Source organism: Zoogloea sp. LCSB751 (genome assembly GCF_002028455.1).
GTDB lineage: Bacteria > Pseudomonadota > Gammaproteobacteria > Burkholderiales > Rhodocyclaceae > Zoogloea.
Genome location: NZ_MWUM01000026.1, coordinates 1 through 57,671 on the forward strand (window position 1 = coordinate 1; position 57,671 = coordinate 57,671).

The 57,671-nt window shown below is 63.7% G+C and carries 48 protein-coding genes and 1 pseudogene; 32 read left to right on the forward strand and 17 right to left on the reverse strand.

Annotated elements, in window-relative coordinates; translation table 11 throughout:
* Window positions 1-101: 101 nt before the first annotated feature.
* The 5 genes from B4920_RS21225 to ppsA all read right to left on the reverse strand — a co-directional run bounded on the left by B4920_RS21225 (window position 102) and on the right by ppsA (window position 6,400).
* Entirely contained in the window at window positions 102-1,511 is a 1,410-nt protein-coding gene (locus B4920_RS21225) for an ABC transporter permease (RefSeq protein WP_079436739.1), read from the reverse strand.
* On the reverse strand, window positions 1,511-2,488 hold the full coding sequence (locus B4920_RS21230; RefSeq protein WP_079436684.1) for an ABC transporter permease: 978 nt from the start codon (window positions 2,486-2,488) through the stop codon (window positions 1,511-1,513). The genes B4920_RS21225 and B4920_RS21230 overlap by 1 nt, the downstream gene beginning before the upstream one ends.
* A 74-nt stretch (window positions 2,489-2,562) precedes the next feature.
* Window positions 2,563-3,423, reverse strand: a complete 861-nt coding sequence (locus B4920_RS21235; protein ID WP_079436685.1) for an SPFH domain-containing protein — start codon at window positions 3,421-3,423, stop codon at window positions 2,563-2,565.
* Window positions 3,424-3,444: 21 nt separating this feature from the next.
* On the reverse strand, window positions 3,445-3,888 hold the full coding sequence (locus B4920_RS21240) for an NfeD family protein (RefSeq protein ID WP_079436686.1): 444 nt from the start codon (window positions 3,886-3,888) through the stop codon (window positions 3,445-3,447).
* Window positions 3,889-4,033: 145 nt separating this feature from the next.
* Window positions 4,034-6,400, reverse strand: coding sequence for a phosphoenolpyruvate synthase (gene ppsA / locus B4920_RS21245; RefSeq protein WP_079436687.1), 2,367 nt, complete (start codon window positions 6,398-6,400; stop codon window positions 4,034-4,036).
* Between the two features lie 267 nt (window positions 6,401-6,667).
* Here ppsA and B4920_RS21250 point away from each other — a divergent pair, with 267 nt between their 5' ends.
* From B4920_RS21250 to msrB, 3 genes are all read left to right on the forward strand, one after another.
* Window positions 6,668-7,492, forward strand: coding sequence for a pyruvate, water dikinase regulatory protein (locus B4920_RS21250; protein ID WP_079436688.1), 825 nt, complete (start codon window positions 6,668-6,670; stop codon window positions 7,490-7,492).
* Between the two features lie 57 nt (window positions 7,493-7,549).
* Entirely contained in the window at window positions 7,550-8,719 is a 1,170-nt protein-coding gene (locus B4920_RS21255; protein ID WP_079436689.1) for a DUF2863 family protein, read from the forward strand.
* A 73-nt stretch (window positions 8,720-8,792) separates the two neighbouring features.
* On the forward strand, window positions 8,793-9,191 hold the full coding sequence (msrB, locus tag B4920_RS21260; protein WP_079436690.1) for a peptide-methionine (R)-S-oxide reductase MsrB: 399 nt from the start codon (window positions 8,793-8,795) through the stop codon (window positions 9,189-9,191).
* Here msrB and B4920_RS21265 read toward each other — a convergent pair whose 3' ends face one another.
* The 3 genes from B4920_RS21265 to B4920_RS21275 form a co-directional block, all read right to left on the reverse strand.
* The gene (locus B4920_RS21265) at window positions 9,192-9,878 is read right to left on the reverse strand and encodes a DUF599 domain-containing protein (RefSeq protein ID WP_079436691.1); all 687 of its coding nucleotides are present in this window, start codon (window positions 9,876-9,878) and stop codon (window positions 9,192-9,194) included.
* Complete coding sequence (locus tag B4920_RS21270) at window positions 9,878-10,675, reverse strand: alpha/beta fold hydrolase (protein WP_079436740.1); 798 nt, start codon at window positions 10,673-10,675, stop codon at window positions 9,878-9,880. The genes B4920_RS21265 and B4920_RS21270 overlap by 1 nt, the downstream gene beginning before the upstream one ends.
* 198 nt (window positions 10,676-10,873) lie before the next feature.
* Window positions 10,874-13,210, reverse strand: a complete 2,337-nt coding sequence (locus tag B4920_RS21275; RefSeq protein ID WP_254051012.1) for a DNA internalization-related competence protein ComEC/Rec2 — start codon at window positions 13,208-13,210, stop codon at window positions 10,874-10,876.
* A gap of 116 nt (window positions 13,211-13,326) precedes the next feature.
* On the opposite strand from B4920_RS21275, the gene B4920_RS21280 reads away from it, so the two are divergent.
* A complete protein-coding gene (locus tag B4920_RS21280; protein WP_079436693.1) occupies window positions 13,327-13,866 on the forward strand; it encodes a DUF2062 domain-containing protein in 540 nt (179 codons plus the stop codon).
* The gene (locus B4920_RS21285; RefSeq protein ID WP_079436694.1) at window positions 13,863-14,969 is read left to right on the forward strand and encodes a TrkA family potassium uptake protein; all 1,107 of its coding nucleotides are present in this window, start codon (window positions 13,863-13,865) and stop codon (window positions 14,967-14,969) included. The genes B4920_RS21280 and B4920_RS21285 overlap by 4 nt, the downstream gene beginning before the upstream one ends.
* Window positions 14,970-15,022: 53 nt before the next feature.
* Here B4920_RS21285 and B4920_RS21290 read toward each other — a convergent pair whose 3' ends face one another.
* The 3 genes from B4920_RS21290 to B4920_RS21300 all read right to left on the reverse strand — a co-directional run bounded on the left by B4920_RS21290 (window position 15,023) and on the right by B4920_RS21300 (window position 19,213).
* Complete coding sequence (locus B4920_RS21290) at window positions 15,023-17,044, reverse strand: methyl-accepting chemotaxis protein (protein ID WP_079436695.1); 2,022 nt, start codon at window positions 17,042-17,044, stop codon at window positions 15,023-15,025.
* A 224-nt stretch (window positions 17,045-17,268) separates the two neighbouring features.
* A complete protein-coding gene (gene lolD, locus B4920_RS21295; protein WP_079436696.1) occupies window positions 17,269-17,967 on the reverse strand; it encodes a lipoprotein-releasing ABC transporter ATP-binding protein LolD in 699 nt (232 codons plus the stop codon).
* A complete protein-coding gene (locus tag B4920_RS21300; protein ID WP_079436697.1) occupies window positions 17,960-19,213 on the reverse strand; it encodes a lipoprotein-releasing ABC transporter permease subunit in 1,254 nt (417 codons plus the stop codon). Before B4920_RS21300 ends, lolD begins: the two co-directional genes overlap by 8 nt.
* Window positions 19,214-19,351: 138 nt before the next feature.
* On the opposite strand from B4920_RS21300, the gene B4920_RS21305 reads away from it, so the two are divergent.
* From B4920_RS21305 to recJ, 4 genes are all read left to right on the forward strand, one after another.
* Window positions 19,352-20,971: an SH3 domain-containing protein gene (locus tag B4920_RS21305; protein WP_139379587.1), complete on the forward strand. Its 1,620-nt coding sequence runs from the start codon at window positions 19,352-19,354 to the stop codon at window positions 20,969-20,971.
* A 97-nt stretch (window positions 20,972-21,068) separates the two neighbouring features.
* On the forward strand, window positions 21,069-21,959 hold the full coding sequence (locus B4920_RS21310) for a CsgG/HfaB family protein (protein ID WP_079436699.1): 891 nt from the start codon (window positions 21,069-21,071) through the stop codon (window positions 21,957-21,959).
* 149 nt (window positions 21,960-22,108) lie between these two features.
* Complete coding sequence (locus B4920_RS21315; protein WP_079436700.1) at window positions 22,109-23,131, forward strand: hypothetical protein; 1,023 nt, start codon at window positions 22,109-22,111, stop codon at window positions 23,129-23,131.
* A gap of 5 nt (window positions 23,132-23,136) precedes the next feature.
* Window positions 23,137-24,828: a single-stranded-DNA-specific exonuclease RecJ gene (recJ, locus tag B4920_RS21320; RefSeq protein WP_079436701.1), complete on the forward strand. Its 1,692-nt coding sequence runs from the start codon at window positions 23,137-23,139 to the stop codon at window positions 24,826-24,828.
* 174 nt (window positions 24,829-25,002) lie between these two features.
* On the opposite strand, the gene B4920_RS21325 is transcribed toward recJ, so the two are convergent.
* The gene (locus B4920_RS21325; protein WP_079436702.1) at window positions 25,003-25,383 is read right to left on the reverse strand and encodes an RNA-binding protein; all 381 of its coding nucleotides are present in this window, start codon (window positions 25,381-25,383) and stop codon (window positions 25,003-25,005) included.
* 304 nt (window positions 25,384-25,687) lie between these two features.
* On the opposite strand from B4920_RS21325, the gene nifE reads away from it, so the two are divergent.
* From nifE to B4920_RS21375, 10 genes are all read left to right on the forward strand, one after another.
* Window positions 25,688-27,184 carry a nitrogenase iron-molybdenum cofactor biosynthesis protein NifE gene (gene nifE / locus B4920_RS21330; protein WP_079436703.1) on the forward strand — a complete coding sequence of 499 codons (1,497 nt, stop codon included), beginning with the start codon at window positions 25,688-25,690 and terminating at the stop codon, window positions 27,182-27,184.
* An 11-nt stretch (window positions 27,185-27,195) separates the two neighbouring features.
* Window positions 27,196-28,614 (forward strand): nitrogenase iron-molybdenum cofactor biosynthesis protein NifN, encoded by a 1,419-nt coding sequence (gene nifN / locus B4920_RS21335; protein ID WP_079436704.1) that lies wholly within the window; start codon window positions 27,196-27,198, stop codon window positions 28,612-28,614.
* 10 nt (window positions 28,615-28,624) lie between these two features.
* On the forward strand, window positions 28,625-29,050 hold the full coding sequence (locus B4920_RS21340) for a NifB/NifX family molybdenum-iron cluster-binding protein (RefSeq protein WP_079436705.1): 426 nt from the start codon (window positions 28,625-28,627) through the stop codon (window positions 29,048-29,050).
* Complete coding sequence (locus tag B4920_RS21345) at window positions 29,047-29,520, forward strand: SoxR reducing system RseC family protein (protein ID WP_079436706.1); 474 nt, start codon at window positions 29,047-29,049, stop codon at window positions 29,518-29,520. The genes B4920_RS21340 and B4920_RS21345 overlap by 4 nt, the downstream gene beginning before the upstream one ends.
* 5 nt (window positions 29,521-29,525) lie before the next feature.
* Window positions 29,526-29,987 carry a NifX-associated nitrogen fixation protein gene (locus tag B4920_RS21350; protein ID WP_079436707.1) on the forward strand — a complete coding sequence of 154 codons (462 nt, stop codon included), beginning with the start codon at window positions 29,526-29,528 and terminating at the stop codon, window positions 29,985-29,987.
* Window positions 29,988-29,996: 9 nt separating this feature from the next.
* Window positions 29,997-30,206 carry a CCE_0567 family metalloprotein gene (locus B4920_RS21355; protein WP_079436708.1) on the forward strand — a complete coding sequence of 70 codons (210 nt, stop codon included), beginning with the start codon at window positions 29,997-29,999 and terminating at the stop codon, window positions 30,204-30,206.
* A 31-nt stretch (window positions 30,207-30,237) separates the two neighbouring features.
* Entirely contained in the window at window positions 30,238-30,522 is a 285-nt protein-coding gene (fdxB, locus tag B4920_RS21360; RefSeq protein WP_079436709.1) for a ferredoxin III, nif-specific, read from the forward strand.
* On the forward strand, window positions 30,519-30,902 hold the full coding sequence (locus B4920_RS21365; RefSeq protein WP_079436710.1) for a hypothetical protein: 384 nt from the start codon (window positions 30,519-30,521) through the stop codon (window positions 30,900-30,902). Before fdxB ends, B4920_RS21365 begins: the two co-directional genes overlap by 4 nt.
* A gap of 205 nt (window positions 30,903-31,107) precedes the next feature.
* A complete protein-coding gene (locus B4920_RS21370; protein ID WP_079436711.1) occupies window positions 31,108-35,094 on the forward strand; it encodes a PAS domain S-box protein in 3,987 nt (1,328 codons plus the stop codon).
* Window positions 35,091-36,392 (forward strand): diguanylate cyclase, encoded by a 1,302-nt coding sequence (locus B4920_RS21375; protein ID WP_079436712.1) that lies wholly within the window; start codon window positions 35,091-35,093, stop codon window positions 36,390-36,392. Before B4920_RS21370 ends, B4920_RS21375 begins: the two co-directional genes overlap by 4 nt.
* A 3-nt stretch (window positions 36,393-36,395) precedes the next feature.
* Here the strand turns inward: B4920_RS21375 and B4920_RS21380 are convergent, their stop codons facing one another.
* Window positions 36,396-36,941, reverse strand: coding sequence for a DUF6306 domain-containing protein (locus B4920_RS21380; protein WP_079436713.1), 546 nt, complete (start codon window positions 36,939-36,941; stop codon window positions 36,396-36,398).
* Between the two features lie 15 nt (window positions 36,942-36,956).
* On the reverse strand, window positions 36,957-37,568 hold the full coding sequence (locus B4920_RS21385; RefSeq protein WP_079436714.1) for a hypothetical protein: 612 nt from the start codon (window positions 37,566-37,568) through the stop codon (window positions 36,957-36,959).
* A 186-nt stretch (window positions 37,569-37,754) separates the two neighbouring features.
* On the opposite strand from B4920_RS21385, the gene B4920_RS21390 reads away from it, so the two are divergent.
* The 7 genes from B4920_RS21390 to B4920_RS21420 all read left to right on the forward strand — a co-directional run bounded on the left by B4920_RS21390 (window position 37,755) and on the right by B4920_RS21420 (window position 44,829).
* Window positions 37,755-38,231, forward strand: a complete 477-nt coding sequence (locus tag B4920_RS21390; RefSeq protein ID WP_079436715.1) for a hypothetical protein — start codon at window positions 37,755-37,757, stop codon at window positions 38,229-38,231.
* A 93-nt stretch (window positions 38,232-38,324) separates the two neighbouring features.
* Complete coding sequence (parE, locus tag B4920_RS21395; RefSeq protein ID WP_079436716.1) at window positions 38,325-40,286, forward strand: DNA topoisomerase IV subunit B; 1,962 nt, start codon at window positions 38,325-38,327, stop codon at window positions 40,284-40,286.
* Between the two features lie 245 nt (window positions 40,287-40,531).
* Window positions 40,532-42,589 carry a carbon starvation CstA family protein gene (locus B4920_RS21400; protein ID WP_079436717.1) on the forward strand — a complete coding sequence of 686 codons (2,058 nt, stop codon included), beginning with the start codon at window positions 40,532-40,534 and terminating at the stop codon, window positions 42,587-42,589.
* 10 nt (window positions 42,590-42,599) lie between these two features.
* On the forward strand, window positions 42,600-42,803 hold the full coding sequence (locus B4920_RS21405; RefSeq protein WP_079436718.1) for a YbdD/YjiX family protein: 204 nt from the start codon (window positions 42,600-42,602) through the stop codon (window positions 42,801-42,803).
* Window positions 42,804-42,878: 75 nt separating this feature from the next.
* Window positions 42,879-43,916, forward strand: a complete 1,038-nt coding sequence (locus tag B4920_RS21410) for a GTP-binding protein (protein ID WP_079436719.1) — start codon at window positions 42,879-42,881, stop codon at window positions 43,914-43,916.
* 74 nt (window positions 43,917-43,990) lie between these two features.
* On the forward strand, window positions 43,991-44,482 hold the full coding sequence (locus B4920_RS21415) for a hypothetical protein (protein ID WP_079436720.1): 492 nt from the start codon (window positions 43,991-43,993) through the stop codon (window positions 44,480-44,482).
* On the forward strand, window positions 44,479-44,829 hold the full coding sequence (locus B4920_RS21420) for a hypothetical protein (RefSeq protein ID WP_079436721.1): 351 nt from the start codon (window positions 44,479-44,481) through the stop codon (window positions 44,827-44,829). The genes B4920_RS21415 and B4920_RS21420 overlap by 4 nt, the downstream gene beginning before the upstream one ends.
* A gap of 64 nt (window positions 44,830-44,893) precedes the next feature.
* Here the strand turns inward: B4920_RS21420 and pbpC are convergent, their stop codons facing one another.
* From pbpC to B4920_RS21435, 3 genes are all read right to left on the reverse strand, one after another.
* A complete protein-coding gene (pbpC, locus tag B4920_RS21425) occupies window positions 44,894-47,239 on the reverse strand; it encodes a penicillin-binding protein 1C (RefSeq protein WP_079436722.1) in 2,346 nt (781 codons plus the stop codon).
* Between the two features lie 3 nt (window positions 47,240-47,242).
* Window positions 47,243-52,387: an MG2 domain-containing protein gene (locus tag B4920_RS21430; protein ID WP_079436723.1), complete on the reverse strand. Its 5,145-nt coding sequence runs from the start codon at window positions 52,385-52,387 to the stop codon at window positions 47,243-47,245.
* 485 nt (window positions 52,388-52,872) lie between these two features.
* On the reverse strand, window positions 52,873-53,160 hold the full coding sequence (locus B4920_RS21435) for a hypothetical protein (protein ID WP_079436724.1): 288 nt from the start codon (window positions 53,158-53,160) through the stop codon (window positions 52,873-52,875).
* 765 nt (window positions 53,161-53,925) lie between these two features.
* Between B4920_RS21435 and B4920_RS21440 the strand changes: the two genes are divergently transcribed.
* The 6 genes and pseudogenes from B4920_RS21440 (at window position 53,926) to B4920_RS21460 (ending at window position 57,653) form a co-directional block, all read left to right on the forward strand.
* Window positions 53,926-54,135, forward strand: coding sequence for a KTSC domain-containing protein (locus B4920_RS21440; RefSeq protein ID WP_254051013.1), 210 nt, complete (start codon window positions 53,926-53,928; stop codon window positions 54,133-54,135).
* Between the two features lie 192 nt (window positions 54,136-54,327).
* Window positions 54,328-54,687: an Abi family protein gene (locus B4920_RS21445; RefSeq protein WP_139379588.1), complete on the forward strand. Its 360-nt coding sequence runs from the start codon at window positions 54,328-54,330 to the stop codon at window positions 54,685-54,687.
* Between the two features lie 101 nt (window positions 54,688-54,788).
* Window positions 54,789-54,908 (forward strand): annotated as a pseudogene (locus B4920_RS30575) (IS5/IS1182 family transposase); the annotation flags it as partial.
* A gap of 6 nt (window positions 54,909-54,914) precedes the next feature.
* Complete coding sequence (locus B4920_RS30580) at window positions 54,915-55,199, forward strand: phytanoyl-CoA dioxygenase family protein (protein ID WP_256376098.1); 285 nt, start codon at window positions 54,915-54,917, stop codon at window positions 55,197-55,199.
* Window positions 55,200-55,318: 119 nt separating this feature from the next.
* Window positions 55,319-57,181, forward strand: coding sequence for a M48 family metalloprotease (locus B4920_RS21455; protein ID WP_079436727.1), 1,863 nt, complete (start codon window positions 55,319-55,321; stop codon window positions 57,179-57,181).
* A 40-nt stretch (window positions 57,182-57,221) separates the two neighbouring features.
* Window positions 57,222-57,653: a hypothetical protein gene (locus B4920_RS21460; RefSeq protein ID WP_139379589.1), complete on the forward strand. Its 432-nt coding sequence runs from the start codon at window positions 57,222-57,224 to the stop codon at window positions 57,651-57,653.
* Window positions 57,654-57,671: the final 18 nt, after the last annotated feature.

Consider the following 57,671-nt stretch of genomic DNA (forward strand, 5'->3'; position numbering starts at 1 on the left):
CCCCGTAGCGCTTACTTCGTAACGCGCTGCAGCGAAAGAGCTGCGCATTATAAAGAATTATCAGAACCCGTCAACACCATACGGGAAAATAATTCAGAAACTTATCTGGCGCGCGGATCGAAGGCATCTCTCACGCTGTCAGCGAACACGTTCGCGGACAGCACCATCACAAACATAAAGAGAAATGCCGCTGCCAGACTCCACCAGACCATAGGCTCCCGAGCCAGCTCCATTCGAGCAGCGTTGATCATCGTGCCAAAACTAATCATCCCAGGATCCACACCAATTCCCACATAGGAGAGCACTGCTTCGGCAAGCACTAGCGCCGAAAAGTCCATCACCAGCGCAATAAGCACCAGATGCATGAGATTTGGCAGCACATGTCGAGAAAGAATGCTTGCTCTGGAGACTCCAAACGCACGGGCGGCCTGAACATATTCGAGTTCACGTAATTTCAATGTTTCCCCCCGCAGGAGTCGACACAAGCCCGTCCAACTCGTCATGCCCAGAATGACGCACAGGGCCAATAATCGTCCATCAGCCCTCTCCGCTGCGGTCTCAAACCAATGGGGGTGCATGTCGATCAGTACCTGCATCATGAGCACAGCCGCCGCAATCAGCAACACCCCTGGAATGGAGTTAAGCACGGTATAGACGTACTGGATCGCGTCATCGACCCAGCCTCCAACATACCCGGCGACAATCCCAAGCAGCACTGCAAGTGGCAGGGTCACCATGGTCGTGAGAGTACCGATGACCAGTGCGGTGCGTATGCTCTTGAGGCTCAAGTAAAGCACATCTTGCCCGACCTTATCTGTACCGAACACGTGATATTCAGCAGCAAGCGCAACAAGAGGCCCCAGCAGAAGACAAACGACACCGAAGGTTGCCAGCACGGCTCGCCACGCCAACCCACCCCGCCCTCTCCAGATTGCCCGCCAGGCTGCGCCGAGAGGTACTTTTCGCGACACTGCGACCCATTTGGCGAGCACGAGGGCCAGCACGCCCCAGCAACTCCCCGCCACCGCCAAGCCGATTCCAACTCGCCCCAGCACATCCCCGATGTGATCCTCTTCCGGATACTGCAGGTCACGTCCACCGAACTTCAGCCTCGGAAACTCCCGCCTTTGCCCCCCCCCCTGCCCCTCGACGGTTTCTCGGGCGAAAAGTCGATAAGCCAGCGGTGCGGAATATGTCTTTTCCACCTTGGCTCGAAGAGGCTCCGCAAGCACATCAAAAGCACTGCGCACCTCAGTCGACAATTGAATCTTTGTTTCAGTTCCTGCGCCCGAAGCCAAGCGCGATCGATAATGCACACTATCGATCACGCCCACGAACAAAAACAGCAGCAGAATAGTCAACGAAGCCATTGCAACGTTGCTCTCGCCAACCCGACGCCACGCTGCTCGCACAGGCTCACTCCGCCTGGCCCGGCAGATGGCCAGTAAGGCACAGGCGAGTAGGCCGAACAGCAACATGTCAGTCCACAACACCACAGGTTGAAAAGTCATCATTCCAGTCTCACCCGCGGATCAACCAGGGTGTACGACAGATCCGTCAGCAGCAGCCCCACGATGTACAGCAACGCCCCTATGAATACCATTGCGCGCACGATCAAGAAGTCTTGCGCGTTGATCGCATCGATCGTATAGCTCCCCAGCCCGGGTATCCCAAAAAAAGATTCGGTGAGAAGGCTACCCATGAACAAGGACGGGATCACGACCACCACACCGGTCAGAACTGGGATCATTCCATTCTTCAAAACATGCCGGAACAGCGCCTGCAGTTCGGACAAGCCCTTCGCCCGCGCAGTCCTCACATAGTCTTTCCCGGCCTCCTCAAGAAAGATCGTTCGATACCAACGTGAGCTTGCTCCAAGTCCACCCACAACGCCGATCAGAACGGGTAATACGAGAAAACGAGAGACATCAGCCCCGCCGCCATAACCAGAGATGGGCACCAGATGCCATATTTTCGAAATCAGCCACTGTCCACCGATGATGTAGAAGAGGCCGGAAATGGACATCATTCCGACGCACAGCACTCCACCCCAAAAATCGAGGTAAGAAGACCGAAAAAAAACCAACAGCAATGCAAAGGCCACGGTCACGAACAAGCCCAATACGAAGGTCGGTAAGGCAATCGTCAAAGACGGCCCCATGCGGCTACTGATTTCGGTCGCAATATCCCGCCCATCATCCGCCCGACCAAAATCGAAGACGAACATCCGCAAGGACTTTTCGAAGAAAACAGTGTGCGTGAACGCTCCCACTCCATTCGCGCTCGCATTGAATAGCAAGGGTTTGTCGTAACCCCGCTCGGCCTTCCATCGCTCGATGGCCTCAGGCGTCACGCGCTTGACGCCAAGCTGCATGCGCGCCATGTCATCCGGGGTGTTCACCACGAAGAACAGGGCAAAAGTAAGCAGATTTACACCAACAAGAATGAGCGGCGCGTAAAGCAACCGACGAACAATATAGGCAAGCATAGTAGGGCTATCCTACATGCGCGCATGCCTGCGAAGGAATCCCCATGTTGCGCGGCACCCAGACCTGTCGCACATCAACGCTTGCCTCCCCCACCGAACAGGCCCCGCACCGCTTCCTGAAGATCGGCGGGCAGCACCACAACCCGGGCGCTTTCAGCCGCGCCCAAGCGCTCTAGCGACGCAATATATTTCTCCCCAAGGAGAAACAGCATCGGAGTGGAGTCAGTTCCAACAGCCACACTCACACGCCGAATCGCCTCCGCCGAAGCCTCGGCGAGCATTACCTGCGCACTGGCATCTCGTTTGGAGGACTCCAGGCGCGCCTCAGCCTCGAGGATAGCCGCCTGCTTGGCCCCTTCGGCACGCGTCACCAGCGCCTTGCGCTCCCGTTCAGCCGAGGCCTGCTGCTCCATGGCTTTCTGCATGGACGGAGACGGCTTGATGTCCTGAATCTCCACAGACTTGACCGTCAACCCCCAGTCAACCGCCTCATCCGCAATACTCTCCCGCAGGCGAGCCTTGATCTTGTCACGGCTGGACAGCGCCTCGTCCAACTCCATCTCGCCGATGATCGACCTCAAGGTGGTCATGATCATATTGCGGATGGCCTCGGAGAAATCCGTAACGCCGTAGACCGCCTTAACCGGGTCGGTCACTTTCAGGAAGGCAATCGCATTCGTAAGGATTACTGCATTGTCCCGGGTGATGACCTCCTGCTCCTGGACATCGAGAATGATGTCTTTGGTCACAAGCTTGTAGGCCACCTGATCGAGATACGGAATGATGATGTTGAGACCGGGCTTCAAGGTCCCGAAGTACCTCCCCAAGCGCTCGACGATCCACTCCTCGCCCTGGGGCACGATGCGTACCCCTTTCGCAATGGTCACAACCACAAAGACCAGTATTGCCAGCACCACGATAAACCCTGCACTCATCACCCGCTCCTCAGGTTCCGATCAGCTCTTTTCCACCTTCAGGAAACTACCCTCCACCGCTACCACCCGCACGCGCTCCCCGACCGCCACAGGCTCATCGATTACACATTCCCACTCCTCCGAACCAAGCAACGGCTTCTGAAAACGAACCCTACCTCGTTCAAAAGGTGCAGCGGCCTTGGAAACGAGGCCAACCTCACCAATCGTATCGCCATCCGACTGCCCGATCCGGGTCTTGTAATCGCTCCGTTTGAATATCCGGAACCACAGTACCACCATAGCCAGCGAAGCCAGGATCCACAGCAACACCTGCACAGTCACACCAAGACCAGGCAGCAGGGCCAGCAACACCCCGACCAGCAACGCCCCTAGACCGAACCAGACGACAAAGAAGGCTGGCACGACCAGCTCTGCAATGACCAACGCAATACCAAGCACGATCCAGTGCCACCACTCGAACTCCATGCCACCTCCTCGCGTTACCGACCATTGATGACGTGCGTATCAGGACACTATCAGAGCGACGGCATTTCCTTCCACACGAAGCGGGCTGCAAATGCAAAAAAGCCGGGTTTCCCCGGCTCTCTTGTCCATCCATGGCAATAACGCGTCAGGCCTTCTGATGGGCCGCCAGCTTCAACCAGGTGTCCACAACCGTGTCCGGATTGAGGGAGATGGTCTGAATGCCTTCATCCATCAGCCACTCGGCAAAATCGGAGTGGTCGGACGGACCCTGGCCACAAATACCCACATACTTGCCGAGCTTGTTGGCGCTCTGGATTGCCAACGACAACAAGAGTTTAACGGCCGGATCGCGCTCATCGAAAGAGTGAGCCACCAGACCAGAGTCACGGTCCAGACCGAGGGTCAGCTGGGTCAGATCGTTGGAACCGATGGAGAAGCCATCGAAGATCTCCAGGAACTGATCAGCCAGCAGCGCATTGGAGGGAATCTCGCACATCATGATCAGCTTGAGATCGTTCTCGCCCTGCTTCAGGCCATGTTCGGCCAGCAGATCGACGACGCCCTTGGCTTCGTCCAGATTGCGCACGAAGGGCACCATCAGCTGAACGTTGGTCAAGCCCAGCTCGTTGCGCACCTTCTTCATCGCCGCGCATTCGAGCTCGAAGCAGTCACGGAAGCTGTGGGCGATGTAGCGGGACGCCCCACGGAAGCCCAGCATGGGGTTTTCTTCTTCCGGCTCGTAGATCTCGCCACCCAGCAGCTTACGATACTCGTTCGACTTGAAGTCGGACAGGCGGACGATCACGGGCTTCGGATAGAAGGCCGCAGCGATGGTGGCAACACCTTCCACCAGCTTCTCGATGAAGAACTGCTTCGGCGTAGCGTAACCACGGGAACGGCGGGTGATTTCCGCACGCAGGCTGGCCGGCACCTGGTTGATCTCAAGGATCGCCTTCGGGTGGATGCCGATCATGTTGTTGATCACGAACTCCAGGCGAGCCAGACCGACGCCGCCATTCGGGATCTGCGCGAACTCGAAGGCCAGTTCCGGATTGCCGACGTTCATCATGATCTTCACCGGGATGTCGGGCAGGTTGCCCATGTCGGTGGTGACCACTTCGAAGTCCAGCTTGCCACGATACACGTAGCCGGTATCGCCTTCGGCGCAGGAGACCGTGACTTCGTCGTTTTCTTCCAGCACCTCGGTAGCGTTACCGCAACCGACGATGGCCGGGATGCCCAGCTCACGGGCAATGATCGCCGCGTGACAGGTACGGCCACCGCGATTGGTCACGATGGCGGAAGCACGCTTCATCACCGGCTCCCAGTTCGGGTCGGTCATGTCGGTGACGAGAATGTCGCCAGCCTTCACACGATCCATCTCGGAGGCGTCCTTGACGATGCGGACGTGGCCGGCACCGATCTTCTGGCCGATGGCGCGACCATGGGTGATGGACTTGCTGTACTGCTTGAGCCGGTACTTCTCCATCACGTGGCCGGACTGCTGGCTCTTCACGGTTTCCGGACGGGCCTGCAGAATGTACAGTTTGCCGTCGTCGCCGCTCTTGCCCCACTCGATATCCATCGGACGGCCGTAGTGCTTCTCGATGATGGTCGCGTAGCGGCCGAGCTCCAGCACGTCTTCGTCGGTCAGAGAGTAAACATTGCGCTCGGCTTCGGAGACGTCGATGGTGCGGGTGGACTTGCCGGCTTCCTTCTTGTCGGCGAAGACCATCTTGATCAGCTTCGAACCCAGGTTGCGGCGGATGATCGCCGGCTTGCCTTCAGCCAGGGTGGCCTTGTGAACGTAGAACTCATCCGGGTTCACCGCGCCCTGCACGACGGTTTCACCTAGGCCATAGGAAGCGGTAATGAACACGACGCCGTCGAAGCCGGATTCGGTATCCATCGTGAACATCACGCCGGAAGCGCCGATATCGGAACGCACCATGCGCTGCACGCCGGCGGACAGGGCAACTTCAGCGTGGGTAAAGCCCTTGTGCACACGATAGGCGATGGCGCGGTCGTTGTAGAGCGACGCGAACACTTCCTTGATGGCGTGCAGGATGTTCTCGTAGCCGTGGATGTTCAGGAAGGATTCCTGCTGGCCGGCGAAGGACGCGTCGGGCAAGTCTTCCGCGGTGGCGGAGGAACGCACTGCGAAGCTGCCGTCGCCTTCTGCGGTGAGCTGCTCGTAAGCAGTCTTGATTTCGGCTTCGAGAGCCGGCGGGAACGGGGTGTCGACAATCCACTGACGGATCTGGGTGCCGGTCTTTGCCAGGGCGACCACGTCATCCACGTCCAGGCTGTCGAGTGCGGCGCTGATGCGCTCCGCCAAGCCCTGATGGGACAGGAACTCACGGTAGGCGGCAGCCGTGGTGGCAAAACCACCGGGAACGCGCACGCTGGACGGCAGCTGGCTGATCATTTCGCCGAGGGAGGCGTTCTTGCCGCCGACCTGCTCGACATCGGACATTCGCAGCTCTTGGAAAGGAATGACGTTACGGGCCATAAAAGGAATCTTCCTGGGGAGAAAATGAAGAAAGTACATCTGGGCGACTCACGTCGTCGGGTCGTATTGTAAGTCGTTTTGTTGCCCTGCCGCATGCAGGGTTTATCCTAACCATGCCCAATTCAGGCTAAATGCATACCCTGGGCCGGAGATGACCGGCAGTTCACCTGGGGCCCGAACGAAGTCCGATGGCCAGAATGGGATAAGATGCACCCCTGCTTCGGCCCTCAGGCCGGCAATCATGTCCCTTTCCCTGTTGGCACGTTCATGACTCAGACCCGCCCCGTATTCTTCGTATCCGACGGAACAGGTATCACGGCCGAGACCCTCGGCCACAGTCTTCTCGCGCAGTTTCCGGAATCCCGTTTCCGCAACCATCGCCTGCCTTTCATCGACTCACCCGAGAAAGCCCGCGACTGTGCGCTCAAGATTCGCGATGCAGCAATAGAAAGCGGCATCCGGCCGATCGTGTTCAATACGCTGGTGGATCCCGAGGCCGTCGCCGCGCTGCGCGAAGCCGACGCGCTGTTCCTGGACCTGTTCGAGAAATTCATCGAACCCCTGGAGAGCGAACTGGGGCAGCGCTCCACCCACACGGCCGGGCGCTTTCACGGCATCGCCGACAGCCAGGACTACAAGAAACGCATCGAGGCGATCAATTTCACGCTGGCCCACGACGACGGCGTATCCAACACTGACCTCGAAGAGGCAGACGTGATCCTGGTTGGCGTCTCTCGCTCCGGCAAGACACCGACCAGCCTTTACCTTGCGATGCAGTTCGGCATCAAGGCTGCCAACTATCCCCTGATCCCCGAGGACTTCGAGCGCAACAAGCTCCCCGGCGAACTGACCCGCTTCCGTCACAAGCTGTTCGGACTGACCATCGGCCCCGACCGCCTGTCCCAGATCCGTCAGGAACGACGCCCGAACAGCCGCTACGCATCGCTCGACAACTGTCTGGCGGAGATCGAGGCCGCCCAGCGCATGATGAAGCGCGAGGGCATCAAGTGGCTAGACTCCACCACAAAATCCATCGAAGAAATCTCCACCATCATCTTGCAGGAAGTGCGCATCGATCCCCTCGCCTACTAGGCGCGGAATTCAGCCCGATACTCACTGTCCAATCCATAACCATACGGAGAGCCCCCGATGAAACGTAATCGACTCGGGCGCCGCGGTGGCCTTCCCCGCGACGCCGAACAACTGCTGTGGCTCGCCAACGGTCTTGCCGATTCGAGCAGCCGCGCCGAAGACCACTTCTGGGACCTGCGCCTTGCAGCGGCGGTCGATCATCTGCTGAGAACAGAGGATGAAGACACGCTTACGACGACCCTCGACCACCTCAGCACCGCCAGCGTCCATGCTTACGACGAACTCGCCGACATGATCGAATCGCGAGCCGAAGGCGCACTCAAGTCCAACGAGCAACAGGACATACTGCTGATCGCCGCCCCGGTAATGGCGTGGTCCCGCTACCGCATTCCCGCTTCGCCGATTGCTGCTGCGGTGATGGCCAACCTGCGCGTTCAACTCAAGGCCCATGTGCTGGCCAGCGGCGTCAAGCTGGCACTGGCAGACTTCCTGTTCAGCCCTGACCAGTTGCCCCAGGGCTACTGTGCAACAGCCGATCTGGCCACCCACATCGGGCACGCCGCGGAGAACGACAGCGACCTGCACATCAAGACCGACAACCTGCCGGAAACGGCCCAGTTCCTGTCCGACAACCGCTACCTGCTCGGCGCCGTGATCGTACCCAAGGGCGCCCCGATTTTCCGCTGGCAGGAAGAAGACTGCACCCGCGATCAGGCACTCGAGCAATGGCGTGCCCAGGGCGGCGCCTGCATCGCTCCGCTGCTCACTGGCTGTGCCTTCGAGGTCGTGCTGCCGGATGCCTACTTTGCCGCCAGCCGCGAGGCGGACAAGATGTCCCGCCCCTACTCCATCCAGGCCTCGGTGGCCTTCCTCAGCACCACCCTCGACGCCCCAGCCGCCAACCTGCGGGCCGTCGTGGCCCCATTTTTCGAGCGTCAGGTGGAAGAGTTCCGCATCGGCTTCACGCTGCGCGGACAGAACGACGTGGTACACGGCGTTGTCTGGCCGCTGCTCGGCGCCGAGGACGAGAGCGTCGAAACCCTCGGCCAGATCGAGGCAACCCTTCGCGCTTGCGGCATCACCGACATCCTGGTGCTCGACAACGAGTTCCCGATGGAATACTGCGACGACTGCGGCGCCCCCATGTACCCCTCACCCGACGGCGAGGCCGTCCATGCCGAACTGCCGGAAGAGCAGGCCGAACAGATGCCCAAGCACCTGCACTGAGCCTTGACCGCGACGGGCGGGAACCTTCCTGCCCGTCGCCATCTCCATCAGGAATCCCCCACCGGAGACGTCCATGAGCCGCAAGATCGAAAAAACCGACGCCGAATGGCGTGCCCAGCTGTCCCCCGAAGAGTACGTGGTCACGCGCCAGAAAGGCACCGAGCGCGCCTTCACCGGCCGTTACTGGGATTGTCACGAACAGGGAAAATACGTCTGCACCTGCTGCGGGGCCGACCTGTTCTCGTCCGAACACAAATTCGACTCTGGTTGTGGCTGGCCGAGTTTTCATTCCGCAGCCGCCCCCGACAACGTCGAAGAGGCCGAGGACCGCAGCCACTCCATGCTGCGTACCGAAGTACTGTGCCGTGAATGCGGCGCACACCTGGGCCACGTCTTCGAAGACGGCCCGGCGCCGACCGGGCTGCGCTACTGCATCAATTCCGTCTCAGTAAAACTTGAGCAGGACAACTGATCACACGCGCATTGCCGCGTAGGTGTGGGACAGGAAATCCCGCCGGTACAACACCAGCACGATAAACGTCGTAACGGCGAAGAACAGCCACGGGTGCGCAAACCAGAACACCGCAGCGAGGCCGAAGTAATAGGCCCGGATGCCGCGATTGAACTCGTCTCCCGCCAACGAATTCACCTTCGCGAAACGCTGCACGTCCTCTTCCGTGCCCTCCCCCGGCGGCGGCGCGGCTCCGATCAGGATGGACAGCATGTTGAACTGCCGCAGCGACCAGGTGAACTTGAAGTAAGCCACCACGAAGACCATCAGCAGCAGCAACAGCTTGACCTCCCACACCTCCCGCGACACGTGACGTGCGAAAGGCAGGTCGGAGGCTGCATCGATCAACTTGTCCATCGTGCCGAGCAATGCCAGCAAACCGGCAATCACATAGATCGTCGTATTGGCATAGAAGGACACGTTCTGCATCAGGTTGCCGACCAGCCCGGAATCCGCCACCCGAACTTCGCGGCGCAGCATCTGCCGCCCCCACTCGAGGCGGAACGTATGGCTGGCCCCCATCAGACCACGCATCGTGCCCCCGGGGCCATGCTCGACGAGCCAACCATAGCCAGTCCAGCAGAAGATGAACCAGCTCAGTGCGATCCAGTCCACTGCGCTGAACGCCGTCAGCCAGGCCCCCTGCATCAGTCCGCCTCCAGCAGGAAGTCTCGGATTGGCGTGATCTGCATCGGATCCATCAAGGTCGGCGCATGTCCCACCTCGGGAATCTCGACTACCCGCGCCCGCGGGCCGCGAGCGCTCATCTGGCGTGCCGTATCAGGCAACAACAGGTCTGAATCCGCCCCCCGCAGGACCAGCGTCGGGCAGCCGATCGCTTCATAGATCGGCCACAGATCCACGTCCGCCATCTGGGGATCACGGAAGGCATCGCCAATCGCCGGGTCATAGCGCATCGCCCAGCCTCCGTCCACTTCCTTGATGGACGGCTCGGTCAGGTGCCGCCACTGGGCATCGGTCAGATGCCCGAAAGGTGCACTGACCGCGCGGACATAGGCCTCCGCAGCGTCATAGCTCGGGAACACCGGCGCCTGTCCGACGTATTGTCCGATCCGGAGCAAGGAATCAGCCGGCAGAACCGGCCCTACATCATTCAGCACGAGTCGCCGGACCGGATTGTCGGGCAGGCTGGCCAGCACCATGCCGATCAGCCCTCCCATCGAGGTACCCACCCAATGCACGGTGTCCACGTTCAGGCGGGCAATCAGCGTCACCATGTCCGCCACGTAGGTCGGCAACTGATAGTCGGCCTTCACCGGCAACCAGCCACTGCGCCCGCGACCGACCACGTCCGGGCACACCACCCGGTAATGAGGCGCCAGCGCCCGGGCCAGGTCATCGAAATCCCGCCCGTTGCGAGTCAGGCCATGGACACACATCAACACCCGGGGATTGTCCGGAGCCCCCCATTCCGTATAGGCCATTCTGTGCAGCCCATGGGGCGTGGCGCACTGCACGCTGCGGAGCCGAGGCTCGAGGGAGGATGCAGCGCTGGAATCGGAAGGCACGACCTGCAACGGGGCAAGCAGGTGGCGATAGGACTTGAGAATGCGCATGGGGAACCCACTTCGCTCACTGACTGGAATGGGCCAAGGATAGCATCCACTACCCGTCGTCCGCCGTCACCGCCCGTGCCAATAGTGGGGGAAGGTCTCTCGGGCGGTGTCGACCTGAACCTCCCTCGCCCCCAGTCTGACCCTGATCGCACCGCTGGCGTCGGTCCGCAACAGACTCGCGCCGCTGGCGGCCCAGCGGGCCCAGACATCGGGATTCGGGTGGCGAAAGCGGTTCCGGTAACCAACCGGAAAAATCACCCAGCGTGGGGATGTGGCTGCGATGAAGGCCGGTGTAGATGACGTTCGGCTTCCATGATGAGGCGCAACCACCACGTCACTCGCCAGCGCAGCTGCATCACGCCCAAGCAAGTCCGTCTCGGAAACCGCTTCGATGTCCGAGCTCAGCAGTACACGTCGCCCGCTGGCCTCCACCTGCAGAACGCAAGACGCGTCGTTGCTCCTGCGCGGCGAACCGCCACGCCCAACGGGATGCAGCACCGCAAAGCGCACCCCGTCCTGCTCCCACTCCTGTCCAGCCGCGCAGGAGCGCCCCCTGCTGTCCGCGATCAGGCGTACGGGGTGGTTTTCAGGCAACGAAAACAGGACTGACCGCACCGGGATGCCGGCCAGCACGGCTTCCGCACCGCCTGCGTGATCGTTGTCCTGGTGGGTCACCACAAGGGTATCGAGCCGGCGCACGCCCAGTGCACGCAGGTAAGGCAGCAGGATGCGCTCACCACTATTGGCATCAACTGAAAAGGCCGGACCGGTATCGTAGATCAGATCGCTACCGGCTGTTTGCACATGTACAGCCAGGCCCTGCCCCACATCCAGCACCGTCACCCAGGCCTCCCCTTGCGGTGGCCGAGGCGGAACCCAAGACACCAGCGGCAACAGCATTGCAAGGCCAAGCCAACGGACGGGCGTTCCCCGCGGCAACAGCGCCCACAGGCATCCCAGCGTAGCCAGAATGGCCAGCTCCGCTGGTGGCGCGGCCTGTTGCCACTGGGCCATGGGCAAATCCGCCAACCACGTAATCGGCACCATCGTCGCCATCAGCGCCATATGTGCAAGATCGGCCAGCATTTGCAGCGGTATAACCGCGTAGGCAATGGCCAGCGGCGCCACGACAAAGCTGATCAGCGGAATGGCAATTCCGTTGGCCGCGGGCGACACCAGCGAGAACTGCTGAAACAGCACCAGCAAGGTCGGGACCAACCCCAAGGTCACCGCCCACTGGGCGCGCAGCGCCTCGTGCAGCCAGCCCGCCGCGCGCAAGCGCCCACTGCCCGCAAGCAACAGCAGCGCCACTGCGCCGAAGGAAAGCCAGAAGCCAGCCGCCAGAATCGCCCACGGATCCAGCAGCAAGACCACCATCAACGCAAAGGCCAGCACCCGGCTCGGCGCCGTCTCCCTGCGCAGGACCAGGGCCAGCGCCACGCAACCAACCATATACAAGGTCCGCTGGGCCGGCACACCCCAACCCGCCAGCAGACAATACCCAAAGGCCGCCAGAAATCCGGCAACCACACTGGCCTGCTGGGCCGGATAGCGCAGGGCCAGCCGCGAGCTGCGCCGCCATACCCACCCCAGGCCGGCAGCAGCCAGGGCCGCCATCATCGTGACGTGCATTCCACTGATAGCCACCAGATGGGATATCCCGCTGCGGGCGAAGATCTGCCATTGTTCCTGACTGATGGCCCGCTGATCGCCTATCGCCAACGCCACCAGCACGCCCCTGTACGCGGCATCGGGCAACGCCTCCTGGAAGCGCGCCCGGATGCGCTCCCTGGTTCTCTCGACCAGGTTCATGACTCCCGGCACAAACGCGTCCAGGCGTTGATTGGCGCGATCCGGACGTACATAGCCGGTGGCACGGATTCCTTGTTCCAGCAACCAACCTTCATAGTCGAAGCCGTGGGGATTGACGTTGCCATGAGGACGCTTGAGGCGAACGGTCAGGCGCCATCGTTCACCGGCGTGAAGTGCCGGCAAGGTGTGCAATTCTTCATCACGGAAACCCTTATACCAGGCCAGCGACAGCACTTCCGGTACCCCCGGCACGCCGCTCTCGACACGAAACGTAAAGCGCAGCCCCCGCTCGAAGTCCTGCGGCAAGCTGGCGACCACACCGCTCACCACCACGTCCTGTCCTTCGAGCGCCATCGGCAGGGCATCTGCCAGGCGCAGCTCGGCACGCCAGGCCGCAAAGCCCCACCCTGCCAGAACGGCAGCCAGGAGCAGTAATCCTTGCGCCGCGGCCCGGTGCTGCAAGCGGGCAAGCACACCGGCCAAGGCCAGGCCAACCGCGGCACCGACGACAAGCCCCAGGATGCCTTCCGACGACGGCAACACTGCCGCCGTCTGGCATCCGAAAACCCCCACCGCAAACCCGATTGACATAATCCGCATAGCCCGCAATCTAGCGGGAACAGCAGCAAACACCAAGAGGTCGGGCGTCGGTTAGAATTCGGGCCAGAGGAGAAGGGCCCGACCCGCGAAAAAAGACAACAAAAAACATGCGACGATTGCTCAAGCGCCACCTGCCCGACCACGCGTCGCTGGCTGCCAATCGCTGGCTGGCGCCCTTCGGCACGACACTATTTCACCCGCGCCTGTGGCACCTCAATCGCCATTCGGCGGCCGGGGCCGTGGCCGTAGGGCTGTTCTGCGGCCTGATCCCTGGGCCGTTCCAGATGCTGGGTGCGGCGATCTGCTGCCTGCTGTTCCGGGTCAATCTCCCCCTGGCCCTGCTCACCACGCTCTATACCAATCCCCTCACCATCGTACCGATCTACGTCGTCGCATTTGCCATTGGCGAATGGATTCTCGGTTCCAGCCTGACCCCATTCACCCAACCGCCGGATTGGGGCTCGGCCGGCCTGCTGGCCTGGATAGGCGAACTGATCCACTGGTTCATCGGCCTTGGCCGCCCCTTGGCACTGGGGCTGATCGTGCTGGCGTTTGTCCTTGCCCTGTGCGGGTATCTGCTGACCCGCCTCGCCTGGCGAAGCTACCTGATCCACCACTGGCACAAGCGGCACGCGCACAAGCCATGAAGATCTCCACCGTTCTCGCCCTACTGCGGCGACTGCGCCAGCACCTCCATCTGCGACGCCACCACCAACCGAAGAAGCCCCCCAGCCGCAGCAGCCAGTTGCCGCGCATCCTGCTGCGCATCTACTACGCAGCAGGCGTTCTGATCGGCCTGATCATTCTCGGCACCCTGGGTTTCTACTGGGCCGGCGGCGACAAGGCGAACCTCTCCGACGCGATCTACATGACCCTGATCACGGTCACGACAGTCGGCTATGGCGAAGTCGTGCCCATCGACAGTTTCGCCGAACGCCTCTTCGCTGGCCTGATCGCGCTGGCGGGCTTCGGCGCGGTGACATTCCTGTTCACCAGCCTCACCGTCTTTTTCCTCGAGAGCGATCTCGACTACACCTTGCGGAGACGACGCATGGAAAAGCAGGTCTACAAACTGCACCAGCACTTCATCATCTGCGGTTTTGGTCGCGTAGGGCGTAACGTGGCCAACGAGCTGACCACCACCCACCGCCATTACGTCGCCATCGATGCCGACGAGGCAGCCCTGGAAACCCAGCGGGAACGCCTGCCCGGCCTGATCTACCTGGGGGGCGACGCCTCCGACGACGACCTCCTGCTCGCTGCGGGCATCAAGGAGGCCCGCGGCCTCTTTGCAGTCACGGGTGACGACAGCCGCAACCTGATGATTGTGTTCACCGCCAAGCAGCTCAATCCGGGTATCCGCATCGTGGCCCGCTGCCACGAGGTGCGCAACACCGAAAAACTGCGCAAGGCCGGTGCCGACAGCGTGATCTCACCGGATTTCACGGGCGGCATGCGGATCGCGTCCAGCATGATCCGTCCCCACGTGGTGTCCTTCCTGGATGAGATGCTGCGTTCGGAGCACAAACTGCGTCTCGAGGAAGTCGAAGTGCCCGAGCAGTTCGAGCCCCGCGCGCTCGAAACCCTGCGCCTGCGCAGCCCCAACTATGTGCTGCTCGCCGTTCGGCGCGGCGGCGATTTCGTCTTCAACCCACCGAAAGAATTCATGCTGGAGCCCGGACAACACGTGATCGCCATGGCATCGCCCCTCGGCCGGCAGGAGCTGGAAGGCGCGCTGCTGCCGGAATGAAGCCACCGGCAACAGCGCATGGCGGGAGCACGCACTCCCCACCAGGAATGGCTTCAGATATGGAAGTGGGAGACCTCGGCCCGCAGTTGCTGAGCCAGGTTTTCGAGGCGGCGTGCGGTATTCGCAGTTTCCCGTACCGCCGCCGAGTTTTGCTCGGCCATCTGGGCGATCTGCTCCACGTTGCGGGCAATGTCGGTACTTGCCGCACCTTGCTCCCTTAACGCCGACGAAATATCGGTGACCGCCGCCACCACCTGGCTCGCACCGGCCCGGATCTGGTCCATCGACGCACCGGCCTGCCCGGCCAGCACCACACCTTCCTGAACCCGGACGACACCGCCCTGCATGGTATCCACGGCACGGCTGGTGCCATGCTGGATGGCCGCGACCATGCCAGTGATCTCATCGGTCGCCTTGGCCGTCCGCTCGGCCAGCTTGCGTACCTCGTCAGCCACCACCGCGAAGCCACGCCCGGTTTCACCGGCTCGGGCCGCTTCGATGGCAGCATTGAGCGCCAGCAGGTTGGTCTGATCGGCGATTTCCTTGATCGAATTGACGATCGCCGAAATCTTGGCCGACTGGTCGCCCAGGTCCTGGATCACGTCGGCAGACTCCCGCACCGACACGGAAATACGCTCCATCTCGGCCACCGTCCTGGCCACCACCGCCCCCCCCTCTGCAGACAAGCGTCCCGACTCCGCGGAAATCCCCTCCGCCGACGACGCACTGCTGGCAATCTCCTCGATGCCGACGGTCATCTCCTCGACGGCAGCCGCCATATTGGAGGCCGCCGCACTCTGCTGGTCCGAACCGCTCGACACCTGCGATGCGGAACTTGCCAGCGACACCGCCGACGATGCCACATCGTTGGCGCCGCGCTGGACCTTGGTGATCACATCGGAAAAAGCCTGGGCCATTTCATTGAACTGGTCCGCCACCAGATGCAGCTCGTCCCGGGCCGACAGGGTGATGCGCTCGCGCAGATTGCCGGCCGCCAGCTCCTTGGCGCCAGCCCGGAGTTCACTCACCGACAGCATCACCGACAGGCAGAAGGCGATCGACAGGTAGAGCAGGACCAGCAGCGACACGCCGGACAGAATGCCCGCCAGCATGAACTCCTTTTTCGATTCAGCCAGCCGGGCAAGAAGCAAACCCTTCGCCTCGGGAATCAGCTCCTGATAGGTCTTGGCAAACACCATGTCGATGCTCTTGGTGACCATGTCGAAATAGGCCGGCGCAGCCATTTCGTAATCGCCTTTCAGCAAACGGTTCTGAAGCTGATCGATCACATTCGAGGTTCCAGCATTGAAATCCTTTCCGAGCGTATCCAGCGTCGGCTTGATACGCGGATTGGCAGCACCCGCTCGCTCAAAATTCTCGTTCAGATCGGTCACCGCCATGTTCAGCTCCCCCAGCTGGGAACTGATGTCGAAGCGTCGTTGCTCATCGACATTCTTCGCAGCCAGCGCGCCAGTACCCAGTGCGCGCAGGCGGCCAAGGCGCTCGGAAACGTCCGGAACACGCCGCAGCATGTTGTCCACCAGGTAGTAGGTGTCCGGCGACGGATCGAGGGCCAGGTTGCCGTCGTCGCCCATGTCATGCAGGGTCAGCACGGTCTTGCGGATCATCGCCGTATGCGCCTGCAGGTTCTCGCGGGGGGGCATCTGCAGGCCACCGCTGCGGATCGCCTCCCAGCCCGCCTTCACTTCGGTCCAACGCTTGCTGGCCGAAGGCGCGATATCGGCAGCCAACGCGCCTTCGGCGGCGACTACTGCGGCCACGACTTCCTCCGTCTTCTTCTGGAGGCGTGGCCGCAATTCTTCATTGCCGTTCAGCACACCGGAAGACAGCCCACGATGCTGCTGCATCAGTTCGATGACCTTGAGGACCCGTGGCACACCCTCCATCGAATCCAGTTCCCTTTCCGTGAAAACAATGTCGGCACGCAGGGAAATGGTCAATTGAACCAGCAGGAAGCCGACCACAACGAAGGCAATCAGGCCCAGCAGGGTAAACTTGGCCGGATAGCGCATGCGATTGAGCATGCCCACGGCAGGTGAGAAAATGACCTTCATGCTGACTCCTACTACATAATCTGGTTGGCGACTGACGCAGCAGTCACCCCGTTATCGGCCGGAATCCTGCGCCCCTTGAGGCGCAGCGCCGGAGATACTGATATGGCTTATTCAGTCTAGAAAAGACTTGGGCGGTTTGAAGCCGAATTCGGGCAGCAAGCAGCGGCCCTCTTCCGGGCCTCCTCCCTGGCGAGCGGCAAGAATTCCCGTCGCAGAGCGTGTGCTCAGTCGGCGGCGCCGAGAATCCCGTCGCGCAACTGCAACACCCGGCTGGCCCTGGCGGCCAGCTGCGAATCGTGGGTCACAATCACGAAACTGGTGCCCTGCTCTTCAGCCAGTTCGAGCATCAGGGCGAAAACCTTCTCCGCCGTCTGGCGATCGAGGTTACCGGTCGGCTCGTCGGCCAGCACGCAGGCCGGTCGCGTCACCAGCGCCCGGGCAATGGCTGCCCGCTGACGCTCACCGCCCGACAGTTCGCCGGGCGTATGGTCGAGGCGGTGCCCCAGGCCCACCGCCTTCAGGGTTTCCGTCGCCTGCGCCATCGCCTCGTCCTTGTTCATGCGCCGCACGAACAAGGGCATGGCCACGTTTTCCAGTGCCGAGAACTCGGCCAGCAGGTGGTGGAACTGATACACGAAACCGAGGGACTGGTTGCGCAGACGCCCTCGTTCCGCGTCGGAGATGGCAGAGAAATCCCTACCGAGCAGGCGCACCTCACCGGTAGACGGCACATCCAGTCCGCCAAGAAGATGCAGCAGTGTGCTCTTGCCGGATCCTGACGTGCCGACGATGGCCAACCGCTCGCCACGATCGACCGACAGAGTCACCCCCCGCAGCACCTCCAGCGCATCGGCCCCTTCGCGGAAGGACTTGGACAGTCCCTTGCATTCCAGCACCGTGCGCGGCTTCGTCACGTCACTCATAACGCAGGGCCTCCGCAGGGTTGAGCCGCGACGCGCGCCAGCTCGGATAAAGGGTTGCCACCAGCGTCAGCACGAAGGACACCACGGTAATGGCGATTACGTCCGACCACAGCAGCTCGGATGGCAGGTCGGAGATGTAATAAACGTCCTTGGCAAGGAACTGGATGCCCAGAGTCCTTTCGATGGCCGGCACCACCACATCGATGTTCAGCGCCAGGCTCACCCCGCCGATCACCCCCACCGCCAGCCCGATGAAGCCGATCAGGGCACCCTGAATTACGAAGATGCTCATGATCGACCCGGGGCTCGCCCCCAGCGTGCGCAGGATGGCAATGTCGGCCTGCTTGTCCTGCACCGCCATGACCAGCGTGGACACGATGTTGAAGGCCGCCACTGCAACGATCAGCAGCAGGATGATGAACATCACGTTCTTCTCGATTTGCACCGCCCGGAAGAAATTGGCATGGCTGCGGGTCCAGTCGGACACCAGCAGGTCCGCATCCACGTATTTGACCAGCTCCCGTGCCACCCGCGGGGCCTCGAAAAGATCATCGATCTTGAGGCGCACGCCGGACACCCGGTCATCCATGCGGTACAAGGTCTGGGCGTCCTGAAGATGGGTCAAGGCGAGGCTGGAATCGTACTCGTACATACCGACCTCGAAGATCCCCACCACCCGGAACTGTTTAAGACGCGGCAGGATCGCCGCCGGCGTGACCAGCCCCTGGGGCGCGATCAGCGTCACCTTGTCGCCGACCGACACCCGCAGCGCCCGCGCCAGATCGGCGCCCAGCACGATGCCGAAGCCGCCCGGCTGCAAGTCGTCGAGACGGCCCGCCCGCATGTGCTTCGCAAAATCGGCCACCTTGTCCTCAGCTGCGGGCAATACGCCCCGGACCAGCGTGCCTTGCACCGTCTGGTCGAAGGACAGCATGCCCTGGGCCTGCACGAAGGGAGCTGCCGCCTTGACCCGTGGGTGCTTGCTCGCCTCGTCAACAACCCGTTGCCAGCTGGTCAGCTCGCCATCGAACCCGGACACCTGCACATGGGAGGCAACGCCCAGGATGCGCGTACGCAACTCGCGCTGGAAACCGTTCATCACCGACAGCACGACGATGAGCGCCGCCACGCCGAGGGCAATGCCAAGCATCGACACCAGGGAAATGAAGGAAATGAAACGATTGCGGCCCTGCGCCCGTCGTTTGGATCGGGTATAGCGCAGGCCGACGAGGAATTCGTAAGACATCGGGATGGGCAACCGGACACACCGGATAGCGGATCAGGGGCGCATTGTGCCGGAGTTGGCCGGCGCTGGGTATCCCGCACCGGGCATGAGACTTATCTCCTTACATTTGTCATCGCCTCGCGCCGATAATCCGGCGACTTGAGCTTCGACCCTCGCCGCCCCATGCCACCACCCGCCCTTGCCTCCCTGATGGCCGCCGCAGCCCTCGCCCTGCATTCGCTGGCCGGCCATGCGGAAAATGCGCAGCTGACTCGCTCCGAGCCCCTGCGGACACAGCCCTCCGTCGCGGCCAACACCATCATGGACGTCGCACGCCGGACCGAAGTGCAAGTGCTCGAAACCCGCCACGGATGGACGCGCGTGGAGGCGACCGGAGGGCGGACGGGTTGGCTGCGGGATGCCAGCCTGGACCGCAACACCGCAACCCAGCCCGTGACGGGCAGCGGCCAGAGGCTCTCCAGCCCGACATCGGGTAGCAGCCTGCCGCGTCGGCTCCCCCGCGCCAGCCAGCATGGGCTGATCCTGACGATAGGCAGCGTGGCCGGCTCGCCGCCTGCAATGCTGGAAGGCAGCCCGGAAGACGGCCGCCTCGGCGCCGAAATCGCACGCCTCAGCGGCGTACCCGACGCCAATCTCCACTATCGCACCGATGCCGGACTGAACAGGGAAGGACTGCGCCAGGCCTTTGCCGAACTCGACGCCCGCATGGGCAACGGCGACCAGGCCCTGATCTATCTGTCCGCCTTCGGCATCCATCGTCAGGACCACGGACGCTGCGCCGAGGCGATTCTGACCCACGACAGGGATGCGTTCCAGTTCGACGAGCTTCTGCGCCACCTTCAGGTGCTGGCCGGCAAAGCCGACAAAGTCTTCCTGATCCTCGACGTGGGTCGTGGCGATAGCGCCTCCGGTACACCGGCTGTCTCTTCCCGCTTCGCCCGGGCCCTGTCGGACCCGGGCTGCAAAGGGGCTCAGCCCGGTGCGGAGTTCGGCCGCCTTCCGGCCAATGTCCTGGTCCTGGCAGCCAGTCGCCCGAACGAGAATGCAGGCGGCACGCCGGCCGGAGGTCTCTTCAGTCAGGCGCTGCATGCCTGTCTTTCCGGAGCCCCGTCTCCAGCCAGCCCGTCCGGCCTGCCCACCGGCGAGGCGCTGATCGCCTGCAGCCGGCAACTCATCGCCGCCGGCCCCGGTAGCCAACATCCCAGCCTGACTGGCAATGGCGAACTCGTCCCCACGCTACGCATTGCCGACCAGGCGGCCCGCGATGCCCGCCAGGTCCTGCGCATCATCCATGCCCAACGCGATCAACGGCGGCGGATCGAACTGACCCGACTGTCCGGGCCGCCGGGCACGACGCGTCTGCGTGTAAGCAGCAGCGAGCCGGGCTATGTGTACATCCTGACGGCCGGCCGCAGGGATTTCCGCCTGCTCTACCCTTCCCTGACCGGCCAGCAGATGCCGATCCAACGCACCGCCGACATCGAGATTCCGCTCACCGCAGACAAGGAAGGCGAGTGGCTGGTTGTCGTCAGCGACGCTATCCGCAGCCCGGGACGGGCTGGCTTCACCGCCGACGGACCCTCCGCAATCCTGCACGTGGATTCCGCCGGTGCAGGCGAAATCACCCAGGAATTCCTGTCCGGCGACGGCAGCCGCAATTGCCTGTTCAGTGAAACCCGCAATCTCGGCCCCAGCCAGGCGCTCGCCTGCTCTTCCCGTTTCGGCGCCGCCATTCTCGGCACAGCACATTCAAAATGATTCTCGATAAGCCCATGCGCAGTCGCTAAAATACTCGTCAGAAACGACAAAAACGTTCAGCACCTGTTCTCAACCCATCACACTTCCAGGGGAAATCATGAAAGCCCTTTCAACCTCGGCCGGATACCGTCACAAAATCGCCCTTCTCGCCGGACTGCTGGCCCTATCGGGCTGCGCCAACATGCAAATGGGCTCGCAGGAGGCCAAGACCACTGCCACCGGGTCGGCCGGCGGGGCCAACGCCCAGAATGCCAATTCGACCCTCGAGAAGTGTACGGCGCCCCTCGGCACGATCGCCGTGGTGGAAGACACCGGAGCCCCGTGGTACGGCGTACTCACCGGGCAGATGAAGCTCGGCTCGACCGTGCCCGTGCTCAAACTGCTGATCCAGCAATCCAACTGTTTCGTGGTGGTCGAACGCGGCCGCGCGATGAACAACATGATGCAGGAACGCGCCCTGCAGCAGTCCGGCGAACTCCGCTCCAACTCCAATTTCGGCAAGGGTCAGATGGCTTCCGCCGACTATTCCATGAGCCCGTCGATCACCTTCAGCAACAACAACGCGGGCGGCATGACCGGCGGCCTGGGCGGCATCGGTGGCGGCGTGCTCGGTGCGGTAGTCGGCAGCATCAATGTCAAGGAAGCCAGCACCATGCTGACGATGGTCGACAACCGCTCCAGCGTCCAGCTCGTGGCGGCAGAAGGCAGCGCCCGCAACATGGACTTCGGCGGCATGGGCGCCCTGTTCGGCGGTGGCCTGGGTGGCGGCCTCGGCGGCTACACCAACACCGCGGAAGGCAAAGTCATCGTCGCCGCCTTCACCGACGCCTATAACAACGTGGTCAAGGCAGTGAAGAACTACAAGGCCCAGGAAGTGAAGGGCGGCCTCGGCACCGGCGGCCAACTCGGAGTGCAAGGCGGCAGCACTGGCGGTAGCGGCGACGCCGCGCCGGCGAGCAAGTCCAAGTCGACGAAAAAGAAGAAATAAGGCACTCTTTGTGCCCCGAGAGCCGGGCCAAACGCCCGGCTCTGTTTTTTTATTCCCGCCGCAGGACCCTACATCAGGAACCACGCGGCGAAACCGCGTGCCGCATTGCATTCCCGCACTGTCCAGAAAAGCCTCCAACGACCGTCCCGATGCACTTCGAGTTGATCCTGCCTGGACTGGACTGGCCCACCGGGCCCGGCCCACACCCCGCCCACGACCTAGCACTGCCCGCACTGTCCACACTGCTCGGCTTTGCCAGCTGCACCTGGGCGGAGCGCAATACCCCCGACGCCCTGCTGGCGGAGCGTTTCGGACTGGGTGACCGGCTACCGCAGGCACAACTCCGACGCCTCGGGGAGAACATCGCCACGCCCGCCGATGGCCACTGGCTGTGCTGCGACCCGGTCCACCTGCATTTTTCCCGCGACACCCTGCTGCTCGCCGATGCCAGCGGACTCGACATCACGCGCGACGAGGCCGACATCCTGATGGACGGGCTGAATACCACTTTCGCCGACATCGGGCATTTCGAGGCCCCAGCGCCCGACCGCTGGTACATCCGCCTGACCGAAGCGGCGCGGCCGGCCTTCCACCCCCTCGCCGACGTCAATGGCCGTCCGGTACAGCTCTTTCTCCCCGAAGGGGAAGACGTCCCGCGCTGGGCACGCCTGTCCAACGAACTGGAGGTCTGGCTGTTCAGCCATCCGGTCAATGCCGCTCGGGAAGAATGCGGTCAACGCAAGATCAATGGCATCTGGCTATGGGGCAACGGTACGGCGGCGGCTAGCAGCCCGCTCAGTTTCACCTCGTTACAGGCCAACCAGCCCTTTGCCCGCGGCCTTGCCCGGCATGTCGGCCTGTCCCCAGCATCAGCAGATCAATACCTGCGTCCGGCTGGCAATGGCCTCGCACTGTCGGACAGCCTTCAGCGCCCCTTTCTCCATATGGACAAGGAAGGCTGGTGCCAAGCCCTGCAGGCACTGGATAAGCATTGGTTTGCCCCGCTGCTGGCCGACCTCAAGGCGCGCAAACTGAACGAAGTGCGCATCAGCGTGCCCAGCGACCGCCACACTCTTTACCTGGAGATCGTCGCCAGCGGACTCTGGAAATTCTGGCGTAAGCCGCGCGCCCTCGCCAGCGTGCTGGCCTCCGCCCCCCAACCCGCTCCCTAGACGCCATGACCCGCATTCTTCCCCGCCCCGTTCCCACCCGTGCCATCACGCGCCTGCTCGAGGCCGGCACCCATCCGCTGCTGGCCCGCATTTATGCAGCCCGTGGTATCGAGAGCCGGGAAGAGCTCGACTACAGTCTCAAGTCCCTGATTCCCCCCCACCAACTGAAAGGGGTTCAGGACGCAGCCCAGATCCTTGCCGACGCCATCGAAGCCGGTGCCCGGATGCTTATCGTCGCGGACTACGACTGCGACGGCGCCACCGCCTGTGCGGTCGGCATCCGTGCGCTGCGCGCCTTCGGTGCCGAGGTCGGCTACCTGGTGCCGAACCGCTTCGAATACGGCTATGGACTGACACCCGCCATCGTCGAGTTGGCAGCCACCATGGAACCCGACCTGCTGATCACCGTGGACAACGGCATCGCCAGCGTCGAAGGCGTTGCGGCAGCCCGGGAGCACGGCATCGCCACCGTCATCACCGATCACCACCTGCCGGGCGACACGCTGCCCGAAGCCGACGTGATCGTTAATCCCAACCAGCCCGGCTGCTCTTTCCCGAGCAAATCCCTGGCTGGTGTCGGGGTCATGTTCTACACAATGCTGGCCCTACGCGCCGAACTGCGTGACCGGGGCGCGTTTGAAGAACGAGCCGAGCCCAATCTGGCCGAACTGCTCGATCTGGTAGCGCTCGGTACCGTCGCCGATGTGGTGAAACTCGACCACAACAACCGCATCCTGGTGTCCCAAGGCCTGCAGCGCATGCGTGCGGACCGCATGCAGCCCGGCATCCGCGCGCTCTTTGCCGCCGCCGGGCGCGATGCAACCCGCAGCACCACCTTCGACATGGGCTTCGCGCTGGGGCCGCGCCTCAACGCCGCCGGACGCCTGGCCGACATGTCCCTCGGCATCGAATGCCTGATCACGGACGACATGGGCCGCGCCCTCAACATCGCCCAGGAACTCGACCGCCTCAACCGGGAACGGCGCAGCATCGAAGCGGAAATGCAGGAAGGTGCGATGCTCGAACTGGACGGGATCGACCCGGGCAGCCGGGCCACGCTGACCCTGTTCCAGCCCGAATGGCACCAGGGCGTGATCGGCATCCTGGCCGGACGCATCAAGGAAAAGTTCCACCGCCCTACGGTGGCCTTTGCCCGTGGCGACGAGGGACAACTGAAAGGTTCAGGGCGTTCGATCCCTGGCCTCCACCTGCGGGACGCCCTCGACCTGGTGACCAAGCAGGCTCCGGATCTGATCCTGAAATTCGGCGGACACGCCATGGCAGCCGGTCTCACCATCCATGAAACCGACTTGGAGCGTTTCGAGAATATTTTCGAATCCGTCGTTCAGTCGCTGATCGATCCCTCAGACCTGACCCGCAGCCTGGAAACCGACGGCGCACTGGAAGACAGCCTCTACAACCTGGAAACGGCGAGGCTACTGGAACGGGAAATCTGGGGCCAAGGCTTTGCCGCACCGGTCTTCGACGACACTTTCCGCGTCGAGAACCAGCGCATCCTGAAGGACAAGCACCTCAAGCTGCAATTGCGCAAGGGCAACACGCGGATCGACGCCATCCAGTTCAACTGCACCACCTCGGCGGGGGCGCAGATTCACGCGGCCTTCCGGCTGGCAGTCAACGAATACAACGGCGCTGCGAACATCCAGCTGATGCTGGAACATTTCGAAGCCGCCTGAAGGCTGTATCCGACAGGAGAAAAGGCGTAATCACGCAGCCCATTCACCGTCGACACAGGTCAAGTGCGCAGCGACGCAGCTTGAGTGTGTACGTGCTTCGCCAAAGTTTCCCGTCCGCCGCATGACGCTCGGGCGGGAAACCCGGCATGACGAAAGATCTGTTCGGGACGCGGTTCAGTAACGGCCACCGCCACCGCCGAAGCCAGAGCCACCGCCCGGACCTCGTCGGCCGCCGCCTCCGCCGCCGAAACCGCCACCACCACCTCCGCCCGGACCCCGACGGGGACCGCCGAAACCGCTACGCGGTTCCTGCGGACGAGCCTCATTTACCGTGAGGTTGCGGCCATCGTAATTTTTACCATTGGCGCCTGCGATCGCTGCCTGAGCCTCGTCGTCGGAACTCATCTCGACAAAGCCAAACCCCTTGGAGCGGCCGGTCTCACGATCCACGATCACCTGGGCAGAAGCCACGGTGCCGAACTCGTGAAAAATATCTTCCAGACGACTCTTATCCACAGTGTAGGCCAGGTTGCCCACGTAAAGCTTAGTACCCAATTGACGCGCTCCATTTCGAAAAGAAAGGCGGCCACGAGACAGTCCGCCTTCACACAATAGCAAGGCATTCCGCGGACGTCGAATGTTTTTGTACTTAAAAGGCAAAGCGTATTACCGCATTCCTTCGGCATGACGCACGGCCATTGTGAAGCCCCTGACAATGCACGGCGATGCTTGTAGGGTTCATCACAAGCCGGCATCCACCCCATTTCGCCACACCACTGTAATTTCAATGATTTAGCACCTGCCACCAGATGGCACGGAGCTTGCGGATTGATACCCGAGACCAACCGGGAGATTCGCGGTGAAACCATCTGAAGTAGCAGTCCTTCTCGACGAACCCGCCTGCACCCACAACAAGAAGGCGAAATCCGGCTGCTCCAAGCCGACGCCAGGTGCCTCCGCCGGTGGTTGCGCCTTCGACGGCGCCCAGATCGCGCTGCTGCCGATCGCCGATGTAGCCCACATCGTCCATGGTCCGATCGCCTGTGCCGGCAGCTCCTGGGACAATCGGGGCACCCGCTCCACCGGGCCCACGCTGTACCGCATCGGCATGACCACCGACCTCACCGAGCAGGACGTGATCATGGGCCGCAGCGAAAAGCGGCTGTTCCACTCGATCAAGCAGGCCATCGAGACCCACAACCCGAAGGCCGTCTTCGTCTACAACACCTGTGTCCCGGCGCTGGTCGGCGATGACATCGATGCCGTCTGCAAGGCAGCCACCGAACGCTGGGGCACGCCGGTGGTGCCCGTCGATTCCGCCGGTTTCTACGGCACCAAGAACCTCGGCAACCGCATTGCCGGCGAGGCGATGGTCAAGTACGTGGCCGGCACCGCCGAGCCCCTGCCGCCGCCCGCCGCCGCCGTCGAATACGCCGAGAAGCGCGGCATCAAAATTCACAATGTGAACCTCATCGGCGAATACAACATCGCCGGTGAGTTCTGGTTCATCGCGCCGCTCCTCGACGAGCTGGGCATCCGCGTGATCTGCACCCTGTCCGGCGACGGCCGCTTCCATGAAGTGCAGGCCATGCACCGGGCCGAGGTGAACATGATGGTGTGCTCCAAGGCGATGCTCAACGTCGCCCGCAAGCTCGAAGACCGCTTCGGCACGCCGTGGTTCGAAGGCAGCTTCTACGGCATCACCGACACCACCCAGGCCCTGCGCGACTTCGCCCGCCTGATCGGCGACCCGGACCTCACCGAGCGCACCGAAGCCCTGATCGCCCGCGAAGAAGCCAAGATCTTCGCCGCCCTCAAGCCGTGGCGTGCGCGCCTCGAAGGCAAGCGGGTGCTGCTCAACACCGGCGGAGTGAAGAGCTGGTCCATCGTCTCGGCGCTGCAGGATCTCGGTCTGGTCGTCGTCGCGACTGCTACCAAGAAATCCACCGAGGAAGACAAGGCGCGCATCCGCGAGCTAATGGGCCCGGAAGCCAAGATGGTCGAGGACGGCTCGCCGCGCGCGCTGCTCAACATGGTCAAGGAGCTGCGCGCCGACATCCTCATCGCCGGCGGCCGCAACCTCTACACCGCCCTCAAGGCCCGCCTGCCCTTTCTCGACATCAACCAAGAACGGGAATTCGGCTACGCCGGCTACACCGGCATGCTCGAACTGGTGAAGCAGCTCGCCCTGACCCTCGAATCCCCCGTCTGGACACAAGCCCGCAGCGCCGCACCGTGGGCCGCACTGCGCCCTGCCGCCCCTGAACTGCCGCTGGATGCCGACGACCTGCCGATGCCGCTCGATGATGGCTTCGACATGGACGACGTGCACGACCACCACCACGCCGCCGCCTGAGGAGCCCAGCCATGAGCGAGATCATCAAGCGCAGCAAGGCCATGTCGGTGAGCCCCCTCAAGGCCAGCTCACCGACCGGCGCCGCCCTGGCCTTTCTGGGCATCCACCACGCCATTCCGATGCTGCACGGCAGCCAGGGCTGCACGGCCTTCGCCAAGGTTTATTTCGTACGCCATTTCCGCGAGCCGATTCCACTGCAGACCACCGCCATGGACCAGGCCAGCAGCGTGATGGGTGCCGACGACAACGTGATCCAGGGCCTCGCCACCCTCTGCGCCAAGCAGAAGCCGGCGATGATCGGCCTGCCGACCACCGGCCTGTCGGAAACCCAGGGCACCGACATCGCCCGGCTGGTCAAGGACTTCTACCGCCAGCACCCGGAATACGCCCACGTGGCGGTGATCCCGGTCAATACGCCGGACTTCACCGGCTGCCTGGAAACGGGCTACGCGCTGGCCGTGAAGGGCATGTTCGAAGCCCTGGTACCGGCGGATCGCACCCGGGTTGCGCAACGCCCGCGCCAGATCAACGTGATTCCCCATGCCTCGCTGACCCCCGGCGACACCGAGGCACTGAAGGAACTCATCGAGAGCTTCGGCCTGCGTCCTGTGATGGTGCCCGACGTGGGCGACTCCCTCGACGGTCACCTGATGCCCGAGGACTACACCCCTCTGACCCTCGGCGGCACGCCGGTCGGCGAGTTCGCGACGCTCGGCGAAGCTGCCGCGACGATCATCATCGGCCGCTCGCTGGACGCCGCCGCCGACGTGCTGGCCGAGCGCACCGGCGTGCCCGACTACCGCTTCGACCACCTGATGGGCCTCGATGCCAACGACCGCCTGATCGGCGTGCTGGCAGAAGTGTCCGGCCACCCGGTGCCGGAGCGCATCGAACGCCAGCGCGCCCAGTATCAGGACGCCCTCGTCGATTGCCACTTCATGCTCGGCATGGCACGCATCGCCATCGCCGCCGATCCCGACCTGCTGGTCGGCATGAGCCAGTTCCTCAAGTCGGTGGGTGCCGAGATCGTCGCCGCCATCGCCCCGGTACGCGCGCCGTCCCTCGACGACGTGCCCGCCGACAAGGTGCACATCGGCGACCTGGAAGACCTGGAGATCGCCGGCCGCGACGGCCAGTGCCAGCTCGTCATCGGCAACTCCCACGCGGTTTCCAGTGCCGAGCGCCTCGGCGTGCCGATCCTGCGCATCGGCTTCCCCCAGTACGACCTCGTGGGTGGCTACACCCGCACCTGGATCGGCTACCGCGGTAGCCGGCAAGCCCTGTTCGACCTCGCCAACCTGCTGCTCGAACATCATGAAGAACACCACCTCATCGCCCCGTACCGGTCCATCTTCCGGCCCGCAGAAGCCTTCGCCGAGCTCGGCCCGGCCACCCCGGCGACTGCGGCTGGTGGTCTCCCAATCCACTGAGGAATCAGCCATGCAGCTACGCGTCGCCTTCGCCAGCAGTGACCGGGTGGTCATCGATCAGCACTTCGGTGCCGCCAGCGCCTTCGCCATCCACGAGATCGGTCTCGACACCTCGCGCCTCATCGAGGTCGCCCAGTTCATCGAGACCGCGATGGACGGCCACGAGGGCAAACTGGACGCCAAGATCGCCCTCCTCGACGGCTGCTCCGCGGTGTTCAGCGAAGCCGTCGGTGCCTCGGCGATCCAGCGCCTGCTCTCCAAGGGCGTGCAGCCGGTCAAGGTCGAAAACGGCACCACCATCGATTCCGTCATCGCCATGCTGCAAGGTGAGCTGAAGGAAGGCCCCACCGGCTGGCTGGCCAAAGCGGTCAATCGTGGCACGCCGAAAGCCGTCGAGCGCTTCGCCGACATGGAAGAGGAAGGGTGGAGCGAATGATCATCGAACAAGGCCGCGTCATCGCGGCAAACAGCCAGTGGGCCGATGTCGAGGCCGGCGGCAGCGGCTGCGCCAGCTGCGGTACGGCCAGCGCCTGCGGCGTCCCCAAGCTGGGCAAGGCCGGCCTGCACGGACGCATGGTTCTGCGCCTGACCAACAGCGTCGGAGCCGAAACGGGCGACATCGTCGACCTGGCCGTCAATTCCGAATCCATGACCACCGCCGTCGGCGTCGCCTACGGGCTGCCGACGGTCGGGATGATCGTCGGCATGGCGCTCGCCCATGGCCTGTTCGGCAGCAGCAGCGAGGCCCTGGGAGCCCTGCTGGGTGCGCTGTCCGGTTTCGTCGCCGCGCGCCTGGCTGCCGCTCGCATCCCCAGCGGTGTGCGCATCCTCGCCATCGCCAATACCGCACCGGCCCCGGGCTCCGCCCTGCCGATCTATTTTCAAGCCGCTTTATCCAAGGAGTGACAACAATGACTACCGCCACCGCTGACGAAGGCCTGTGGAGTTCCGATTACGTCAAAGAGATGGTCAAGCAGATGCGCGCGCTTGACTCCTATGGCACCTACGACGGCTGGCCCAACGAACGGGTTCTGGCCCCCTTCATCGTCACCAAGGACCAGCGCCGCGAGATCCCGGTGATCGGCGATCCGGATGAAGTCATCCTGTCCCGCGTCAAGGCCTTCTACAACGGCCTGGCCGTGCTGATCGAAAAGGAAAGCGGCCTGATGGCCAGCTCGATCATCAACATCACCCACGAAGGCTTCGGCCGTGCGCTGATCTCGGTGGGCAAACTGATCGTCCTCGACCGTACCCTGCGCGACGTCCATCGCTTCGGTTTCGACAGCATCGGCAAGATGAAGGACGAGGCCGACAAGTTGCTGTCGGTGGCCTTGGCCATCGTCGGCAAGTATCCGGAAGTCGCCGGCCTGTGAGGTGAAGCCATGACGGAAGAGGAAATCAAGGCCCTCGACAAGGAGGTACGCAAGCTCAAGCGCATCGCCTCCGAATGGGCATCCCAGATGCACGATCTGGTGGAAGACCGCCTGCCGGCCGCCTATGAGGAAATCCCCGGCATCGCCAAATCCACCTACGAGGCCTGCCAGGCGTGGGCCGAGGCCAACCGCAAGCTGACTGCCGCCGGCAGTCAGTAAGCAGCCAGCACGACGCAATCAAGGCACGATCATGGAAACGATTACCGGCTTGACCCGGGGCGGCAAAGCCTATACCCCGACCTTCGTCACCGACCTCAACCAGGAAACCTGCATCGGCTGCGGCCGCTGCTACAAGGTCTGTCCGCGCAACGTCTTCGAACTCGTCGAACGCGAATTCGACGATGACGATGAGGGCGACGACGACAACACGATGGTCATGGCCATCGCCGACGCGATGGACTGTATCGGCTGCGGCTCCTGCGGCCGGGTCTGTCCGAAGGACTGTCACACCCACTCGCCGGCACCGCTGCCATGAGTTCGGGCCAGGTCGTGACCCACGGCGTGGATGAGCGGCTGGCGCAGGAGCGTCCGCTGATCGAGCGCATCTGCGCCCGCCTGATCCACGAAGTGGGACGCCACGACCTCCCCGCGCTGGATATCGATCCGGCGCGGGCCGCCTACAGCCTGCGCGACGATCCCTACACCGGCGAGGCCGCGCTGATCGGCCAGTGGCCGGCCGACGCCGCCGGCCGCAAGGGCAACCTGATCATCAATGCCGACGGCAGCTTCTTTGCCGAATACGACGTGCTGACCAACGATCCAGCCAACCCCCGCCAGTTTGTCGAAGCCACCACCGTGTGGGGACGCGGCGAACGCCTCGGCGCCGAACTGCGCCTGCTGGAGTGGCCCGAATAGGTTCGGTCCCTCCTGCACCTGCCGAGCCTGCTGCACCGACGCCCGTCTCCCCGACACTCTGCCCGCAAGGGTCCTCTTGGGCGCAGGCTTTTGTGAGTCATTTCACACATTTCCCAAGCATATTCTACACATTCATAAAAAACACTAAATTCGATTTACAGAAAGACCATTGGTTGCTATTTTTAGCAAAAACACCAAGCTCACTATGGTCAATCTGCATGCTTCGTCCTTCCTTGTTCTGGTGCTATTCGCCACACAAGTTCTGTGCGGCGTGTCCAGCGCCCATGGCGCCGAAAAGGTCGCTCTCCAGCTCAAGTGGCAACACGGATTCCAGTTCGCTGGTTACTACGTCGCCAAGGAACGCGGCTACTACCGGGAAGCCGGACTCGATGTAGAGATCCGCGAAGCCGGGCCAGGAGTCGACGCGGTAGAAGAAGTCGTCGCCGGCCGCGCCGAATTCGGGGTGGGCTCCAGCAGCCTGCTGCTGGCTCACAAAGCCGGCAAGCCGGTGGTTGCGCTGGCCGTCATCCAGCAGCACTCCCCGTACGTGATGATCACAGGCACCCACAGCGCCACCGACAGCATCCAGGATCTGCTCGGCAAGCGGGTCATGCTCGATCCCATGGCGGACGAACTGCTGGTCTATCTAAAGCGGGAAGGCGTGCCCATCGACGCAATCCAACGCCAGCCCTACAGTTTCCAGATTACCGATCTCACAACCGGCAAGACGGACGCGATCAGTGCGCAGGTAACCGAACAACCTTTCTACCTCGAGCAGATCCGCTTTCCGCACCACATCTATACGCCGCGCGCCGCCGGCATCGACTTTTATGGTGACAACCTGTTCGCCTCCGCACGGCTGCTCCAGACTCAGCCAAACCAGATCAGGGCATTCCGGGACGCCAGCCTGCGCGGCTGGGAGTACGCGCTGGCCCATCCAACGGAAACCATCGACCTGATTCTCGGCAAGTATGCTCAGCGCCAGACCCGAGGACAGGTCCAGTACGAGGCCGAGCGTACCGAAGCATTGATCCACGCCGACCTGGTCGCCATCGGCTACATGAACGCCGGCCGCTGGCGTCACATCGCCGACAGCTATGCGGAGATCGGCCTGCTACCCCCGAACTACGCGCTGGACAGCTTTCTGTACGACCCGGAAAAGGGCAAGACCACCTACAACGAGTTACTCCATTACCTCGTACTGATGCTGGCGGTCACTGCCTGCGTCGGCTCCGTCGCGGTGTACACCGGACGGGGCAACCAGCGCTTGCGGCGCAGTCAGACCCAGCTGGCGGCAACCCTTGAGGCGGTTCCGGACCTGCTGTTCGAACTGGACGAAAACGGTATCTACCTTGATGTCCGCTCTCGCCGCGACGCCCTTCTCGCGGCCCCCAAGGAGACGCTGCTGGGGCGTTGCGCCTTCGACCTTCTTCCCGCTGCCGCAGCCGAGACCCTGCGCGAAGCACTGCACAAGGCGCGCCAGCACGGCGCCGATTACGGCCGCATCATCCAGCTTCCACTTGCCGGCAGCGACTTCTGGTTCGAGCTGTCGGTTGCCCGCAAACAGGCGCCGTCGAACGAACCATGCCGTTTCATCGTGATGTCCCGCGACATCACCGACCGGAAGCGGGCCGAAGATGCCTTCCGCAAGCTATCCCAGGTGGTCGAGCAGAATCCCACGCCCATCCTCATCGCAGATATCAGGGGTCAGGTCGAATACGCCAATCCGGCCTTCTGCGCCCTCGCAGCCCTCCGCCCCGAGGACGCAACCGAACATCGGGTCGAGGATTTCTTCGACATCGATCCGCAAGCGCCGTGCACGCTCGGCGACGCCTGGCACAGGCTCGGCAAGGGACAGGTGTGGGTTGAAGAGTGCGACAACTGGCACGCCGATGGACAGCTTCTCACCGAACGGATCACCGTGGCCCCGTTGCGCAATGACGCCGGGCAGATCACCCACGGCCTGTGCATCGTCGAGAACATCACCGAACGACGCCAACGGGAGAAGGAGCTGCGCGACGAGCGTCAGCGCCTGGTCAATGTGCTCAGCGGCACCGGCGCCGGCACCTGGGAATGGAACATCCAGAGCGGCGACGTGCAGTTCAACGAGCGCTGGGCTGAAATGCTCGGCTACAGGCTCGACGAACTGGAACCGCTCACCATCGACACCTGGACACGACGCATCCACCCCGACGACCTGGCCCACTCCTCGTCCATGCTGCGCCGCCACTTTGCCGGCCAGATCGACCAGTACGAATGCGAAACCCGCATCCGCACCAAGGACGGCGGCTGGGCCTGGGTCCTCAATCGCGGCAAAGTCATCAGCCGTTCGCCGGACGGCCGCCCCCTCATGATGTACGGCACCCACATGGACATCACTGCCCGCAAGGAGGCGGAAGCCAAGCGCATCGAGAGCGAACAACTGTTGCGTTCAGCCATCGACACCATCGGTGAAGGCTTCGTGATCTACGATGCGGACGACCGACTGACCTACTTCAACGAGGAATACCGCCAACTCTACCGGGGTGCCGCACCGATCATCGAAGTCGGCCGAAGCTTCGAGGAAATCCTGCGCTCCGGAGTCGAACGCGGCGTCTATCCGGATGCCGTCGGGCGCAACGAAGAATGGCTGGCCGAGCGTCTCGCCCAGCACCGCAACGGAGACTCGGAGGTCAACCAGCGGCTCGAAGACGGCCGCTGGTTGAAAATCCGCGAACGGCGCAACGCCAGTGGATACACCGTCGGCTTCCGGGTAGACATCACCGAGCTCGTGCGCGCCAAGCAGGCCGCCGAGACGGCCAGCCTCGCCAAGAGCCAGTTCCTCGCCACGATGAGTCACGAGATCCGCACGCCGATGAACGGCATCCTCGGCATGGCCCAGATCCTTCTTTCCCCCGGCATCACCGACCCCCAGCGCCAGGAGTACGCCCACATCATCATCAAGGCCGGCCAAACCCTGCTCACCCTGCTCAACGACATGCTGGATCTGTCGAAGATCGAAGCGGGCAAGCTCCTCATCGAACCCGCCCCCCTCGATCCGGCCCACTACCTGGACGAACTCAAGGCCCTTTTCGAAGAAACGGCATGGCGCAAGGGGCTCGTCATGGAAGCGCGCTGGCACGGTGCCGCCGAGCCACGTTTCTGGATCGACCCCCACCGGCTGCGCCAGATGCTGTCCAATCTGATCGGGAATGCCGTCAAGTTCACAGCGCGGGGCGAAATCCACATCGACGCCCACGAAGTGAAACGGGACGGCACGCATTCGATCCTCGAATTCTCCGTATCCGACACGGGCATCGGCATTCCCCCGGACAAGCTGGAACAACTGTTCCAGCCCTTCAGCCAGGCCGACAGCTCAACGACCCGCGAATACGGCGGCTCCGGCCTGGGACTGTCCATCGTGCGGAGCCTGGCCGAGCTGATGGACGGCTCAGTCGGCGTCGACAGCGTCCTGGGACACGGCTCCCATTTCTGGTTCCGCATCCGCGCAGAACGCCTGGAGGCCGCCAACGCCACGGAAACCAACGACATCAAGCCGGCCACCGTCGGCACCCTCAACGGCAAGGTGCTGGTAGTGGACGACAACGGTACCGAACGCAAGGTGATCGCCGCCCTGCTCGGCAAGCTCGGCCTGACCGCCTCCCTTGCCAGCAACGGCCGCGAGGCGGTGGACACCGTCACACAGGCCGCGCCGCCAGACCTTGTCCTGATGGATTGCCAGATGCCGGACATGGACGGTTACGCCGCCACCGAACGCATCCGCGCATGGGAAAGCCTCCACGACCGCCCGCCCCTGCCGATCATCGCCCTCACTGCATCAGCCTTCGAAGAAGACCTGCAGCACAGCATTCAGGCCGGCATGAACGACTTCCTGACCAAGCCGGTGCCGCTCGACACGCTGCAGACGGTCCTGGCCAAGTGGTTGCCCGGCAATCCCACCGTCGGCCCTGCCGCCCCACCGCTGGATAACGCTCGCCTGCTGGCCCTGATCGCCGAACTGGAGCCCCTGCTGGCCGGGCAGAAGTTCGATGCATTGATCCGCTTCAAGGAACTCCAGGCCCTCGCCGCCGGCACCGATCTCGCCGCCGAAATCGGCGAGATCGGCAACATGCTGGCCAGCTTCCGCTTCGGCCCGACCCTGGAGCGGCTGCGCGCCCTGGCCGCCACCACTTGCGCCCGACACCCATCATGAACAGCAAACCACGGATCCTGGCGATCGACGACACGCCAACCAACCTGTACACCCTCGGCATGGCCCTGGCCGGCGAATTCGACCTGCAGATCGCCAGCTCCGGCCCGGAAGGCCTGGTCATGGCCCGAGAATCGCCACCCGACCTGATCCTGCTCGACGTGATGATGCCGGGCATGGACGGCTTCGAAACCTGCCGCCGCTTCAAGGCCGAACCTGCGCTGGCCACGACGCCGATCCTCTTCGTGACCGCCCTGTCCGACCTGGAGTCCGAACTGTCGGGGCTCAGTCTCGGTGTTGCCGACTACATCATCAAGCCCTTCAAGGTCGAACTGGTCAAGCTACGCATCCGCAACATCCTGAGCATCAGCCGCCTGTCCCAGGAGCTGAAAGCCAGCGAGGAATGCCTGCGCTACGTGATGGAAGCCACCGGGGAGGGCGTATGGGACTGGCGGATGTCGGACAGTGCCGTGCACCACAACGCATCCTGGTGCCGGATCCTGGGGCTCGACATGTCCTTCCTGACGCATCCCGTCGACACCTTCATGGACCTCATCCACCCGGATGACCGGGCCGGTGTACAGCGCGTGCTGGGCGCCTGCCTTGCTGGCGACGGCGTCTATGCCAGCGAACACCGCCTGCGCCACAGCTGCGGTCACTACGTGTGGGTGGCCGACCGCGGCCGCGTCGTCGAACGGACCGCCACCGGAGAGCCGGCACGCATGGTGGGCAGCATCGCCAACATCACCGAGCGCAAGCGCCACGAAGCGGAAATCCACCATCTCGCCTACTTCGACGTCCTCACCGAGCTCCCCAACCGGCGGCTGCTGATCGAGCGGCTGCAACAGGCGCAGCTCCGCAACCAGCGCAACAAGCAGTTCGGGGCACTGATGTTCCTCGACATGGATCGCTTCAAGCAGCTCAACGACACCCACGGCCACGCCAAAGGCGACGAGCTGCTGATCGAAGTCGCCAGCCGCCTGCGCGGCTGCGTGCGGGAACAGGACACGGTGGCGCGCCTCGGAGGCGACGAATTCGTGGTGATGCTGGAGAACCTGGCCGGCCCCGTCGACGATGCCATCGGCAACGCCCGGAAGGTCGGAACCAAAATCCTCGAGACACTCAACCGCCCCTATCGTCTGGGTGACCTGCCCTACGCCAGCACGCCCAGCATCGGCCTCACGCTGTTCTCCGGCAAGGACGACAGCATCGACGGCATACTCAAGCGTGCAGACGTCGCGATGTATGCCGCGAAGAGCGCCGGTCGCAACACCTTGCGGGAAGCCGACCCCGGCCGTTGAGCCCTATGGCTCCGACGCGGGCGGCTCGCCGATCGCGGCCTCACATGCGGCAATGTTGTCCACGTGAGAGCTGCGCATGGTCTCCAGCATGGTGCGTGCCTCCGCATCCTCGATGTCGGGCAGCACTTCGTCGATCTTGCGCACCACCCAGGCCTGCCCCTTGTTCAGAAAACGCAGGCGCGCCTCCAGCCCGTCGATGGCCAGGGTCTTGTGTACGAAGGCGCCGGTCTCGTGGGAGGCCACGCCCCCCAGGCGCCGGATGGTCTTGTAAAGCACCACCGCATTGCCGCCCTCGTCCTTCTGCAGGCGCTCCAGCAGACCGCGCAAGGGCGACCGCACATCCAGCTCGTCACGCAGGATCGCCAACACCTTGGCACCGGCGCGCTCGGCCTCCAGCAAGGCATTCAGGCGCTCGATGCGCAAGATTTCGGCAATCGGCACCTCCTCGCCGAAATGCCCCGGAAAATCACCGGCATAACAGGGTGGAGAGGCGTAGCGCGTTTCCGCGTCGGCAGGGGAATCGGCTTGTCGGCCGGGTTTGCGGCTCATGGGGCTCTCCTTCACTCAATTGACCGGGCGAACGACGAACACCGCGGGGTCGTCGCCATGCTCCAGCAGCACGCGCCGGACGCGGTCCTGCCACAACTGCCGGAACTCCCGCACCTCCTCCTCGCTGGCCTGCCCCGCCAGGCTCAGGTGCATCAACGGCAGCATGCGCGGATTGGCCGGCACGTCACGCAGCGTGCTCATCGCGTCGACGGCCGCGCCGTTATCCACACGGCGGAAGCGCACATCGAGGGGCTGTTCGGCGTCAAAGGCCAGAAGGTCACGGCGGTCGAAACGCCCTCCCAAGCCCTTGAAGCCGGTATCCAGTGTCGCACCGGTCAGCAGCGACACCACGTTGGCGATCACGCCGGTCACACCCGACGTCCGGCCGTCACGAAAGCTCACCTGCACACCGCCGCGCTCCGGCAGCTCCTCGCCGTACAGCGCCGCCAGCGCAACGCAGGTCAACCGATAGGCGCTGGCCACCGTCGGGCAGGAATGCCCGGCCAGCCGCACCGCATCAATGTAGCGGTACTCGATCAGGCCACCCTCGGCGGCCCCCAGAAACGCCGCCAGCGGATCACGCACCCGTAGCGGAGGAACTTCATCAAAAAAGGCCGGGTAATTCATGGCGACTCCTGGCACGGCTCCACGCAGATCAGATGGCCGCCACCCTAAGGGGCTTCCCGGCGGAGAGCCTTGATCTGCGATATGCGCGCCCGCAATCGGCCGGACGCGCCCCGGCACTTCTGCCGGCGCCGCCGCCAGTGCTATCGTCGGGGCCTTCTTTCCCTGCCGTCCCGGAGGCCCCAGCCCATGCCGCGTTTCCTGCCCGTCATCGCCCTGCTCCTCACCGGCATCGGAGCCAGCCACGCTGACACGATCCGCCACCAGGCGATCACCCCCGGCCACTACGCCGACGCCCGCGAAGCGCTGGTCGACGCCATCGAGACCGAAGGCCTGGTGCCCGCCCCATCGAGCCGTTTCGGCGACATGCTGGCCCGCACCGGCCCGGCCATGGAGCAGACCGCGCCGGTCTACCGCGACGCCGAAGTACTGCACTTCTGCAGCGCCCGCATCGCCTGGACCCTGGCCCGCGAGAATCCGCTGAACGTCGCCCAGTGCCCGCTGTCCATGGCCATCTATACCCTGCCGGCCGAAGCCGACACGGTGCACCTGGCCTGGCGCGAGGCCCACGGCGACAGCCCCGGCAGCCGTGCCGCCAATGCGCTGCTCGAACGCATCGCCCAACAGACCGCCGACAACGCAGGGCGCAGCAGCCTGGGCCGCTGAGCGCTCCAGTCCGCAGCGCCGCGCCCCTCGCGGGCTGGCGCCCGGCGCGGTATAGTCCGGTCCGCTTCAAAACCCATCCGTCGTCACCCCAGCATGTCGCAGAAAACCTACAACGCCGATTCCATCACCGTCCTCAAGGGCCTCGAACCCGTCAAGCAGCGGCCGGGCATGTACACCCGCACCGAAAACCCGCTGCACGTCATCCAGGAAGTCATCGACAACGCCGCCGACGAGGCGATGGCCGGCTTCTGCAAGAAGATCGGCGTGACCCTGCATGCGGACGGCTCGGTGAGCGTGTCCGACGACGGTCGCGGCATCCCGGTGGAAATCCACCCGGTCGAAGGCGTTTCCACGGTCGAAGTGGTGTTCACCCGCCTGCACGCCGGCGGCAAGTTCAACAAGACCGATGAAGAATCCGCCTACCGCTTCTCCGGCGGCCTGCACGGGGTCGGCGTGTCCGTCACCAACGCCCTGTCCCACCGGCTGGAAGTGGAAGTGGTCCGCGACGGCGGTCGCCACCGCCTGGTGTTTTCCGGCGGCGACGTGATCGAGCCCCTCGCCCGCATCGGCGACGCCCCCAAGAAGGCCAGCGGCACTACCGTCCGTGCCTGGCCGGACGCCAAATACTTCGACGCTGCCGACCTGCCCCGCGCCGAGCTGGAACGCCTGCTGCGCTCCAAGGCGGTGCTGATGCCGGGCCTCGAAGTCAGCCTGAGCATCGAAGGCGGCGACACCCGCACGTGGTTGTTCGAGCACGGCATGCGCGGCTACCTGTCCGAAGCCCTGCCCGACGAGCCGCTGATCCCGTTGTTCAGCGGCGAAAAGTACGCCGCCAAAGGCGACGACACCTTCGCCACCGGCGAAGGCGCCTCCTGGGCCGTGGCGTGGACCGCCGAAGGCGCACCGGTGCGCGAGTCCTACGTCAACCTGATTCCCACCCCGGCCGGCGGCACCCACGAGGCCGGCCTGCGCGACGGCGTGTTCACCGCCATCAAGAACTTCATCGACCACCACGCGCTGCTGCCCAAGGGCGTCAAACTGACCGCCGACGATGCCTTCGGGCGTGCCTCCTTCGTGCTGTCGGCACGCGTCCTCGATCCCAGCTTCCAGGGCCAGACCAAGGAGCGCCTGAACAGCCGCGATGCGGTGCAGCTCGTCTCGCGGATGGTCCGCGACCCCTTCGAGCTGTGGCTCAACGAGCACGTGGAATACGGCAAGAAGCTCGCCGAACTGGCCATCAAGGCCGCCCAGGCCCGTGCCCGCGCCGCGCAGAAGGTCGAGAAGCGCAAGTCCTCCGGCGTCGCCGTGCTGCCCGGCAAGCTGTCCGACTGCGAGTCCGAAGACATCGAGCGCAACGAACTCTTCCTCGTCGAGGGCGACTCCGCCGGCGGTAGCGCCAAAATGGCCCGCGACAAGGACACCCAGGCCATCCTGCCGCTGCGCGGCAAGGTGCAGAACGCCTGGGAAGTGGACCGGGAGCGCCTGTTCGCCAACGCCGAGATCCACGACATCGCGGTGGCCCTCGGCGTGGACGCCCACACCCCGAAGGACGAACCGGACCTCTCCGAGCTGCGCTACGGCAAGGTCATCATCATGTCCGACGCGGACGTGGACGGCTCCCACATCCAGACCCTGCTGCTGACCCTGTTCTTCCGCCACTTCCCCAAGCTCATCGAAAACGGCCACATCTACGTGGCCCAGCCGCCGCTCTACCGCCTCGACGTACCGGCCCAGGGCAAGAAGCGTCCGCCGCGCCGCCTCTACGCGCTGGACGACCAGGAACTCGCCACCCTGCGCGACCGCCTCGCCCACGAAGGCGTCAAGCCCGAGCACATCGAAGTCGGCCGCTTCAAAGGCCTCGGTGAGATGAACCCCGACCAGCTGCGCGAAACCACCATGGACCCGGCGACCCGCCGCGTGCTGCCGGTGCATGTCCGCCCCGACGCCTTCGACGACACCCTGCGCATGTTCACGCTGTTGATGGGCAAGGGCGAGGCGTCCGGCCGGCGGGCCTGGATGGAGGAAAAGGGCGACTCCGTGGAAGCCGACGTCTGATCTTCGTCAACCGGGGGCGCAATGTGTGATAACCCTGATTGACCATACCGGGCCGCATGCAAACAATGGGGAAATCGGCCCGGGATGCTACTAAAGTTATAAGACACAGCACGGGCCGCTGACGGGTTTCTTCCCGACCCCGCGGTCGATCCGGTGCCGTAGCCCAACCGGGCACGGCGCTTTCTCTTCCTCACTGGTCGGGCGGATGTCCGTGCGTCTCCACGAAACAGACAGTGAGGAAAACCATGTCATCCATACAGCGTCACCTCGGCTGGGGGGCTGTCGCAGTGCTGGGAGCAACCGCTTTCGGCACCGTAGCCCTACATCGCGGCGAGACCATCAACGCCCTCTGGTTGGTCATCGCCGCGGTGTGCACCTATCTGATTGCTTACCGCTACTACAGCCTGTTCATCGCCGAGAAGGTGATGGAACTCGACCCCAAGCGCATGACCCCGGCCGTCCGCCACAACGACGGCCTCGACTACGTGCCGACCGACAAATACGTGCTGTTCGGCCACCACTTCGCCGCCATCGCCGGCGCCGGTCCGCTGGTCGGCCCCGTGCTGGCCGCGCAGATGGGCTACCTGCCGGGCATGCTGTGGATCCTCGCCGGTGTGGTCTTCGCCGGCGCGGTGCAGGATTTCATGATCCTCTTCATCTCCACGCGCCGTGACGGCCGCTCGCTCGGCGACCTGGTCAAGACCGAGCTCGGCCAGGTCCCCGGCGTGATCGCCCTGTTCGGCACCTTCATGATCATGGTCATCATCCTCGCGGTGCTGGCGCTGATCGTCGTCAAGGCCCTGGCCGAATCCCCGTGGGGCATGTTCACCGTCGCCGCCACCATTCCCATCGCACTGCTGATGGGCGTCTACACCCGCTTCATCCGCCCGGGCCGCATCGGTGAAATGTCGCTGATCGGCTTCGTGCTGCTGATGGCCGCGATCATCTTCGGCGGTGACATCGCCGCCAGCGAAACCTGGGGCCCGCTGTTCACCTTCGACGGCAAGCAACTCACCTGGCTGCTGGTCGGCTACGGCTTCGTCGCCTCGGTGCTGCCGGTGTGGCTGCTGCTGGCGCCGCGCGACTACCTGTCCACCTTCCTGAAGATCGGCACCATCGTCGGTCTGGCCATCGGCATCGCCATCGTCGCACCCAACCTGCAGATGCCGGCGCTCACCAAGTTCATCGACGGCAGCGGCCCGGTATGGTCCGGCAGCCTGTTCCCCTTCCTCTTCATCACCATCGCCTGTGGCGCGGTATCCGGCTTCCACGCGCTGATCTCCTCGGGCACCACGCCCAAGCTGCTCGACAACGAGAAGAACGCCCGCTTCATCGGCTACGGCGGCATGCTGATGGAGTCCTTCGTGGCGATCATGGCGCTGGTGGCCGCCTCGGTCATCGAGCCGGGCATCTACTTCGCGATGAACAGCCCGGCCGCCGTGATCGGCAAGACCGCCGAAAGCGCCGCCCAGGCGATCTCCCAGTGGGGCTTCGTGCTGACCCCCGACATGCTGCTGCAAACCGCCCAGGACGTCGGCGAGAAGACCATCATCTCCCGCGCCGGTGGCGCTCCGACGCTGGCCGTCGGCATGGCCCACATCCTCTCCAACGCCCTCGGCGGCAAGACGATGATGGCCTTCTGGTACCACTTCGCGATCCTCTTCGAGGCCCTGTTCATCCTCACTGCCGTCGATGCCGGCACCCGAGCCGGCCGCTTCATGCTGCAGGATCTGCTCGGCACCTTCGTGCCGTCGATGCGCAAGATGGACTCCATCTTCGCCAGCCTCGTCGCCACCGCCCTGTGCGTGGCCGCCTGGGGCTACTTCCTGTACCAGGGCGTGGTCGATCCGCTGGGCGGCATCAACACCCTGTGGCCGCTGTTCGGCATCGCAAACCAGATGCTCGCCGGCGTCGCGCTGACCCTCGCCACCGTGGTGCTGTTCAAGATGAAGCGCCAGCAGTTCGCGTGGGTGACGATGGTACCGACGGCCTGGCTGCTGACCTGCACGCTGACCGCCGGCTGGCAGAAGATGTTCCACGAGAATCCGAAGATCGGCTTCCTTGCCAACGCCCACAAGTACCAGGCAGCCCTCGACAAGGGCGAGATCCTTGCCCCGGCGAAGAACATCGACCAGATGCACCAGATCATCACCAACAACTATGTGGATGCCACCATGTCCGGCCTCTTCATCCTGCTGGTGGTGGCCATCGTGATCTATGCCATCCCGGCCTGCCTGCGCGCCCTCAACACCAACAAGCCGACCACGCTCGAAACGCCTTTCGAGCCGCTGCCGGCCAAGTAAGGACGCTACCGTGTTCTCCGACCTCGCCCGCGTAGGCAAGTATCTCGGTCAGGCCGCCCGCCTGATGGTGGGCATGCCCGACTACGACACCTACGTGCAGCACATGCGCCTCAACCACCCGGACAAGCCGATCATGAGCTATGAAGCATTTTTCCGGGAACGCCAGGAGGCCCGCTACGGCGGCGCCGACGGGCGCCCCGGGCGCTGCTGCTGAACAAGGCGCGCGTCATCTTCGGCCGGCAAGCCCGCCTCTGCGGGTTTCCGGCCGATTTTTCATTGAATCCCGACCATGACCAATCCCCTCGCCATTCCCCGCCCGCCGATCCGCGCCACCATCCTCACCGGCTTCCTCGGTGCCGGCAAGACCACCCTGCTCAACCGCTACCTGAACAGCGCCAACCATAAGAAAATCGCCGTACTGGAAAACGAGTTCGGAGCCGTCGGCATCGATGGCGGACTGATCGCCGGCTCACCGGCCGTCGAGGTCGTCGAGCTCGCCAACGGCTGCATCTGCTGCAGCGTGCGCGGCGAACTGAGCGCCTCCCTTGCCGACCTGGCCGACCGCCGCGACCGCGGCGAGCTGGAATTCGAACACCTGGTCATCGAAACCACCGGCCTCGCCGACCCCGCCCCGGTGGCGCAGGCTTTCTTCGTCGACGAAGGGGTGCGCGAACGCTACGAGCTCGACGGCATCCTCACCGTCGTGGACGCGGTGCACGTCCACAAACAGCTCGACGAGAACCGCGTCGCCGCCGCCCAGATTGGCTTCGCCGACCGGGTGCTGCTGACCAAGACCGAACTCGTCACCCCCGCCGAACTGGAAGCCGTGGAAACCCGCCTGCGCCGCATCAACCTGCGCGTGCCGGTCGCCCCTGTTCCGACCGACGCCGATGAAGTTGCAGCCCTGTTCGCCCTCGACGCCTTCGTGCTCACCGACGTACTGGAACGCACGCCGGGCTTCCTGTCCGACACGACGCCCAGCGGCCTGCGCCGCGGCGGAGCCGAGCGCCAGCCCTTCGTGCGCCACGACGACGACATCGCCTCGCTGGTGCTGCACCACGCCGGCGAGGTGGACGTGGGCCTGATGGGCAGCTTCGTCGAAGAGCTGCTGCTCAAGAACGGCAACGACATGCTGCGCTACAAGGGCATCCTGGCCGTGCGCGGCGAAGACAAGCGCCTGGTCTTCCAGGGCGTGCACCGCATCACCGGCTTCGACTACGGCCGCCCGTGGGAGGCAGGCGAAGCACGCGAGACCACCATCGTCATCATCGGCCGGCGCCTCGACAGCGCCGCCATCGAGGCCGGCTTCCGCCTCGCCTGCCGCTGACGGATGGGGCCGCACATGCTGGCCCCATAATTGCTAAAGCTCTCCGACAACAACAGATACCCCCGGAGAGTTCAATGACCGTTATCGCCCTCAGCGAAGACCTCGTCGATTTCGGCGACCTGCCCGCCAACGTCAACGCCCTGCTGCAACAGGGCGTCGCCGTCCACTCCAGCGACCCGGCCCGCGCCCGTGCCTTCTTCCGCACCGCCATCGAAGTGGCGCCGGACGTGCTGCCGTCCTACCGTTGCCTGTTCAAGCTGCAGAACAAGCTGCGCGATTTCGACTCTGCCTATGAAACCGCCGTCACCGGTCTCGCCCGTGCCGCTGCCCAGGCTGAACTGGGCACGGACTGGTCCGGCTGGACCGGCGCCGATCTGGTCGCTGCCCAGCACACCTCCGGGCGCTTCCTGCTCCAGTTCCTCAAGGCGCTGGCCTTCATCCAGCTGCGCCGCGGCAACGAAGACGCCGCTGCTGCCGCCCTCGCCAAGCTGCAGGAACTCGACCCCGAGGACGGCATCGGCGGCTCGGTCATCGCCGCCCTCCTCGCCCACCGGGAACCGGCATGAGCGACACCAACGGCAGTCAGGAAGCCGACAAAACCGTCTTCTCGGTTTCGGAAACGACACACCGCGCCCTCGGCCGCCTGCTCATCCTGAAAGTTGGCGGCACCCTCACGGTGCGCCTCACGCCCCACGAAGCGCACACCCTCGCCCTCGCGATGGTCGCGGTGCGCGACGGCAAGAGCGCCGAGACCGAACTCTTCATGAGCCCCATCGCCAGCGACGCGATCTTCGTTGCGCCGGTGGGGGCGAACGGCATCACGGTGGAAACGCCGGGTGGCGCGCAAGCCCTCGACTGGAACACCGTCGGCCAACTCGCCGCGGTGCTGTCACCGGCGGCCGTGGCGAAGTAAGGCTGTCGCCGCCGGACTCGCCTTCAGACGCCTCATCGCGGCTTGATCCATCACCAAGGACAACTCAGCGCACGCTGACGCTGATCCGGTCGTAACGGCCCTGCTCGTCCATCGCCGTGATGTCGACACGGCCGGTTTCAGTCAGGGTTTGGATCAAGGGCTGGGTGGCCGGACGGTGGGCAACCAGTCGTCCGTTGATCAACCAATAAACCGGCCCGCGCTGGCCGCGCAGTTCGAGGCGGATCACCGGCGCCTGGTCGGGGCGCGGGCGTTTGATCACTTCACCGCTACTCAGGCCGACGATGCTCAGGCCGGCGTCCGGCTCGGCCTGCATCCGGCAGCTGGCATCCCATGTCGGCGACTGGGCCCTGGCGCGCAGGTCGGCGGTCAGCCACGGCTCCAGCGCGGTCGGCCAATGCACGGCCTCGACCTTGCGGCGCGGGCGGGTGCTGCACGCTGCCGTAACGCGCAGACCGCTGACCGCGTCGACCTCATAGGTGTAGCGCATCTCGCCGCTGCGCAGCCGGTCCGGAAAGGTCGGCGGCGCGGTGTCGTTGAGCACCCAGGCGATAGCCTGGCGATGGCAGAGCGCCTCGTCCTCCGGCTGGAAGCGCGTGCCGAGCGGCCAGCAGATCTTTTCCTGATGCACGGAAGGCGGCGGCGTCCGGGTCGTGGCCGGCTGGCTATCCACCGCCGAGAAGATATCGATCAGCAGCGGCGCCGCGATGTTGGCACCGAAGAAACCGGGATTCGGCGTGCCGTCCGGGCGGCCGATCCACACACCGACGGTATAGCGATCCGACACGCCGATCGACCAGGCGTCGCGGAAACCGAAACTGGTGCCGGTCTTCCACGCAATGCCGCGGCGGATGCCCGGCCCCTGCTCCACCGCGCGGCCGACCGGCCCGCCGGATTCGAGCACATCGCGGATGATGAAGGCCGCGCCGGGCGACAGCATGCGCTGTTCGACCAACGGTTCATCGGTCCGGTAGCGCGGCTTGCCCGAGACGCCCTCACGAGCGAAGGCCGTGTAGGCGCCGACCAGTTGTTCGAGCGTCGTGCCGGCACCGCCAAGGATCACCGACAGGTTGGGCGCTTCGCCCCTGGGGAAATCCAGCTTCAGGCCGCCACGCCGCAGGGCGGCGACGAAACGGCCCGGCTCCAGCCGGTCGAGCACCTCGACCGCCGGCACGTTGAGGGACTTGCTCAAGGCTTCGGAAACGCTGACCGCCCCGTGGAAGGACTGCTGGAAATTGCCCGGCTGATAGCCGCCGAAGGACTGCGGCACATCGGCAAGCAGGGACTCCGAATGGATCAACCCCTCATCGAGCGCCAGCCCGTACAGGAAGGGCTTGAGCGTCGAGCCGGGCGAGCGTGACGCACGCACCATGTCCACGAAGGCGAAACGATCGGTATCGCCGAAATCGGCCGAGCCCGCATAAGCACGGACCTCCAGCGTTGCGTTGTCCACCACCAGCGCAGCCATCGACACCCGCGGCGGCAAGGCGGCAAGCCGGCTGGTGAGCAGCAGCTCGACGGTCTGCTGGGTCTGGGCGTCGATGGTCGTGTCGATGCGCTGGCGACCGCGTGCCTCCTTGCGCAGCCGCTCGGCGAGCAAGGGCGCAAGCAGCGGATCGCGCGCCGTCTGGGCGATGATCGGCTCCTGCAGCGCATCGCGGATCTCGCCGTCCGGCCACACGCCCGCCATGCGGTGCACAACCTTGTCGCGTGCGACGCGTGCCCGGGCCGGCTGACGATCCGGCCGCAGGCGCGACGGCATCTGCGGCAGCACGGTGAGCAGCGCAGCATCCGCGTGGCTCAGGCGCTTGGCGGGCTTGCCGAGATAAGCCCGGCTGGCCGCCTCAACCCCTTCGAGCACACCGCCCATCGGCGCGTAATTGACGTAGAGGGCGAGGATCTCGTCCTTCGAATAGTGCAGTTCGAGTTGCAGCGCGCGCAGGATCTGCCTGCCCTTGCCAAGCAGCGTCCGCGGCGTCGGCTCGATGATGCGGGCGACCTGCATGGTCAGCGTCGAGCCGCCGGAGACGATGCGCCCATGGCGCAGCCACTGCCACGCGGCCCGCGTCAGCGCCAGCGGATTGACGCCGGCATGCCAGCGAAACCAGCGGTCCTCGTAACGCACCAGCGCCTCGAGATAGAGCGGCGATACATCCGCCAACGCCACCGGATGGCGCCAGACATGGTCGCGGTCCGGAAAGGCACGCAGCGGCGTGCCGTCGCGGGCGACGATGAGTAGCGCGTTCGGCGCATCGCGGCCGGGCACCGGCGGTGGAAACGCGCGGTCGAGCCCGGCCAGCACCAGCAGCGCAAGCAGCAGGCCCCACTGCCAGCGCGGACGGCGTTTCAGCCATCCGCGCCCGGCAATCCACCACGCTGCGCGTTGCGTCATGCCTTACGGTTTGGCCGGCGCTGCGGCAACCGGCTTGTCCTTGCCGTCGCTCACCGTCAGCGTGGCATCGCCAGTGCTAAGGCCATAGACGTCCGGCCGGTACATGTCCTCGGCGTACAGCGGCGGGAAGACGAACTTGCCGGGAGTGACGACGCGCGCCCTGTAGAACAGGCTGAGCTTGCCGTGCAGCCGGGCTGCCACCACGAAGCGGTCATCGCGGAACTCGACGTGCTGGATGCGCGGGTCCTGCATCGCCTCGGCCGGGTTGATGCCCTCTATCGTCGTGCTGCCCATGCCTTCGCCCTGAACGATATTGAGGTTCTCGATCTCCAGGCCGGCCGGGATGTGGTCCACCACCATGCCGGTATTGACCCAGCTGTGCGGATCGACCTTGATGCGCACGATGACCGATTCGCCGACCTTCAGCGTGCGGCTCTTCAGCGGCGTGCCGTCGGCTTCGAACAGGTCACGGCTCAGCGCGATGGCGTCGTCGCGGTTGGCCGGCATCTTCGTCGGATTGCCGCTCAGGCTGAGCTGCAGGTAAAGCTTCTCCTTGTAGGTGTTCCGGATGCGGATGCCGCCCTGCAAGGCCGTTGCCGTCAGCGGCCGGATCAGCGTGCCTGCGCCGTTGATGACTTCGGGTTTGTCCTTGCCGAGCACTTCCGCCGTCCACCCGCCCTCGCCTTCGCCGGCCTTGGTGAAATTGCGGCCAAGCAGGAACAGCGCGAGCTTCTCCTGGGTGCTGGTGTAACGGTTCTTGCCCAGTTCGGCGGCCGCGACGGCAACCAGGTTGTCACGGCCGCCGACCTTCACCTTGTGGCGGTCGAGCAGCGCGTAGGACAGCGCGGCATCGCGCAGCGGGCTGCCGTAGTCGCCCCACCAGTAGCCATTGTCGCGGCTCTTTTTGACACCTTCGGCGAGCGCCGTCTGGGCACGGGTTTCATCGCCCATCAGCTTGAGCGCCAGGCCGAGCTGCGCCAGGGCCAAGCCCGAGTGCGCCTGAGCACGGACCTCGAACATCTGGCGCAGCGTGGACAGCGGCGCCTTGGATTCGCGGGCCAGCACGTAGGCACCATAGGCAAGCACCCCGAAGCGGCCGGAACCACCGAAGCGGTAATCCTGCCAGCCGTTCTCGTTGTAGCTCAGCTTGCCGGTCGGCAGGCCGGCCACGCCTTCCTGCAGATACTTGAGGAGGAATTCCTGGGTCTTCTTCTGCATCGCCTCCGGCACCTGGAAACCCTGCTCGCGGGCATCGAGCAGGAAGTTGCCGACGTAGGCCGACAGCCAGTACTGGTATTCGGACACATTGCCCCACAGGCTGAAGCCGCCGTTCGGCGCCTGCATCGCGCCGAGCCGGGCGATGGCCTTCTCCAGCATGTCTTCCCGCTGCGCGCGGGTGTAGGCCTTGAGCCCGAACAGCCGGGCGCCCTCCTCGTCGATCAGCACATGCGGGTAGGCGGTGCTGGTCGTCTGCTCGGCACAACCGTAGGGATAGGTGAGCAAGCCCTGGATGGCGCCGCGCACATCGATCGGCGCCTTGCTGGAGAGCACCAGGTGCGATTGCACGGTGCTCCGGATGAAGCCACCCAGTTCCGCGTCCTTCACCTCCACCGTTTCGCCCGGCCCGACGGCCAGCAGCTTGAGCACCTGCTGTTGCGGCGTCGCCGCCTGGACCTGCAGGCCGAAGCTGCGCTCCAGCTTGAGGCCGGCGACGCTGCTGACGTGGACCCGCACGTCGGTCAGGCCGAAGGCGTTACCGGCTTCAAGCGGGAAGCGCAGGGTCTGCTTCTGCTGATCCTTGAGGTCCAGCTCGCGCTCGGCGTTCTGGATCTTCAGGCCGTCCGCATTCTCGATACGCACTTTGAGCTTCTGCGCCGCCCCGGACAGGTTGTGCAGGTCGAGGGCGATGGTGGCGTTGTCGCCCACCGTCAGGAAGCGCGGCGTCATCAGCTCGGCCACCAGCGGCGCGGCAACAACCGTCTCCGTCTCGGCATTGCCGAATTTCTCGGGCGCCGCGACCACCGCCATCAGGCGCAGCGTGCCGTTGAAGTCCGGCACGTCGAGGGCGATCTCGGCTTCGCCCTGCGCGTTGAGCAGCACCGGCCCGGAGAACAGATCCACCAGGCGCACCTTCTTGGGCAGGCTCTTGGTCGCCTTCGGCGCGGCATCGCCGCCGAACTTGAGCTTGCCTTTCTGGCCGCCCATCTTCTCGATCAGGCGGCCATACACGTCGTACTGGTCGGCGCCGTAGCGCAGCTTGCCGAAGAAATGACCGTGCGGGTCGGGCGTCGCATAGCGCGTGATGTTGAGGATGCCCACATCGACGGCGGACAGCGTGACCACCGCCTGCTGGCCGGCGGCGCCGGGCGCCTTGACCTTCACCTTGAGGCGCGAGTCCGGCAGCATCTTCTTCGGTGCCTCGAGGCTCACCGCCAGCTTGCGCTCGCCCCGTTCGAGCGGCAGGTGCACCAGGCCCAGGGCCCGCGCCGGGGTGACCTTCTCGCCGGCACTGCCGGGCCGCAGCACGCTGACCGACACATACAGGTCGTGGCGCTTCCACGCCTTGTCCACCGGAATCTCGACCGTCGTGCCATCGAGCGCCACCGGAAGGCGCCTGACCCACAGGGTCTTGTCCGCCTCGACGGTGATCAACGCCTCGCCGGCGTGCGGCGGCGTGATGCTCAGCTTGGCGGTCTCGCCATCCTGGTAGGCCGGCTTGTCGAACTTCAGCGCGACGCGGTCGGGGCGGACGCCCTGGGTTTCGTCACCACGGGCGCTCCAGCCGGCGTAGAAGCGGTATTTCGTCGTCTGCTGCGTGGCTGGATCAGTGATCTCCAGGCGGTAGCGCCCATATTTGACCGGCACGCCGAGCTTGCCGCGTCCGCCATCGGGAATGCTGACGCTCGCGGTGTTCACCAGCTCGTCGGTCTCCGTGAAACCCGAATGCCAGCCGCGCTGGTCGTCGAAACGCCAGTAATAGTCACGGTTCTCGCGGAACAGGCGCACCGGCAGCCCACTGCCAGCGCTCAACTTGCCCTCCGCGTTGGCGCGGATCACCTCGAACTGCGCGATGCTGCCTTCACGGGCGTAGTCTCCGGTGAACAGCGGACGGACCCCCACCAGCACCGGCGCCGGCCACACTACCCGCTCGAAATTGCGCACCACCGGCCGCCCACCGCTCTCCAGCAGGCTCAGCGTGGTCCGCACGGTGTAGGGCGAGCGTTTGTCCTTGGCCGGCGCAAGATCCACGTCGAGCGCCAGCTCACCGTTCTCGTCGAGCTGGGTCTGGTCCAGTTCCACGCGCTGGCGCTGGCTCTCCTCGTTGGTGTCGCCAAACTCGAAACCGGGCAGCTTCTGGGCCAGCGGATTCTTCTGGCGCTCGAAGACGGCAACCCCGAGCAACGGGTTGCCCGCCGCCGGCGCACCGTAGAGGTAAGCACCCTTGACGGCGATGGTCAGCGTGTCGTCCGGCGACACCGTGGCCTGCTTGCTGGCCAGATCGAGCTTCATGCGCTCCGGCAGAAACTCCTCGACGCCGAAACGGAAGCTGGTGGTGGCCAGCTTGTCGGCCGGGTCGGCACGCAGCTCCAGCGTCCATGAACCTGTCGGCGCATCCACCGGCAGCGCGATGCGGTTCTGGTAATAGCCGCCCAGCTTACCGTCCGGCTGCCAGGTGGCAGTGAACTGGCTCTTGCCGTCCGGCCGCCTGAGGATGGCCTGGATCGGCTGCGGTGGCACCGCGCGGCCGTCCACATCCCGCGCCAATACGGACAGATCGAAGCTTTCGCCCGGTCGATACAGGTTGCGGCCGGAGTAGGCAAACAGGCGCACCGGCCGACCGGGCAGGCCCGCAATGTCGTATTCCGAAAGATCCAGCGCCGGCTCCTTGAGCGCAATCAACGAGATCTGCTGGCCGTTACGCGCCAGAATGAGCTTGGCGGCAGCCGGCCGCTCCGCAAAGGGGGCCCGTCCGTTGCTGTCGGTCTCGGCGCGCGCCAGGATCTTGGCGTTCTCATCCATCCAGGCCACCTCGACCCCGGCCATCGCCTTGCCGGTGGTCAGCGAGCTGACCCAGGCATCGGCACCCTTGGCGAACAGGCGGGTGCTCAGACCGAGATCGCTGACGTAGAAATAGGTGACCTGATAGTCGTAGCGGAAGCGGTTCGGCTGGCTCATCACCGCGATGTAGATGCCGGGCTCGCGGAGCGCCTTGATGTCCTCGACGGGAAGGAAGGTGACGTTGCGCTTGTTGGGCTTCTGCTCGGTCAGGAAGCGGCCGACGAAAACGCTGTCGGTCAGCTTGTGCAGATCGTCGAGCGACCAGCCGGCGACCGCCCCCTTGAGATCGGTCGCGCGCCAGTCCTCATCGCCGTCGTATTCCTCATCGTAATCGTAGCCGTCGTTGTTCTGCTGGCGCTTGCCCCGCTGTGGACGCGGCCCGCTGATCACCTTGTCGAGGAAGCGCGGTAATTGGTCCGGCTTCACGCGGAGGAACTGGACATCCACCTCCGGCACATTGACCGTGACCACCGGCAGGCCGCCGTTCTGCTTGGCCGGCAGCACCATGCCACGACTGGCGAAGTAATAGGCCGGCGAGACGACGGCCGTGACCACCGAGTAACTGCTCGCATCCGCCAGCGTCTGGCCGGCCTTCGATGGCAACCCCGCCGCCACGCGCACCACGTAACGGGTTTGCGGCTTGATGTGCGGGAAATACAGGATGCGCGGGTTGTCCCCCACCACCCAGGCGCCTTTCACCAGCTTGCCGCCGTCGATGGCCACATCCGCCGGGGCCGTACTGACCTGCGGATTGCCGCTGCCGGGCGTGCCCTCGCCCTGATTGTCGGCGTCCTCGTCGTCTTGAGTGTGCGGCTTGGCCTCGCCCGTGCGGGGCGGCATCTCGAACACCTGGATCGCCCCGTCGTAGTCCCGCCGCGCATCCATCGGATGCGTGAAGCTCAGCGCCAGCGCCGGCGAGCCCTCGAAGTCGCGATTGGCGAAATCCGCAATCTGGAACGGCCCGTCCACAGACTCCGCCTCATCGGCCTGCTGCGTCTTGGCGACGAACACACCCGCCGCAGCGAGCGCGGCAAGGACCAGCAGCAAGGGCACCAGCCCGAAACCGCGACGCGATAGATGACGCAACATCGACCCCTCCCTCGAACCCACTCAATCAGAGCGCGCATCATGACAAGGGATGTATATTCCATCAACATTGATCATCAATAAAACCCGCGGCTGAATCCTTGCGGGAGCAACATCAAATGTTGCCGGCGCCTCCGTCGATGTTGACGGCCGCGCATTCGATGCAGGCGGCTCAATATGTCATGCGTCGCTGTCCACAAAGCAAGTTGACGTCGCAACATGAATCCATGCTGAGTCAACACGCTATACGGCGACCTCAATAATTGATGTTCACCGCCGAACACAAAGCATCAGGGTATTGAATACTCAATATCGATACCGGAGAACTCAATGCGCTGAAGCGCGCATTCAATGCAGTGGCGCCAGGATCGAATGTTCACCCGGCAACGTGCTTGCGTGCCGGGTGAACGAAGCATGTGGTCAGCTGCTATCAAGAAGTTGCCGAGCGCTCAATGATCAAGGGAGTGGCAACATGAATATTTCAGCCATCACTCCTTGATGTGCACGGCCCTCTCCTCACGCCACCTCGTCTGAATCGCTTCCATTAGTTCCCGCAGCTCCCCCGCAATCATCGCGCAGGCCCACAGGTAGTGCTCCTGACAATCTACATCCATGCGCCGGAAGACATCCCCTGCGTTGCCATGGGTCATCGCAAGGAGCGCTTGTAGTTGAGCCTGTCGTGCGGTGAGTTGATCGGTGAGGGCGAGCGCGTCAGCCGTGCTGGCAAAAACATAAATCGGGCTCGCGGGGGCGGGAAAGCGCATCGGCGTGCTCATGCGGTGGCCCTCCTCGTCACGTGCGACGAATGAGCTGAATGTGAAGCGAAAGAAACAGATGCAATCGGCACGCGCACGTCTGCGCGCCCTTCGGCGTGAATTGTCATGAGGTGTTACTCCTTTGCTGCGGTTTGCATCTCCGCCACCCCTTCCTACGGGGGCGGCGGAACCGTGCGGGGGTAGGAATACCGGGCAAAGGAACCGGCCAGCCTTGCGGCTGCCCCGCACGGCCCGCCATTGGACAGGCGCAGCCATGCTCCGACAAGAAAAAGCCGCGTCGAAACGCGGCCTTCATCGGCCTTTGCAATCCGGGTTCCTACACCCGATCACCATTGTTTAGGTGACGCGGTGGAGTATCGATCCGGTGGTGGAGGAGCGTCAAGTGGAACGATTAACGGAGAGTGGTGGAATGCTTGGCGGATAAGCGCGCGAGTGACGCAGTGCATAGTGGAACTGGAGGAAGAAATGCCATTCTGCTGAAATCTGCAAGCATAAGAGTCGAGCGGATCGTGACATGGTGGTGACGGCTTTCTGCCGATGCCAGTACCACGACGTACCGACTACTACCTCAGATAGATCCAGACTTGCGCGCGAAAATGTGGAAAGACGTAGACGACAACACGTGTTTTTTGGTAAGCACTGCTTTTAAAACAAGGGCTTGAATTCGTTGGTGAGCTTAGACGACTATCGCATAAGCTCTACGTGACAGTCGTCTACTTTACGTTAGGCATAGAGAGACTCAATACCAGAGGAGCGTTTATGAATATGGTCCCAGTTTCATCCTCCAACCTCAGAGCGGTTGGCTACGATGCGGCAAGTCAAACACTCCGTATCGCCTTCATCAGCAGCGGCGTTTACGAGTATTCCGGTGTCCCCGCATCAGTCCACGCAGGCCTTATGGCCGCGAGCTCGCACGGCTCCTACTTCGACGCCCATATTAAGAAAGGGCCTTATCGTTACCGCAAGGTTGGCTAGTTTTCTGGCCCAACAATCCGCTCCAGCCGACCGTCAAAAAGTTGCGCTTTTTGTCGTCGGCTGAGTTTTCACCTTTGGGGCCAACACATGTCTCTAGCGTCATCGGGTCACAGTAGTCCTTACATTGCGGCAGTGCATAGCGCACTCCTCTCGTTTCAAATGCTGGAGGAGGCACTAAAGATCTACATTGGCTTGTCCTACGAAATCATCGGAAAATCTGTTCCACCGCCCGTCGTCTTTCGCTTCGACAAGGACAAGATTCTGAATGCACCACTTGGACAGCTGATCAAGATGATCTCTGAAGTGAAAGACGATGACGAGTTAATAAATGAGCTTCGCGCCATCGTAAAATGGAGAAACTTTTGCGCACATAACGCGTTCGCGCACGAGTTTTTGAATAGGGCGAGCAAAAGCGACTTTACGCCGCACGACGAAAAGGACGTAATGACCGTCTCAATCCATTCCGCCAAGCTTGTCGAGCGTCTCGGCACAGAGTTGCTCTCGCTTCGAGAAGTGCACCGTACTGTGTGCCCGGAAAATTCACGAGCGTAGAGTCCTTGGCCCCTAAGAAGCTCTAACAAAAAGACCAATTCCCCCCTGTTCACGATGGTCGAATTTCGTTAACCTCGGCCTTGTTTCTTTGAATAGAGGACATGGCCAAAGCACTTCTCGACGACGATCTGTGGGCCTTGATCGAACCGTTGCTACCTCCCGCCAAGCCCCGTCGGAACAAGTATCCGGGGCGCAAGCCGCTCGATGATCGAGCGGCTCTGACAGTCTTGCGGGAAATTGTTGCTGTTCGCTTGCACGTTGATGGGTGCTCTTCCAATGATGGTCCACTCAAGGTCGTGCCAGGCTCCCACATCCATGGGCGGACCGGCCACGACACCGCCCTCGCCCTGCGCGATACCCTCGGCGAGGTGGTTTGTCCCGTTGGCCAGGGCGGTGCTTCGCTCATGAGTCCGTTGCTGCTGCACTCTTCCTCAAAGGCCACAGGTCAAAGCAGGCGCAGGGTTCTGCATTTCCTGTTCGCCCCTCGTTCATTGCCCTTCGGGCTGCGGTGACGTAATGCCGTCTAATCAGCGGACCAGTGATCAAGGAGGCAAGTGACTCAGTGCATAGCCGAATTTGAATGGGAACCCAATAATTCCAAAAACATATCCATTCAAACCTTATTGCACTCATGGACGACAGACAGTTCGATGCCCTGGTCAGCAGACTGGAGGGGCAGGCCCAGCAGAATCCCGGCCTCTACAAGCTCAAGGTATTGCTGCTGGCCGCGCTGGGTAATGCCTACATTGTCGTGATGCTGCTGGCGATCATCGCGGTGTTGGTGGGGCTGTGCGCTTACATCATGGTGCTCAAGGCCATCGGCGTGAAGCTGATCATCATCGCCGGGTTCTTTCTGTGGATGGTGCTCAAGGCGCTATGGGTCAAGATCGAACCTCCCAGGGGTACGCCGGTCGATGCGGCACAGGCGCCCGAACTGTTTGCCATGGTCGATGGATTGCGCCGGCAGTTGGGCGCCCCGCCCTTCCATCACGTGCTGATCACCGACGATTTCAATGCCGGGGTCGTGCAGTCGCCGCGTCTGGGCGTCTTCGGTTGGTCACGCAACTACCTCCTGCTCGGCCTGCCCTTGATGAAGACGCTGACGCCCGACCAGTTCAAGGCCGTGCTCGCCCACGAGTTCGGCCACCTGGCCAAGGGCCACGGGCGCGTGTCGAACTGGATCTACCGCCAGCGCTTGCGCTGGAGCCGCCTGCTGCATGCGCTGGACGCCGACGATAGTTGGGGCAGCCTCCTGTTCAAGCCCTTCCTGAACTGGTTTGCCCCCTTCTTCAGCGCCTATACCTTTCCGATGGCTCGGGACAACGAGTATCAGGCGGATGCCACTGCGGCAAAGCTCACCTCCTCACAGACCGCCGCAGAGGCGCTTACGAGCGTCAATGTGGTGGGCAGTTTCCTCGCAGAAAAGTACTGGCCCGGGATTCACCGACACGCCGACGAGCATCCGCAACCCAGCTTTGCGCCGTATTCCGGAATGGGCCACGGAGTCTCCACAGAACTCGACGAGGCGTCGGCCAAAGCGTGGCTGCAGCGGGCCATGGTTCAGCAGACGGGCTCTGCCGATACACACCCGGCACTGACCGACCGCCTCAACGCGCTGGGAGAATCCCCACGCCTGCAACTGCCGCATGCGGGTCACACCGCGGACCGACTCCTGGGCAGCATGCTGGAGATCGTGACGGAGAACTTCGACCAGCGCTGGCGGGACGCTGTTGCGCCATCCTGGGAGGAACGCCATCGGGAAGTGCAGGACGGTCGCCATCAACTGGCCGAACTCGATGCCCGTGCCGACGCAGGCGCCGAGCTGACTGTGCAGGAGGCCTATGATCGCGCGAACCTGACCGAGACCATTGGCCACAACCCCGATGACGCGCTGACCCAGTTTCAGGCCCTGCACGAACGCGTGCCTGACGACGCATTGGTCTGCCTCTCCCTCGGCACCCGTCTCCTGAATCGGAACGATGCCAGCGGCTGCGCGTTGATTGAGCACGTCATGCGCCTGGATGAAAACGCAACCGCAGACTGCTGCGAGTTGCTGCGTGACTATCATTGGCGCAATGACCGCCAGGACGAAGCCCATGCGTGGCATCAGCGTCTGGTCGAACGCGTCACCCTGCAGGAAGCCGCCGCCAAGGAGCGCAATGAGGTATCAATCGGCGACCGCTTCGAACGCCATGGCCTCGCCGAAGACGATCTGGCCACCCTGCGCAGCGCGCTACGGAGCATCCCCGGTCTTCGCAAAGCCTACCTGGTCAGGAAACGGGTCAAACATCTCCCGCACTCCCCTTGCTTCGTCTTCGGCTTCAAGACGTCCCGGTGGTTTCAACTGCACAGTGAGCGCCGTAGCAAGGAGGTCTTGCGGCTGATCCAGGAGTCCGTCAGCTTCCCCGGAGAAACGATCCTCATCAACCTCGAAGGCAATAACAGCCGGTTCGGCCGCAAATTCAGCTGGATGCGTGGAGCACGGATCCTGTGATGCAGCAGCGCTGCCTGATGGTCTGCCACGAGGCGGAATCATGATGATTGCCATGCGTCGTCTGGCTGCTCTTGCGTTTGCGCTGGCCGTCTCGACCTCGACCTGGTCCGCTGACTTGACGGGACAGTGGGACTTGAAAATCGAAGATAAAGACCACCGCGTCATCACCACGCTTGTCATCGAATTTACAAACGAGACGGCGCGGTCCTGCATCGCCGGAGGCTGGCGGCGTGTGAACGTCGTGTCCGCCAGCACGAAGGATGCGGATTTCTATCCCGTGTCGGATCCACAGTCCTTCCGCATCAAGGACGGCCAGCTGACGATCGGACGCAACCAGATATGCGACAACTATCTGAGGCTGCAAGGCCCTCTCAATGGCGAATCGGCTCGCGGCGACTATTACGGCTTTAGCATCGGCGGCTCATGGCCGCGGGGCTTCTTCACGCTGGACAGGAGAGGGGCTGCCAAGTGACCTCCTCCTCCGCCCTTA

Excerpts from the sequence above, each read along its gene's own strand:
- B4920_RS21225 (WP_079436739.1), bottom strand. The coding sequence starts at position 1,511 with ATGACTTTTCAACCTGTGGTGTTGTGGACTGACATGTTGCTGTTCGGC.
- B4920_RS21230 (WP_079436684.1), bottom strand. The coding sequence starts at position 2,488 with ATGCTTGCCTATATTGTTCGTCGGTTGCTTTACGCGCCGCTCATTCTT.
- B4920_RS21235 (WP_079436685.1), bottom strand. The coding sequence starts at position 3,423 with ATGAGTGCAGGGTTTATCGTGGTGCTGGCAATACTGGTCTTTGTGGTT.
- B4920_RS21240 (WP_079436686.1), bottom strand. The coding sequence starts at position 3,888 with ATGGAGTTCGAGTGGTGGCACTGGATCGTGCTTGGTATTGCGTTGGTC.
- ppsA (WP_079436687.1), bottom strand. The coding sequence starts at position 6,400 with ATGGCCCGTAACGTCATTCCTTTCCAAGAGCTGCGAATGTCCGATGTC.
- B4920_RS21250 (WP_079436688.1), top strand. The coding sequence starts at position 6,668 with ATGACTCAGACCCGCCCCGTATTCTTCGTATCCGACGGAACAGGTATC.
- B4920_RS21255 (WP_079436689.1), top strand. The coding sequence starts at position 7,550 with ATGAAACGTAATCGACTCGGGCGCCGCGGTGGCCTTCCCCGCGACGCC.
- msrB (WP_079436690.1), top strand. The coding sequence starts at position 8,793 with ATGAGCCGCAAGATCGAAAAAACCGACGCCGAATGGCGTGCCCAGCTG.
- B4920_RS21265 (WP_079436691.1), bottom strand. The coding sequence starts at position 9,878 with ATGCAGGGGGCCTGGCTGACGGCGTTCAGCGCAGTGGACTGGATCGCA.
- B4920_RS21270 (WP_079436740.1), bottom strand. The coding sequence starts at position 10,675 with ATGGCCTATACGGAATGGGGGGCTCCGGACAATCCCCGGGTGTTGATG.
- B4920_RS21275 (WP_254051012.1), bottom strand. The coding sequence starts at position 13,210 with ATGTCAATCGGGTTTGCGGTGGGGGTTTTCGGATGCCAGACGGCGGCA.
- B4920_RS21280 (WP_079436693.1), top strand. The coding sequence starts at position 13,327 with ATGCGACGATTGCTCAAGCGCCACCTGCCCGACCACGCGTCGCTGGCT.
- B4920_RS21285 (WP_079436694.1), top strand. The coding sequence starts at position 13,863 with ATGAAGATCTCCACCGTTCTCGCCCTACTGCGGCGACTGCGCCAGCAC.
- B4920_RS21290 (WP_079436695.1), bottom strand. The coding sequence starts at position 17,044 with ATGAAGGTCATTTTCTCACCTGCCGTGGGCATGCTCAATCGCATGCGC.
- lolD (WP_079436696.1), bottom strand. The coding sequence starts at position 17,967 with ATGAGTGACGTGACGAAGCCGCGCACGGTGCTGGAATGCAAGGGACTG.
- B4920_RS21300 (WP_079436697.1), bottom strand. The coding sequence starts at position 19,213 with ATGTCTTACGAATTCCTCGTCGGCCTGCGCTATACCCGATCCAAACGA.
- B4920_RS21310 (WP_079436699.1), top strand. The coding sequence starts at position 21,069 with ATGAAAGCCCTTTCAACCTCGGCCGGATACCGTCACAAAATCGCCCTT.
- B4920_RS21315 (WP_079436700.1), top strand. The coding sequence starts at position 22,109 with ATGCACTTCGAGTTGATCCTGCCTGGACTGGACTGGCCCACCGGGCCC.
- recJ (WP_079436701.1), top strand. The coding sequence starts at position 23,137 with ATGACCCGCATTCTTCCCCGCCCCGTTCCCACCCGTGCCATCACGCGC.
- nifN (WP_079436704.1), top strand. The coding sequence starts at position 27,196 with ATGAGCGAGATCATCAAGCGCAGCAAGGCCATGTCGGTGAGCCCCCTC.
- B4920_RS21340 (WP_079436705.1), top strand. The coding sequence starts at position 28,625 with ATGCAGCTACGCGTCGCCTTCGCCAGCAGTGACCGGGTGGTCATCGAT.
- B4920_RS21345 (WP_079436706.1), top strand. The coding sequence starts at position 29,047 with ATGATCATCGAACAAGGCCGCGTCATCGCGGCAAACAGCCAGTGGGCC.
- B4920_RS21350 (WP_079436707.1), top strand. The coding sequence starts at position 29,526 with ATGACTACCGCCACCGCTGACGAAGGCCTGTGGAGTTCCGATTACGTC.
- B4920_RS21355 (WP_079436708.1), top strand. The coding sequence starts at position 29,997 with ATGACGGAAGAGGAAATCAAGGCCCTCGACAAGGAGGTACGCAAGCTC.
- fdxB (WP_079436709.1), top strand. The coding sequence starts at position 30,238 with ATGGAAACGATTACCGGCTTGACCCGGGGCGGCAAAGCCTATACCCCG.
- B4920_RS21365 (WP_079436710.1), top strand. The coding sequence starts at position 30,519 with ATGAGTTCGGGCCAGGTCGTGACCCACGGCGTGGATGAGCGGCTGGCG.
- B4920_RS21370 (WP_079436711.1), top strand. The coding sequence starts at position 31,108 with ATGGTCAATCTGCATGCTTCGTCCTTCCTTGTTCTGGTGCTATTCGCC.
- B4920_RS21375 (WP_079436712.1), top strand. The coding sequence starts at position 35,091 with ATGAACAGCAAACCACGGATCCTGGCGATCGACGACACGCCAACCAAC.
- B4920_RS21380 (WP_079436713.1), bottom strand. The coding sequence starts at position 36,941 with ATGAGCCGCAAACCCGGCCGACAAGCCGATTCCCCTGCCGACGCGGAA.
- B4920_RS21385 (WP_079436714.1), bottom strand. The coding sequence starts at position 37,568 with ATGAATTACCCGGCCTTTTTTGATGAAGTTCCTCCGCTACGGGTGCGT.
- B4920_RS21390 (WP_079436715.1), top strand. The coding sequence starts at position 37,755 with ATGCCGCGTTTCCTGCCCGTCATCGCCCTGCTCCTCACCGGCATCGGA.
- parE (WP_079436716.1), top strand. The coding sequence starts at position 38,325 with ATGTCGCAGAAAACCTACAACGCCGATTCCATCACCGTCCTCAAGGGC.
- B4920_RS21400 (WP_079436717.1), top strand. The coding sequence starts at position 40,532 with ATGTCATCCATACAGCGTCACCTCGGCTGGGGGGCTGTCGCAGTGCTG.
- B4920_RS21410 (WP_079436719.1), top strand. The coding sequence starts at position 42,879 with ATGACCAATCCCCTCGCCATTCCCCGCCCGCCGATCCGCGCCACCATC.
- B4920_RS21415 (WP_079436720.1), top strand. The coding sequence starts at position 43,991 with ATGACCGTTATCGCCCTCAGCGAAGACCTCGTCGATTTCGGCGACCTG.
- B4920_RS21420 (WP_079436721.1), top strand. The coding sequence starts at position 44,479 with ATGAGCGACACCAACGGCAGTCAGGAAGCCGACAAAACCGTCTTCTCG.
- pbpC (WP_079436722.1), bottom strand. The coding sequence starts at position 47,239 with ATGACGCAACGCGCAGCGTGGTGGATTGCCGGGCGCGGATGGCTGAAA.
- B4920_RS21430 (WP_079436723.1), bottom strand. The coding sequence starts at position 52,387 with ATGTTGCGTCATCTATCGCGTCGCGGTTTCGGGCTGGTGCCCTTGCTG.
- B4920_RS21435 (WP_079436724.1), bottom strand. The coding sequence starts at position 53,160 with ATGAGCACGCCGATGCGCTTTCCCGCCCCCGCGAGCCCGATTTATGTT.
- B4920_RS21440 (WP_254051013.1), top strand. The coding sequence starts at position 53,926 with ATGGTCCCAGTTTCATCCTCCAACCTCAGAGCGGTTGGCTACGATGCG.
- B4920_RS21455 (WP_079436727.1), top strand. The coding sequence starts at position 55,319 with ATGGACGACAGACAGTTCGATGCCCTGGTCAGCAGACTGGAGGGGCAG.
- B4920_RS21460 (WP_139379589.1), top strand. The coding sequence starts at position 57,222 with ATGATGATTGCCATGCGTCGTCTGGCTGCTCTTGCGTTTGCGCTGGCC.